The 49,023-nt window shown below is 47.3% G+C and carries 42 protein-coding genes and 2 tRNA genes (1 of these 44 running past the window's edge); 28 read left to right on the top strand and 16 right to left on the bottom strand.

From position 1 onward, the window contains the following. Window positions 1–97: 97 nt before the first annotated feature. The 6 genes from DXD25_RS03265 to DXD25_RS03235 all read left to right on the top strand — a co-directional run bounded on the left by DXD25_RS03265 (window position 98) and on the right by DXD25_RS03235 (window position 5,497). Window positions 98–607: a hypothetical protein gene (locus DXD25_RS03265; protein WP_147327833.1), complete on the top strand. Its 510-nt coding sequence runs from the start codon at window positions 98–100 to the stop codon at window positions 605–607. A 10-nt stretch (window positions 608–617) separates the two neighbouring features. Next, the gene (locus tag DXD25_RS03260) at window positions 618–1,001 is read left to right on the top strand and encodes a hypothetical protein (protein WP_117661776.1); all 384 of its coding nucleotides are present in this window, start codon (window positions 618–620) and stop codon (window positions 999–1,001) included. A gap of 602 nt (window positions 1,002–1,603) precedes the next feature. Continuing rightward, window positions 1,604–1,876 carry a DUF3127 domain-containing protein gene (locus DXD25_RS03250; protein WP_158556278.1) on the top strand — a complete coding sequence of 91 codons (273 nt, stop codon included), beginning with the start codon at window positions 1,604–1,606 and terminating at the stop codon, window positions 1,874–1,876. Window positions 1,877–1,942: 66 nt separating this feature from the next. Beyond that, complete coding sequence (locus DXD25_RS03245; protein WP_117661773.1) at window positions 1,943–2,248, top strand: cell division topological specificity factor; 306 nt, start codon at window positions 1,943–1,945, stop codon at window positions 2,246–2,248. Further along, window positions 2,245–4,887, top strand: a complete 2,643-nt coding sequence (locus DXD25_RS03240) for a VirE protein (protein ID WP_147327832.1) — start codon at window positions 2,245–2,247, stop codon at window positions 4,885–4,887. The genes DXD25_RS03245 and DXD25_RS03240 overlap by 4 nt, the downstream gene beginning before the upstream one ends. Window positions 4,888–4,936: 49 nt before the next feature. Further along, window positions 4,937–5,497 carry a DUF5675 family protein gene (locus tag DXD25_RS03235; RefSeq protein WP_117661771.1) on the top strand — a complete coding sequence of 187 codons (561 nt, stop codon included), beginning with the start codon at window positions 4,937–4,939 and terminating at the stop codon, window positions 5,495–5,497. A gap of 36 nt (window positions 5,498–5,533) precedes the next feature. Here the strand turns inward: DXD25_RS03235 and DXD25_RS03230 are convergent, their stop codons facing one another. From DXD25_RS03230 to DXD25_RS03190, 8 genes are all read right to left on the bottom strand, one after another. Next, window positions 5,534–5,821 carry a hypothetical protein gene (locus DXD25_RS03230; RefSeq protein WP_147327831.1) on the bottom strand — a complete coding sequence of 96 codons (288 nt, stop codon included), beginning with the start codon at window positions 5,819–5,821 and terminating at the stop codon, window positions 5,534–5,536. 165 nt (window positions 5,822–5,986) lie between these two features. After that, a complete protein-coding gene (locus tag DXD25_RS03220) occupies window positions 5,987–6,241 on the bottom strand; it encodes a hypothetical protein (protein ID WP_147327830.1) in 255 nt (84 codons plus the stop codon). 231 nt (window positions 6,242–6,472) lie between these two features. After that, window positions 6,473–7,033: an NADH peroxidase gene (locus DXD25_RS03215; protein WP_117661767.1), complete on the bottom strand. Its 561-nt coding sequence runs from the start codon at window positions 7,031–7,033 to the stop codon at window positions 6,473–6,475. Between the two features lie 92 nt (window positions 7,034–7,125). Next, complete coding sequence (locus DXD25_RS03210; protein WP_117661766.1) at window positions 7,126–7,560, bottom strand: Fur family transcriptional regulator; 435 nt, start codon at window positions 7,558–7,560, stop codon at window positions 7,126–7,128. 144 nt (window positions 7,561–7,704) lie between these two features. After that, window positions 7,705–11,607 carry a TIM-barrel domain-containing protein gene (locus tag DXD25_RS03205; protein WP_233522171.1) on the bottom strand — a complete coding sequence of 1,301 codons (3,903 nt, stop codon included), beginning with the start codon at window positions 11,605–11,607 and terminating at the stop codon, window positions 7,705–7,707. 14 nt (window positions 11,608–11,621) lie between these two features. Further along, window positions 11,622–12,710, bottom strand: coding sequence for a phosphotransferase enzyme family protein (locus DXD25_RS03200; protein ID WP_117661765.1), 1,089 nt, complete (start codon window positions 12,708–12,710; stop codon window positions 11,622–11,624). Between the two features lie 117 nt (window positions 12,711–12,827). Then, window positions 12,828–13,427, bottom strand: coding sequence for a LolA-like putative outer membrane lipoprotein chaperone (locus tag DXD25_RS03195; protein ID WP_089542491.1), 600 nt, complete (start codon window positions 13,425–13,427; stop codon window positions 12,828–12,830). A gap of 28 nt (window positions 13,428–13,455) precedes the next feature. Then, on the bottom strand, window positions 13,456–16,077 hold the full coding sequence (locus DXD25_RS03190) for a DNA translocase FtsK (protein ID WP_117661764.1): 2,622 nt from the start codon (window positions 16,075–16,077) through the stop codon (window positions 13,456–13,458). Window positions 16,078–16,263: 186 nt separating this feature from the next. Here DXD25_RS03190 and DXD25_RS03185 point away from each other — a divergent pair, with 186 nt between their 5' ends. From DXD25_RS03185 to DXD25_RS03135, 11 genes are all read left to right on the top strand, one after another. Next, the gene (locus tag DXD25_RS03185; protein WP_367379912.1) at window positions 16,264–16,803 is read left to right on the top strand and encodes a 3'-5' exonuclease; all 540 of its coding nucleotides are present in this window, start codon (window positions 16,264–16,266) and stop codon (window positions 16,801–16,803) included. 66 nt (window positions 16,804–16,869) lie between these two features. Next, window positions 16,870–18,051, top strand: coding sequence for a class I SAM-dependent rRNA methyltransferase (locus DXD25_RS03180; protein WP_117661762.1), 1,182 nt, complete (start codon window positions 16,870–16,872; stop codon window positions 18,049–18,051). A gap of 73 nt (window positions 18,052–18,124) precedes the next feature. Continuing rightward, a complete protein-coding gene (locus DXD25_RS03175; RefSeq protein WP_117661761.1) occupies window positions 18,125–19,042 on the top strand; it encodes an ABC transporter substrate-binding protein in 918 nt (305 codons plus the stop codon). 12 nt (window positions 19,043–19,054) lie between these two features. Next, window positions 19,055–21,697 carry a hypothetical protein gene (locus tag DXD25_RS03170; protein WP_117661760.1) on the top strand — a complete coding sequence of 881 codons (2,643 nt, stop codon included), beginning with the start codon at window positions 19,055–19,057 and terminating at the stop codon, window positions 21,695–21,697. Then, window positions 21,678–23,204 carry a replicative DNA helicase gene (gene dnaB / locus DXD25_RS03165; protein WP_117661759.1) on the top strand — a complete coding sequence of 509 codons (1,527 nt, stop codon included), beginning with the start codon at window positions 21,678–21,680 and terminating at the stop codon, window positions 23,202–23,204. Before DXD25_RS03170 ends, dnaB begins: the two co-directional genes overlap by 20 nt. Window positions 23,205–23,672: 468 nt before the next feature. Next, window positions 23,673–25,175: a 2-isopropylmalate synthase gene (locus DXD25_RS03160; RefSeq protein WP_117661758.1), complete on the top strand. Its 1,503-nt coding sequence runs from the start codon at window positions 23,673–23,675 to the stop codon at window positions 25,173–25,175. 37 nt (window positions 25,176–25,212) lie between these two features. Further along, window positions 25,213–26,607: a 3-isopropylmalate dehydratase large subunit gene (gene leuC, locus DXD25_RS03155; RefSeq protein WP_117661757.1), complete on the top strand. Its 1,395-nt coding sequence runs from the start codon at window positions 25,213–25,215 to the stop codon at window positions 26,605–26,607. A gap of 50 nt (window positions 26,608–26,657) precedes the next feature. Further along, a complete protein-coding gene (gene leuD / locus DXD25_RS03150; protein ID WP_006846819.1) occupies window positions 26,658–27,248 on the top strand; it encodes a 3-isopropylmalate dehydratase small subunit in 591 nt (196 codons plus the stop codon). Window positions 27,249–27,258: 10 nt separating this feature from the next. Then, window positions 27,259–28,857 carry an alpha-isopropylmalate synthase regulatory domain-containing protein gene (locus DXD25_RS03145; protein WP_117661756.1) on the top strand — a complete coding sequence of 533 codons (1,599 nt, stop codon included), beginning with the start codon at window positions 27,259–27,261 and terminating at the stop codon, window positions 28,855–28,857. Window positions 28,858–28,880: 23 nt separating this feature from the next. Further along, window positions 28,881–29,942: a 3-isopropylmalate dehydrogenase gene (leuB, locus tag DXD25_RS03140; RefSeq protein ID WP_089542501.1), complete on the top strand. Its 1,062-nt coding sequence runs from the start codon at window positions 28,881–28,883 to the stop codon at window positions 29,940–29,942. A 256-nt stretch (window positions 29,943–30,198) separates the two neighbouring features. After that, window positions 30,199–30,942, top strand: coding sequence for a hypothetical protein (locus DXD25_RS03135; protein ID WP_117661755.1), 744 nt, complete (start codon window positions 30,199–30,201; stop codon window positions 30,940–30,942). Here the strand turns inward: DXD25_RS03135 and DXD25_RS03130 are convergent. The 7 genes from DXD25_RS03130 to DXD25_RS03100 form a co-directional block, all read right to left on the bottom strand. Then, window positions 30,915–32,207 (bottom strand): DegT/DnrJ/EryC1/StrS aminotransferase family protein, encoded by a 1,293-nt coding sequence (locus tag DXD25_RS03130; protein ID WP_117661754.1) that lies wholly within the window; start codon window positions 32,205–32,207, stop codon window positions 30,915–30,917. The two genes, DXD25_RS03135 and DXD25_RS03130, sit on opposite strands and share 28 nt — an antisense overlap. A gap of 5 nt (window positions 32,208–32,212) precedes the next feature. Beyond that, window positions 32,213–32,545 (bottom strand): WxcM-like domain-containing protein, encoded by a 333-nt coding sequence (locus DXD25_RS03125; RefSeq protein ID WP_117661753.1) that lies wholly within the window; start codon window positions 32,543–32,545, stop codon window positions 32,213–32,215. 434 nt (window positions 32,546–32,979) lie between these two features. Next, window positions 32,980–33,050, bottom strand: a tRNA-Cys gene (locus tag DXD25_RS03120). Between the two features lie 52 nt (window positions 33,051–33,102). Then, window positions 33,103–33,173 (bottom strand) — tRNA-Cys (locus DXD25_RS03115). 137 nt (window positions 33,174–33,310) lie between these two features. Beyond that, window positions 33,311–33,538, bottom strand: a complete 228-nt coding sequence (locus DXD25_RS03110; RefSeq protein WP_187360421.1) for a hypothetical protein — start codon at window positions 33,536–33,538, stop codon at window positions 33,311–33,313. A 27-nt stretch (window positions 33,539–33,565) separates the two neighbouring features. Further along, window positions 33,566–33,787, bottom strand: coding sequence for a hypothetical protein (locus tag DXD25_RS03105; RefSeq protein ID WP_117661752.1), 222 nt, complete (start codon window positions 33,785–33,787; stop codon window positions 33,566–33,568). 32 nt (window positions 33,788–33,819) lie between these two features. Next, window positions 33,820–34,629 carry a hypothetical protein gene (locus DXD25_RS03100; protein WP_117661751.1) on the bottom strand — a complete coding sequence of 270 codons (810 nt, stop codon included), beginning with the start codon at window positions 34,627–34,629 and terminating at the stop codon, window positions 33,820–33,822. Window positions 34,630–34,788: 159 nt separating this feature from the next. Here DXD25_RS03100 and DXD25_RS03095 point away from each other — a divergent pair, with 159 nt between their 5' ends. From DXD25_RS03095 to DXD25_RS03045, 11 genes are all read left to right on the top strand, one after another. After that, complete coding sequence (locus tag DXD25_RS03095; RefSeq protein ID WP_117661750.1) at window positions 34,789–36,063, top strand: replication-associated recombination protein A; 1,275 nt, start codon at window positions 34,789–34,791, stop codon at window positions 36,061–36,063. Window positions 36,064–36,084: 21 nt separating this feature from the next. Beyond that, window positions 36,085–36,735, top strand: coding sequence for a trimeric intracellular cation channel family protein (locus DXD25_RS03090; RefSeq protein ID WP_117661749.1), 651 nt, complete (start codon window positions 36,085–36,087; stop codon window positions 36,733–36,735). Window positions 36,736–36,776: 41 nt separating this feature from the next. Beyond that, entirely contained in the window at window positions 36,777–38,288 is a 1,512-nt protein-coding gene (locus DXD25_RS03085; RefSeq protein ID WP_117661748.1) for a glycoside hydrolase family 10 protein, read from the top strand. 200 nt (window positions 38,289–38,488) lie between these two features. Continuing rightward, window positions 38,489–39,253 carry a hypothetical protein gene (locus DXD25_RS03080; protein ID WP_117661747.1) on the top strand — a complete coding sequence of 255 codons (765 nt, stop codon included), beginning with the start codon at window positions 38,489–38,491 and terminating at the stop codon, window positions 39,251–39,253. Beyond that, the gene (locus tag DXD25_RS03075; protein WP_117661746.1) at window positions 39,240–40,202 is read left to right on the top strand and encodes a nucleotidyl transferase AbiEii/AbiGii toxin family protein; all 963 of its coding nucleotides are present in this window, start codon (window positions 39,240–39,242) and stop codon (window positions 40,200–40,202) included. The genes DXD25_RS03080 and DXD25_RS03075 overlap by 14 nt, the downstream gene beginning before the upstream one ends. 101 nt (window positions 40,203–40,303) lie before the next feature. Then, window positions 40,304–42,856 carry an outer membrane beta-barrel protein gene (locus DXD25_RS03070; protein ID WP_117661745.1) on the top strand — a complete coding sequence of 851 codons (2,553 nt, stop codon included), beginning with the start codon at window positions 40,304–40,306 and terminating at the stop codon, window positions 42,854–42,856. Window positions 42,857–43,234: 378 nt separating this feature from the next. Beyond that, the gene (locus DXD25_RS03065) at window positions 43,235–44,878 is read left to right on the top strand and encodes a Gfo/Idh/MocA family protein (protein WP_117661744.1); all 1,644 of its coding nucleotides are present in this window, start codon (window positions 43,235–43,237) and stop codon (window positions 44,876–44,878) included. 187 nt (window positions 44,879–45,065) lie between these two features. Then, entirely contained in the window at window positions 45,066–45,965 is a 900-nt protein-coding gene (locus DXD25_RS03060; protein ID WP_117661743.1) for a M48 family metallopeptidase, read from the top strand. Window positions 45,966–45,969: 4 nt separating this feature from the next. Continuing rightward, entirely contained in the window at window positions 45,970–46,422 is a 453-nt protein-coding gene (locus DXD25_RS03055) for an NfeD family protein (RefSeq protein ID WP_117661742.1), read from the top strand. Between the two features lie 18 nt (window positions 46,423–46,440). After that, entirely contained in the window at window positions 46,441–47,394 is a 954-nt protein-coding gene (locus DXD25_RS03050) for an SPFH domain-containing protein (protein ID WP_089542514.1), read from the top strand. Window positions 47,395–47,405: 11 nt separating this feature from the next. Next, entirely contained in the window at window positions 47,406–48,518 is a 1,113-nt protein-coding gene (locus DXD25_RS03045) for a UDP-N-acetyl glucosamine 2-epimerase (RefSeq protein ID WP_117661741.1), read from the top strand. 62 nt (window positions 48,519–48,580) lie between these two features. On the opposite strand, the gene DXD25_RS03040 is transcribed toward DXD25_RS03045, so the two are convergent. Further along, window positions 48,581–49,023: the final stretch of a hypothetical protein gene (locus tag DXD25_RS03040; protein WP_187360420.1), read on the bottom strand. 493 nt of this gene lie beyond the right edge of the window; 443 of the gene's 936 nt are visible here — the last part of the coding sequence; its start codon lies off the right edge, out of view; its stop codon occupies window positions 48,581–48,583.

Raw genomic sequence — 49,023 nt, 5'->3', positions numbered from 1 at the left:
AGGAAAATGTATATGAAGATAAAACATTTGTTATTTTTTTATTCCTGTGACTTTTTTGGTCGCATGTGAAGGGACTGATTTAATCGAGCCAGACAATGTGTCGAAAGAACAGATTTCCACTCAAATAATTTATAACCCGACAAAATATTCAAAACAAAAAGGTGATGTCTTTGTCAAAAGCAGTTTGCCAACAACAATGGCAAAGCAAATACCTAATGCCTGCGTAACATCAATTATGGAGTATGCAAACAATAAAGTTTTTGGTGGAACAGTAAATGAGGGAGCGTATATTCTATATTATACACAGACATATAATTCAAATCCTTTGATTGATGGTGTTTCTTTGGATTATATCGAGCCTTTTGTAACACATTTCTTTAAAACTCAAACATTTACAAATTATAAGTCTGCAATAGATGCCAAGCATCCCGTCATGACTGATGTAAATAGCCAAATAGAAAGCTCTACCTATAATGTGTTATGTGTAGGATATAACTCCAATACGGGTGCTGCTATTTATATGGACCCTGAGCTTGCTTGTATGTACTCAGTTAATGCTGGGTATTTTTTACAAGATTATAATATAGTATTAACAGGTATAAAGTAATTAAATAAATATGAAGTTGATTTTTAAATATTTTTTTATTTCTCTATTGTTCCTAAATGGGCAATTAGTTCATGCACAATCATTTAAAATCGACAGCTTAAAAGGTAAAAAATGGGAGTTGCAATTGCCAAAAGGAAAGTCTTATACTTCGAGTCTTATATTCAAAGATACGACATACACAACTAGTTTCTCCTTTAATGGACAGACTCATACTATAGAGAAGCCATACTTAATACAGCAGGAAAACGTAGAAACATTTTATGTTATTTTTCCATCAGAAGGAAAGGGTACAAAAACTTTCCCTGTTAAGTTTAAAGTTTTAGAATTTACCGACAAGTTGCTAAAATTGCAAAATACAACAACAAATGTTGTAAATACGTATTTCGCAAAATAAACAACTAGTAGATTGTAAAGTCTAAAAGTTTAGTAAGGCACGTGTGATATTTCATCAATCATCAGTATGTGACGAACGACGTTTTACTCAACTTTTAGACTTTACAGACCACTAGTAAGACAGTGCTTTTTGCAACATATTTCTCTGTTTGATATTTTTTGTTTAATAAAATTCTTAGATTCATTATTTTTTTTGTATTTTTGCAGCCGAAAAGAGTTGTTAGGCAGCAAACGTATGCAGATTGCAGAATTTAGAACTGTTGCTAAATCATTACCTCTGTTGAGGTGAAAAACTCATAAATAGTTCATTTTTAGCTATTCGGCTGATTTTAGCGTAATTTTTTTAGAAAACAGGTTTAATGATTGATGCTTTTTTCGAAAAAATAGGTTTAATGATTAATCCTATTTTTCCTAAAAATCCTATTGGAAAAATTGCCGTATCTTTGCCCCGTAATCAGATGATAAGTCTGGTTACGGGGCTTTTTCATGTACCGAGGAAACTGGTACCATTTCGAAGTTTCATGATGAGCCTGATGTAGAATATAATTTATGTTTTAGATTAGTTTAAAGATTAGTTTTAAAAGTTAGATCATGAAGGAAAAAATGAAAATCGTTAAGCTCCTTGCCACCCAGAGTGGAACGAGCCAGCAGACAGGTAAGCCTTGGAAATCTCGCGAGGTGGTTGTTGAGAGTGTGCAGAATGCAATGCATCCCGACCAGTATGTTGCCCGACTCTTTGGTGAGGCGGTGGATAAGTTTACGGCTCAGGAGGGTGAGGTGATTGGCATCGAACTCCGCCACAGCGTAAGAGAGTATAACGGCCGCTATTATGGCGAGACAAGCATCGCTGACTTCGAGCAGGTGCAGCCGTTTTAAGGGTGATTAGCAGAAAATTAAAGCATTTTACTAATCACAAAGTTCAACCTCAAAATTAAAAGTATCATGTATATTAAGGTACAGATTTCAGACGAAGTGTATAAGGCTCTTGTAGCCAGTGGGAAACGCAAGAGAGGCTCTATAGCCCTGGTAGGTCCTAAGGAGGGCAACTTCAATGCCTTCTCCAGCGGTAAGGTGAGAACCAAGCCCCGCAAGTTTGTCAAGCTGCCTCATGGGGTGGCCAGTGTAGATGAGGATTATGTGAGACTGCATCTCAACATCAACCGTCAGGAGACCGATATTGAGCCAGCCGAAGCCATCCGCTGCGAGAGTGAGGATGCGAGTGAATTTATCTTTAACAATCGCCTATGAGTTTCGGAATATCCAATAGTGTAATGAGCCGGGTGGTGCAGGTTTGCACCCCCGAGCTCTTCCACCAGGCTACCAGGAGCAGCGTGGTGAAGGATGTTTGTTCGCAGATAGCTGATGCGCTGGAGAGCAAGCGTCGTGGCGAGATGAATAACGAGGATTTCGAGACGCTGAAGACTCAGCTCAAGAAGCGCCTTCCGATACTTACTCCTCATGCCACCTTCAGGAATGGCCGCAGATGCAACAGTGATGCCATCCCCAGCGGCTTTTCCATCTATGATATCGACCATATCCCGAATCCTCGTGGATATTGGGAAGAGAAGAAGAAGCTGCTTTCAGAGAAGAGGCTGGAGGTTATGATGGTTTCCGGGGATTTGCAATCCCCGGCAAGCAAGGAGCCAGCCAGCTCTAAGCAGATAAACACAAGCAAGGAGCCGGCCGACTCTAAGCAGATGATCAGCGTTCTCGATCTGATAGTCCTGGTTCACGTAACTCCTTCTTCCGAGGGCTTGCGCCTCGTTTTCATCATTCCTGATGGTATGTCGCTGGCTGATGCCCAGAAATGGATGTCGCAGCAGCTGGGAGATGAGGAATATGATGTATGCGTGAAGGATCTAGCTCGTCCGTCTTTCATTGTTCCCGAAGACTATATCCTCTTTATCAATAATGAGGAATTGTTTAAGGAAAGAATCGTTACATACTCCCTTGCCGGGGATTGCAAATCCCCGGAACACCTGGCGGGGGCAAATCATCAAGTTCAAAGTTCAAATCTCAAAGTTCAAAGTAATTCAGATGTTCAAGACAATCGACTTCCGGGCACTCACAGCCATCCTGCTGTTTCTTCTGGCTCTGCTATTCAGCCTGCCCAATCTGGTGATAGCAATGGTACTGCTGCTGGTAATCTCAGCCCTGCTGGAGCTCATCCTGATGCTTGCCCGGAAATCTTCCCCACGGAGTACCAAGGCATTCCCTATTATCAGCTCATCCGCAAGCTGATAGAACTGCTTGGCGGCGAGCCGGAGCACGGATCCCGTAATTCCTTTATCTTTACGCTTTCCTGCTATCTCCGCTACCTTTGCGATGACAATCCGGCATGGATCAAGCAGATCATCCCCATCTTCGGCGAAGACCAGAAGCGAGCCTTCACCACCGTGGAGAGTGCCTGCAGCAGAAAGCAGTCGCACCGCATGCCCAGCATTGTGCGTACAGCCATCAAACTGGCTCAGGAGGCTGACAGCAAGGCGAGGGGAGAGGGAAGCTATGATGATGAAGATTTCGGCGATATCCATAATCCCGAATCCTATTTCTACAACATCCATCAGATGCCGCAGAAACTGCCCAAGCTCATCAAGCTCCTCATCTCCAAGACGCCTTCCATCTATCGCCCTGCGGTATCTCAGGCTGTATTTCCGCCGCTTGCTTCGCATCTCCTGGAAACCCGATTCCGCTATATTGATAATGTAGAGCACGAAGCAACACTATCGTCAATCCTCTGCGCACCGACAGGAAGCGGAAAGGAGGCGATTACCCAACCGATCAACAGAATCATGGCGGATATCAGAAGACGTGACGCCGAGCAGCGTGAACGTGAAAGAAAATGGAAGGATGAATGCAACAGCAAGGGTGCCAACAAGGATAGGCGTGAACGTCCGGAAGGGCTTGTGATACAGGAGGTAAACATCGATATGACCAATCCTGCATTCGTGCTCCGCATGAAGGAAGCTGCGAATCATTTCCTCTATGCCAAGGTAAACGAACTGAACCTCTTCGATGCCCTCAAGGGCAAGACCAACCAGCATTTCCGCATCATGGAGCTGGCTTTCGACCTGGGCAATTACGGACAGGACCGAGTGGGCACCCAGAGCGTCACCGAGACGGTGAAGGTACGTTTCAACTGGAACGCCTGCTGCACTCCCAAGAAGTGCAGAGATTACTTCCGCAAGGTGGTAACCGATGGACCTATCTCCCGCATCTCGTTTGCCACCATCGAGCGCCGTCCCTGCGGTTCGGATATCCCCGTATATGGCACCTATGATGCCGCCTTTGATGAGGAACTGAAGCCCTACATCGACAATCTCCTGAAGGCGAGAGGGCTGGTAAACTGTCCGCAGGCTATGCGCCTTGCCAAGACTTTGGTGGAGGAAAATGCCGAGTTTTCGCGTCTCTCTCAGAACTATGTCTTCGAGAATCTGAGCTTTCGTGCCAACGTCATTGCCTATCTCAAGGCGTGCGTGCTCTATGTGGCCAATGGCATGAAGTGGGAGAAGTCGATTGAGGATTTCGTGAGATGGAGCGAGCGGTATGATCTGTGGTGTAAGTTGAAATTATTCGGACAGATGATTTATGATGCCGACAATGATGGCTCTGATATCCGGAAGACCTCGCCAAGAGGACCGATGAATCTGCTGGAGCTTCTGCCTGATGAATTCTCGCTCGATGATTATGTAAAGGTGAGACAGAAGGAGGGTTATGAAGACAACATCTCGAAGGCGAAGGTAGCGCTCAGACAATGGGAGCACCGGGGATATGTGGTAAGGATAGAGCGTGACAGTGACAGTTACAGTTTTATTTTCCGCAAGTTGAAGTTTCTGAAAGGTTCATCCTCCACTTCTTCCGGATCATCCTCCACTTCTTCTTCTTAGTAGTAATTAAATAATCTTATGCAAGTAGTAATTAAATAATCTTATGCTTATGGAAATAGTTTTAGAACGAATAGCCAAGAAAAATACTTATACCATCGGCAGACTGTATCTGCTTGCCGATGGTGATGTGATTCGCAAGTCGCTTTCGGGCAAGCGAGCTGGTGACAAGCGCAGCTTCAGACATAGTTTTGATATGCAGAAGTTGTCTGATGATACCTACTTCTGTGATACGATGGAGCCTACCTGGCGCAATCTGAAAGGGGTGGATCTGAAACCTCAGGAGGTGAATGCCAAGTATAGCAGGGTAAGCGGCAAAGTGGCGAGGAAGATTCCTGGCCACACTGCTATCCCCGAGGGTTCGTACCGCGTGCTCATCACATTTTCGCCCCGTTTCAGGCAGTGGCTGCCGTATGTGCAGGGTGTGCCCGGTTTTGAGGGCATCCGCATCCATGCCGGCAACTATCCCGACGATACCCAGGGCTGCATCCTGGTGGGCGAGAACAGGCTGAAGGGCATGGTGGTGAACTCCCGCATCTGGCTCACCCGCCTGATGAAGCGGATAGATGAGGCGCAGCAGCAGGGAGAAACGGTTTGGATCACGATTATCTGATTTCTAAAAAAGTTGGTGGGCTTCATAAAATGAAGGTCACCAACTTTTCTGATATTGCTCCACAAAAGTTTGAGGAGTCATGATTTTAATTTGTTGCTTATCTTTTACTCCATCGAAATCCTTGATATTGATAGTTAACAATACATCGGCATCACAATTTAAAGCAGCCTGATACTGGTAACTGTCTTCTAAATCTTTAAACTTATCATCTATTACCCCTTGTTCTAGCCCTGCTTTTGAAGCTGTAACAATTTGAAATGTATCAAGAATACGAAGCAATATTTTCCGCTCGTTTACCAAACGCTCGGGGTTATAGATATTCATTCTTCTCAATTGTTTGTCTACCAAAAATGTTATGGTATAGAATCCCCCCTTCTGACAAAAACAGAGTATTTTTGTCAGGTGATAATTTTATTATTTTAGCGACTGCTTCGAATTGCAGTCTTTTTTCTAAAAATTCCGCAATGATATTAGTATCACAAAAGATTTTCATATTCCGTATTTTTCTTCCAGATACTCATCACGAAGTTCCTTGTCACTCTTGTCTGAGGCAAATATACCAGCTAATTCGTCCCAACTAAACATCTTTGAGGAATTCAACTTCTGGGTTTCCTCAGCCTTAGGTGCTTCTACAATAATCTTTAGCAAGACCTTGTTTACCCAATCTTCGATATTGAGTTTGTCTTTTCTTGCAAATATTGCAGCTTTGTCATATACTTCCGGTCTTAATGTTATTGTTGCCATAATCAATATATTTATATTTAACAATGCAAAACTACAATTTTTTCTTGAAACTACCAAGAAAATCATAGAAAAAAATAGGGCTTTCTAAAAAATGTATCTAAAAAGTTGGTGGGCTTCATTTTATGAACCCCATCACAAATCCCCAACCGAAAACGAAGGAACCCGATTCTGAATCTCTATGATTCGGAACCGGGCTCCAGGACTTAGTATCGAAAAAAATTAAAAATAGTCTTACTTGAAGTATCTCTTGTAAAGACCTGCGAAACCTGCACAGTGGCGAGCCTCGTCCTTAGCCATCTCATGAACAGTATCGTGGATAGCATCAGAACCCTGCTCCTTGGCAAGCTTGGCAATGCGGAACTTGTCCTCGCAAGCACCCTTCTCAGCAGCGATGCGTGCCTCGAGATTGCTCTTGGTATCACCCAAAACCTCACCCAGCAACTCTGCAAAGCGAGATGCATGGTCAGCCTCCTCGAAAGCATAACGCTTGTAAGCCTCTGCAATCTCTGGATAACCCTCGCGGTCTGCCTGGCGAGCCATTGCAAGATACATACCTACCTCGCCACACTCACCTGCAAAGTGATCCTTCAAACCCTTGATAACCTCCTCATTGACGCTATCCTTATATGCCTGACCGAGAACGTGTACAGTAGCGAATGTCAAATCATCATCCACTGTATCTTCCATCTCCTTGAACTTGCTGGCTGGAGCTTTGCAAATAGGGCACTTCTCTGGTGCCTCAGTACCCTCATAGATGTAACCACAAACGGTGCAAATAAATTTCTTCTTCATAATGTTAATGTATTAAAAAATGTTCTTGTATTGTATTATCTTATTACTATTAAATCTCTTGTCTGACGAATCATTTCGGCTTTCTGTTCCAGTTAATTCGTCTTCTTCTCCATCTTCTTGGCGCAAGCTGAACAGATGCCCTTGTAGTAGAGCTGTTCCTCCTGCACGATGTTGCCATCTATCACCTTGGTCTCTGTTACCCGTGGTGCTGGCTCATCGAAGAGGTCGATGATCTTGCCGCAGTTCTTGCAGTAGAAGTGAACGTGTGGCTCGATGTTGCCATCATAGCATACGCGATGCTCGTCGATGGTGATCATCTGGGCTGCATTTACCTCACTCAGCATGCGGAGCGTGTTATACACTGTGGTACGGCTTAGGGTCGGTACCTTGTTCTCCAAAGCTTTGTAAACATCTTCGATGTTTGGGTGGGTAGGGTGCTTGATCAGGTAGTCCAGGATTGCCAGTCTCTGTACTGATGGTCTGATGCCTTTCTCTACCAATCTGTTGTAAGCTTCTGTTTTTTTCATATTCCTATCTCTTGATTGATTTTTACGTTTGCAAAGGTAATGAATTTATTTCTATCTACCAAATAATTCTGTAAAATATCCAAAATAATAGGTATTATTTTTAGATAATTTACAGAATTAAATGTTTATTCACAAAAAAAGAGGCTATTTTCCGGTCTTTACGCCCAGGAATTTATCTACCATCATCAGCTGGTTGAGCTGGAAGGCTGGCTTGCATGCCTTCTTTGCCTTGAGCTTGATGGTGAAGAGATCGCGGGTGCCCTCTACGGCTGGCTGCTCCCCGATGTTGACGAAGGTAGGGTAGAGCACCTTGCTGCCATCTGAGTGCAGACGGTCCTTGGTGAGGTTCTCCATCTTGCCCATATCCTTCACATCCACTCCGATGAACTCGTATTCGGTGGCGTTGTATGGCAGGGCGAAGCTCAGGGCATTGAGCGATACGAGACCCTTGCCCTTTACGGTGAGGGTGATGGTTTCGCCTGCCTTGTACACCTTCTTGTCGGCTGCGAGACTGATGCTGCCCTCTACGGCTGGCACCTTCTTGCTGCTCACTCCGCTCTTGAGCTGGGTAGCCACCACGGAGATATCGTAGGCGTCGATGAGACCGTTGCCGTTGATATCGCCCTTGCTTACGTAGCCCTCGAAGTCCTTGTCGCCCCTGCGCAATCCGCAGTAGTTGAGGTAAGAGGTGAAGTCGTTCTCGTCGATGCGTCCGTCGTGGTTGATGTCGCCAGCCTTCTCCATCTTGCTGCCCGGAACCTTGAATACGTACATCTCGGCACCCGAACCCATTCCGCCTCGGGCTTCCTCTACGGTCATCCTGATGTACTGAGCCTCTGGGTTGCCCTGGAACTGGTATTCCTTTACGGCATTCTCGTTCTTCCAGTCGAAGCTTCCGGTCTCGGTCCAGTTGATGCCGTCGTTGCTGATGGCGAACTTGCCCTTCTGAATCTGTCCGTTGGTCTCGCGCTCAGAAGCCGGGAGATAGTGAATCTTCTCGAGCTTAGCGATGCCGTTGAGGTTGAGGGTTACATCGAATGGCAGTACACCTTCCTTCTTGTAGTAGTCGGTATGCCAGAAGTTCTTCTCGTTGAAGTCGAACATCTTCGAAACCTCCAGGCCTTCCCAGTCCTTCGTAGAGTTGGTGGCTGTGATGTTGCGGATGGCTTCATCGAGAGGGTCCTTGATGGTATGCGCCTGAACGGTGGCCCATTCAGAAACGCCGTCCTTGTTCACGGCTCTCACCTGCACCTCGTAATCGGTTTCCGGCTTCAGGTTCTCGATGGTGAACTCGTTGCTGCGGATGGTGGAATGAATCACGCCATCCACCTTTACCTCATAGTAGTCGGCGTTGGCCTGCTTGTTCCAGGTAGCCACCAGCTCGAATGCCTTGTTAGGGCTCTGGCTGTCCTTCATCGTTACCTGAGGGGCTGCGAGGGCACCGGTGGAGTGGAGCAGCACATCGGCATCATCCATCTGATAGCCGTCCATGCGGAGCTCTACGTCGTTGGCAGTGATGTTGGTCTTCGCCAGTCGCACATAAACCATCGGATTCTTGCGGATATCCATCTTCTCGAAGTCGCTGCCCGGTGTGGCGAAGCGGTTGAGCTGAGGAGCCTCGTCGAAGAACCATGCATTTCCGGTTTTGCGGAGTTCATCGAGCGAATTCACCTGGGTCAGCTTCACGCTCTTTCCGCCAATCTTCGCCGCCAGCTTCTTAGGCATCTGGCTCAGATTGATGCGCAGTTCTGTAGCCTGGTTCTTCTCCTGACCCTGGAAGTGGCCCGTGGTCTTGTAGATGTGTACCTCGAGACGGTCCTTCTGCAGGGAAGAGGTGATGTGGGTGGTGGCGTGCTCGCCCAGGCGGTAAAGCTCGGTCTTGCCGTCGTCATCATAGAGGGCGTAATGGGTTTCTCCGTATGGATAGAGTTCGAAGATGCGCTGGGTGTTGTCTATCTGCGATACGTTGTTGTTAGGATTTACCATCGGGATGATGGCGCCTCGCTTCACGAAGACAGGCAGTTTCCAGTAGGGAGCCTCAAACTCGTTGATGATTCTTCCACCTTTATATATATGTCCGCTGAAGTAATCCACCCATTCGCCCTGAGGCAGGTAGATGCCGTTGCGGATGTCGTTGCCCTCCTTATCCATCTTGGTTTCCTTGTAGATAGGAGCCACGAGGAACGATGGACCGCACATGAACTGATACTGTGTTGCCTTGCCCAGGGTATAAGGGTTGGCTTCGTCGAGGAACATCGCTCTAACCAGCGGCTTGCCGGTTACTGCCTCGTGGGCTGCTGTGTAGATGTATGGCATCAGCTCTGACTTGAGCTTCAGATACCAGCGGTTGACGGAAGTAACCGGTTCGCCCAGGATATGAGGATACTTGGCATTGCTGCCCCAGCCATCCATGTTCAGACCCATTGCGGTGAAGGCCTTCCATTCGAACTCTCGCATGTTGACGATCGGATTCTTTCCGCCGAAGATACCGTCGTTGTCGCATGTGATGTTGGAGATACCCGAGAGTCCGGCGCCTATGAAGGTAGGGATGTGGAAGCGGATATACTCCCAGTCGCCGCCCGTCTGATCGCCCGACCAGACGGATGCATATCGCTGTGTACCAGCCCATCCATCGAGCGAGATGATGAACGGACGGGCATTCCCGCCATAGTAAGGCATGATCTGAGCCACGTCAGCCACACCGTTCAATCCGAAGGAATAGCCGTCGCCTACCCAGGCCACATCGGTCTTGAGCACTCTTACGCCAGCGGTTCCCACCTCCTTCACGATGTCGCGCTGCAGGAGCGCCTCGATGCTGTCTTTCGGATGCAGGTCAGACTGGGTCCAGAGTCCGATTTCCACACCGTGCTTGCGGGCGTAATCACCGAATTCCTTCAGGTTCTGGATGTTGCCGTCCAGGGTACTCTCCTGACCGTATCCGGCTCCGTATCCATCGTTTGGCAGGAACCATCCCAGCGGCATATCGTGCTTCACATATCGGTCGATTGCCGCACGTGCAGAGAACTGGTAGTTATTCTTCTCGCCATTCAGTGATTCCTTGATTCCGGTCTTGTCGCTGGCACTCTCCTTATACGTCTTTCCATCCTCGAACACCATGGTTCGACCCTTGTCGGCCTCCTTCCAGTAGTCGCGGTTGTAGGCATTGAGATGGCCCTCGTAGAAGCCGAACTTAGGGAGGAGTACAGGGTTGCCGGTGAGCTGGTAATAGCCATCGAGCAGATCGGTAGGCTTTTTGCCCACCATGAAGAAAACGTCTAAGTTCCTGGATTCGTGAGAGAGTTCTACCTTTCCGTTTTGGGTAGAACCGAAGTCGTAGAGACCTGGCTTGAAGGTGTACCACATGAAGCCGTAGCCAGCGGTTGACCAATAGAATGGGGCAGGGGAAGCCACTCCGCCATCTACCCAGTTGTTGGTGTTGACGATTTCGATTTTCTCACCCTTGTGAGAGAATCTTCCGTTCTGTACGCCGCCACCGAAGAAATACTCATCCGGCTGTTCGCGCAGGCTGAGGGTTACCTTTTCGGGTGTAAACTGTGCCGGAGCGCTCTGCTCTGCTACGGTCTTTCCGTCTTCAAGGTTGATGATTCTGAAGAGCTGGGTGGCCTTGTCGAAGATGACCTGTGCCTTGGTGGTAGAAAGGATGATGGAGTTGTCGTTCTCCTCTACCTTCACCTGCTTATGATTCAGGGCAGTGCGTGGATTATCCACCAGGATGCTCGCCTCAGGCTTTGCCTCGGGCGCTCTCATCACGCCATCGTTGTGATCTTCGAAGATACGGAAAACACTTTCGCCATAGAAATCTACGGCGACACGTTGCTGGTTGGCGAAGACAATCTCCACCAGCGTAGGATTGATTCTGAGAATCTGGACATCTCCCGCCTTCACGGTCTGTGAAGCCTTCTGGGCATCGGGAGCGGAAGGAAGCAGGGGAGATGATGCTGTGTTGGTTGTGTTGGCAACCATAGGCAAGGTTACTGCCATTGCCATCAGGTTGCCAACAGATAATTTCTTATAAATATTACTCATTTTTTATTTATAGATTATTTTGAGAGTTTTTCGATGAATGCCTTCATCTCTGCCTCGTGTTCCTTCGCCTTGAGGAAAAGATGCCACTGGTTCTGGGCTCTTACGAGGTTGTGCTCAGGATACTTGCACTTCCAGTAGTGATCGCCGTTGAGGTAATCCCAGAGGAAGCGGACTGCCTGCATATATGGGAAGAGCTCGGCTGCATGAGGAAGCAGGGAAATCTCCAGTGGAGAAAGGAAGGCTGATGCTGACTCCACATAGCCGCGGGTGAACGATTCGAAGATGTCCATGCGGAAATCTATCTTCTCGAACTCAGGAGAATCCTCGGCGATGGTATTCGCTGCCGTGCGGAGGAAATCGCCGTAATCGCTCACGAAGAGTGATGGCATCACGGTATCGAGGTCGATGACGCACAATACGCGGCCCTCTTCATCAAACATCATGTTGTTTACCTTGGTATCGCAGTGGCAGACATGCTTCTGCAACTTTCCCTCGCGGAAGAGGCGCTGGCAGAGACACATCTCATCCATATAACTCTCGATTTCTGCGATGAAATCCTTCACGCCTTCTGCGCGTCCTGCACGGTCTTCCTTCACTGCCTGACGGAGCTGGTCGCGGCGCAGTTCCATGTTGTGGAAATCAGGGATGGTTTCGCCGAGACGGTCGGTGATGTCGGTGAGCTGAGCCTCGAACTCTCCGAAGGTCTTGCCTGCGTAGTAGGAGCTTTCCGGGTTGACAGCCTCCTGGGTGATGGCACGAGGAATGAAGACGGAAATGCGCCAGTACTGCTGGTCTTCGTCTTTTACATAGGTCTTGCCGTTGCTCGCCTTGACGAAGGTGAGAACCTTGCGGTCGATATCGTCAGCGCCCTGTTTTTCGAGCTGCTGGCGGATGTGGGTAGTTACTTCCTCGATATTATGCTGCAAGAGATCTACATCGGTGAAGATAGAGTCGTTGATGCGCTGGAGAACATAGTCTGGTGCATCGTCTTCTACTGTTGTCACCTTGTAGGTGTCATTGATGAGTCCATTACCGAGAGGCTTTACCTCATTTACAGTTCCGGTGATGTCGAACTGTGAGATGATAGGTTTGAGATCTTTCATTTTAGTTTGGTTTTAAATATATTTTTAAAGCTTTTGCCCTTACAGGGCGTAGTTTCTTATTGGATTTTTAACCCAGGGTGATACCCTGGGCTAGGAGCTTTTGCCCTTTCAGGGCGTTTATCTCAGGTCGATGACTTCTGCTCCTGGGAATTCCTTGCTGTTGAAGACGAAGGAATTGTTGGAAATACCCTTTGCCTTGAAACCGGAGATGTTGATGGTGCTCCAGGTAGAACCCTGGCGCATCTTTACCTGCGATGGCACGTGGGTGTTCTTGTTGATGGTGATATACATCTCTGCCACGGTGCGCTTCTGGTTGTTGGCTACGAGATGCACCTGATAGTTGCTGCCCACAGTCTTGAGGCTGCTCTTATATCCTGTCTTGTAGATGTGGATGAAGGTATAAGGATTCATCGACATCTGCTTGGCCTGGGTAGGGTTGCTCACGTTCACCTCGTTGGTCTTCTTCATATAGGTCCACTGCGTCTTGCCGTTATACCATACGATGGCTTCCGGTGTGCGCGCATTAAACTTGTTACCCTTGATGGTGATGGTACCGCTTGCCGAGCCGTACTTAGGGCTAGACAGTTTGAAGTTGGCGGTAGCACCCTTCTTGTTGCCGATAACGGCAGCGGTCTTGTCGAGCACCTGCTGGGCGGTCTGCGCCATAGTGCCCAGGCTCATCATCGCTGCGAAAGCGATAGCTAAAATCTTTTTCATATCCTTACTGTTTATTGTATTATTCAAATTATGAGTTTCTCAGCTGCATCAGCAATGTATTGAGCTGGTTCTCATCCTGCAGGAGTACCTCTCTTGGCTTGCTGCCCTGAGCGGCTCCTACGATGCCTGCTGCCTCAAGCTGATCCATCAGTCTGCCGGCACGGTTGTAGCCGATGCTGAAACGGCGCTGAATCATACTGGTGCTGCCCTGCTGCGAGAGAACGATGGCATGGGCTGCCTCCTCAAAGTATGGATCCAGGTTGCGGGCATCTACGCTGCCGTTGCCTCCTACGCCGCCATCTTCGCTGGCTGGCTCAGGCAACTCCATCGGTTCGATAGGACCAGGCTGATTGCAGATGTATTCGTTGATGCGCTCAATCTCTGGTGTATCTACGAAGGCGCACTGTACACGCACCGGTTCGTTGCCGTTGAGATAGAGCATATCACCACGACCGATGAGCTGGTTGGCTCCCGTTCTGTCGAGGATGGTCTTGGAGTCGATGGCCGAAGTTACCTTGAAGGCGATACGTCCAGGGAAGTTCGCCTTGATGTTACCGGTGATGATGCTGGTGGTAGGACGCTGGGTAGCTATGATCATGTGGATACCCACGGCACGTGCCAGCTGGGCGATGCGGGCGATAGGAAGCTCTACCTCCTTGCCGGCTGTCATAATCAAATCTCCAAACTCATCGATAATTACCACGATGTATGGCATAAATTCGTGACCATCAGTCAGTTTCAGTCTGTGGTTCACGTATTTCTGATTATACTCCTTGATGTTTCTGGCTCCCGCCTTCTTCAGCAGGTCGTAGCGGCTGTCCATCAGCACGCAGAGGCTGTTCAGCGTTCTCACCACCTTGGTTACATCGGTGATGATAGGCTCCTCCTCATCCGGAACGGCAGCCATAAACTTGTTGGTGATGCGTGAATATACGCTGAACTCCACCTTCTTAGGGTCGATGAGCACCAGCTTCAGCTCGTTAGGATGCTTCTTGTAAAGCAGGGAAGTGATGATGGCGTTCAGACCAACAGACTTACCCTGACCGGTAGCACCGGCAACGAGCAGGTGAGGAATCTTCGCCAGATCCACCATGAACACCTCGTTGGTGATGGTCTTACCCAGCGCGATAGGCAGTTCCATCTTGGTTTCCTGGAACTTCTTGGAGTTCAGGATGCTCTCCATGCTCACGATGTTTGCCTTGGCATTAGGCACCTCGATACCGATGGTTCCCTTGCCAGGGATAGGAGCGATGATACGGATACCCAGGGCAGCGAGGCTCAGGGCGATATCATCCTCCAGGTTCTTGATCTTGGAGATGCGCACACCCTCGGCAGGCTGAATCTCGTAGAGAGTGATGGTAGGGCCCACGGTGGCACGGATGGTCTTGATCTGTACGCCGAAGTTGCCCAGCACCTCGATGATTCGGTTCTTGTTGGCCTTCTGCTCCTCTTCGTCGATAGACACCTCCTGGTCGTCGTATTTCTTCAGCAGGTTGAGGGTAGGGTACTTGTATCTTGTGAACGGCTCCTTCGGATTGATAGGCGTATTGAGCACCTCGGCATTGCTTACGGTGTTGCTGGTAGCCTTCTCCTCTCCGGTAGCCACAGAGATATCCATTCCGATATGAGCCGAAGCGGCAGCGGCAGCAGCCATCTCCTGGCGCTCTCTTTCTGCGCGCTGTGCTCTGAGTTCACGCTGCTGCTGAATCAGGCTCGGAGCTGCCACGTTCTTGTCGGCATCAGCCTGCTGGCTGTCATCGGCAGCGGCTGCATCGAGGTCGATTGGCGAGGTGGTCTTCTCATCCTCATCTTTCTGCTCCTCAGCCATCTGCTGCAGAGAACTTTCCTCGTTCTGGTCTGCCATTTGGTTTTGGGATGTCTCCTGAGCCTGAGAGTTCTCGTCCGTCTCATCCTCTTCATCTTCCACCGTACCCTGGGCAGCATTCCGGTAAGCTTCATCGATGGCATCATCCTCCTCCTGCTTCTCCTTATGGTTGGTAATCTCGAATTTCACCTTATTAGATATATAGCCGATAGGATTGAGAGCCTTTCTCACGATGGTGATGGTCTCGGTGGTGATATAGGTGAGGAATGCGATCGCCACGAAGAGAAGGATGGCGGTGAGTCCCGGAGGACCGATGACATTCTCCAAGGTCTGGACCACAAACATTCCGTGCTTTCCGCCCGGATTGAAGATGAGACTACCGAAGATAGGAGTAAGGAACTTGGCGAAGGTGACGGATGACCAGATCATCACCACCATCATGCAGAAGAACCACTTCCAGAGATTCACGCGATAGACATTCATCAGCTGGAAACCCACCATTACCACGAAGCAGGGAATCAGGAAGGCAGGGAAACCGAAGTTCACCGCCATCAGCCAATAGGAGAGGATGGCTCCCATGGATCCGCAGTAGTTCTGGAACAGCTGCTGGGTGTTGGTCCATTCTCCGGGCTTCAGGTTCTCCAGCAAGCTCTGGTCGGCAGCACCCGTACTGAGGAATGAAATCATCGCCAGCATCATGACGACAGCAACTACGAGCAAGGCGAGTCCGAGGAAGAAATCGGTAATCGTATTGTTGAAAATATATTGTAAACCAATGGCTTCGCTAAATGATTTAGTTTTGCCTGATGTTCTTTTCTTTGCCATTTTTCTATTTCTTTTTAATATTTAACTGCAAAATTAGCAAAAAAGATTGAGAAACGCTCCTTTTTTTCGGGATTTTTTGCTAATTTTGCAACTTGTAATGAATAAATAGCAGTAATGAAGATAATTTTCACTAGTTTCGAAAAGAAAACTATCAATAGCCTGCCTCGAATTCTCTTTCCTGGCAATATGATAGTGATAGATAAGGCTGAAGATACAGATGCCGCTGTAGAATATCTCCTGGGACAGGATATTCTGGGTGTGGATACGGAGACACGACCAAGTTTCTCCAAGGGTATGCACTTCCAGGTATCACTGCTGCAGGTGAGTACCCGCGATACCTGCTATCTCTTCCGCCTGCATCTCACGGGTATGACACCAGCCATCATCCGATTCCTGGAGGATAAAAAGGTGCCAAAAGTGGGATTGTCTTGGCATGATGACCTCTTGCAGTTGCATCGCAGATGCGATTTCAAGCCGGGATATTTCATCGAGTTGCAGGATGTGGCTAAGAAATTCGGCATCAAGGATATGAGTCTGCAGAAAATCTACGCCAACCTCTTCCATCAGAAAATCAGCAAGGCGCAGCGACTCAGCAACTGGGAAGCTCAGGAGCTCAGAGAGGCTCAGTGCAGATATGCCGCTACGGATGCATGGTGCTGCATTCATATCTACGAGGAGTTCAACCGTCTCAGCAAGGCTGACGATTACGAGCTGGTAGAGTTCTAGGTTGATGTATTCGATTTTTCGTAAATGAGAGAATTGATAGAACTTAAAAGACTATATAATATAATAATGTATAAGAACGTATATTTAAAGAAAGGAAAAGAAGAATCTCTCAAGAGATTCCATCCATGGATATTCTCCGGCGCTATCCAGCGCATGGACAATGATATAGAGGAAGGTGAAACCGTAAGGGTTTTCACTTCTGCTGGCGACTTCATCGCTATCGGTCACTATCAGATCGGTTCCATCGCCGTGAGAGTGCTCTCTTTCAGCGATGTGGATATCGACAACGAATTCTGGTGCGCCCGACTGGAGTCGGCTTACAGGATGCGACTGGCGGTAGGTATCGCCGGAAATCCAGACAACAACACCTATCGACTGGTGCATGGCGAGGGAGATAACCTGCCGGGTCTCGTTATCGACTGCTATGGTCCTACTGCCGTGATGCAGGCTCACAGTGTGGGTATGCATGTATGCCGTATGGAGATTGCCAAGGCGCTGAAGCAGGTGATGGGAGACGAGCTGCAGAACATCTACTACAAGAGCGAGACCACCCTGCCATACAAGGCAGACCTGCGCCAGGAGAATGGCTTTATCCTGGGTGGCGATGCCGATGACGTGGCTGTGGAGAACGGATTGAAGTTCCATATTGACTGGCTGCGCGGTCAGAAGACCGGTTTCTTCGTAGATCAGCGTGAGAACCGCTCCCTGCTCGAGCATTACGCCAAGGGCAAGAGCGTGCTCAACATGTTCTGCTATACCGGCGGTTTCTCAGTCTATGCCATGCGCGGCAATGCCAAGGCGGTTCACTCCGTGGACAGCAGCGCTAAGGCGATCGAGCTGACCAATGAAAACATCGCTCTCAACTTCCCTGGCGACCCACGCCACGAGGCATTCTGCGAGGATGCGTTCAAGTATCTGGATGAGCACGACCAGCAGTATGATCTCATCATCCTCGATCCTCCAGCCTTTGCCAAGCACCGTGCAGCGCTGCGCAATGCGCTGAAGGGATATACCCGCCTGAATGTAAAGGGCTTGCAGAGAATCAAGAAGGGTGGAATCCTCTTCACCTTCAGCTGTTCTCAGGTGGTTACCAAGGATAATTTCCGCAACGCCGTGTTTACTGCAGCAGCCCAGGCAGGAAGAAAGGTTCGCATCCTGCACCAGTTGCATCAGCCAGCCGATCATCCTATCAACATCTATCATCCTGAAGGCGAATACCTGAAGGGACTCGTGCTTTATGTGGAGTAAGCTCTGACAACATAAAAAGAGTAAAATCTCTATGTCAGAGTATATACGATGAAGAATGTAGAGTAAAAATACAATGAAGAAATTTTCAATCATGATATGTCTGGTTTCAGCACTTCTGCTGGGAATGGCCAGTTGCGGCGATTCACAGCAGAAGCGACTGCGACTGAGCAAACAGGAGAAGGCCCGACTCGACAGCATCGACCGGGCTTCGCTCAAGGTGGGTGTGATGCCTACGCTCGATTGCCTTCCGGTATATCTGGCTTACGAGGACAGCATCTTCCTGAAGCAGGGAGTAACGGTACATCTCTATCGCTACAATGCGCAGATGGACTGCGATACAGCCATCGCCCGAAAGAGGGTAGAGGGTACGGTGACCGACCTGGTGAGAGCTGCCCGCCTGCAGAAGCAGGGTACACAGCTCTTCTATCCTGTCTCTACCAATCTGTACTGGCAGCTTATCACCAACCGCAAGGCGCGTATCTCGGAGCTGAAGCAGCTGTCAGACAAGATGATAGCCATGACCCGTCATTCTGCTACCGATTATCTCTCAACGCTTGTCATCGACAGCGTGAAGACCAAGTATGACGTATATCGCGTGCAGATCAACGACCTGAACATCCGTCTGCGCATGCTCCTCAACAATGAGATGGATGCCGCCTGGATGCCGGAGCCATACGCCACACAGGCAAGAATGGCTAAGCATGTGGCACTGGCGGATAGTAGAGACAAGAACCTCCAGTTGGGAGTGATTGCTTTCCGCAGCAAACTGAAGGCGGAACCCCGAAGAAAAAATCAAATCGACAGATTCGTGAAAGCTTACGACATCGCTGTAGATAGCATCAATAAGAATGGCGTACAACACTATGCTGCTTTACTGACTAAGTATTATGGTATTGATGCCCAAACCGTTAGCAATCTGCCAAAATTAAAGTACAGTCACGCTATGGAGCCTCGCCAGCGAGACCTTAAGGTGGCAGATATTAACAATTAAACAACTACAATTATGTCAGAAGAAGTAAATTTGTCAGAAGAGTCTAATAACCCAGAAGAAGTTTTGGATCAGGATTTTTTGTTGGAGAAGGTAGATGAAATGCGTGATTTGATTCATCAGCAGCGTTTCGCCGAATGCAAGCCAATGCTTGTAGCAATTTTTGAAAACTGTCCGAACCATAAGCAGTATATGCGCCGTCTGATGCATGGTTTGCTGACAACCGTTCTCGCCAACATGAGTCTCTTGCAGCGCAAGAAGTTGCCAGATGATATGCTTGGCATTCTCAAGCAGTATGTCAAACCATCAGAGGAGCTTGATATCCCGGAAATGACACCCGAGGCTAGAACGAAGTTCGTCTTCGGCGCTGTTTCTGAGCTTGATCAGCTTCTGGTAGATATCGAGATGGATATCCGTTCAGAACAGGGTATTTTCAAGGATTTGAAAAAGCAGGGCGAGGCGATAGATATCAAAGAGGTGAAGCCAACCCTCGAGAAATTCGTTTCCCGAGAGGCGATGCTTTTCCTGAACCACGACCTCTCGAAGGAGGAGCAGGACCAGGCTTCAGCCCGTCTGTATCAGGAGTGGGAAGAGTATCGCGAAAAGATTTTCGGCAGATTTGTCTCTTCTGGATATTGGAATGATGAGGAACGTGCTGTTGTCAAAGACACCATCCTTTCGCCTACAGTTGATTCCTTGACCTCTCAGCTGCTGGTGAGTGCCATTACGCTCTCTGCCGCCACTGTCTTTGATATGGGTAAATTCACTTTGCTCTACGATATCTACCGCCTGGCAGATGACGATGAGGTGAAGGTGCGTGCCCTCCTGGGATGGCTGCTGGTTTCTACGAATTGCGGCTGCTACGAACAGCAGCCTGACTTCCGTAGCTTTGCAGAGCAGTTGACCGAGGATTGCAAGAATGATCCAGACTTGCTTGCCGAAATCATAAAAGCCCAGAAGATGCTTGCCGTGACTGTATTCAGCGAACAGAAGTCTATCGACTATACCAATGACATCATGGCATCGCTGTCAAAACGTTTCCTCGGCGACCTGAAGGATAAGGTAGCCAATTTGCTGGAGGCTGATGAAGATATGCGAAATATCTTCGAAATCGATGAAGACGAGGAAACTTCGGAAGAGAGTCCTATCCGTTCTGTCGATATCAATACCGACGAGGATGGAATCCCTAATCTCGACGTGGATATGGATAGCCCGCTCTCTATGGATGAAATGATGGATAAGGGTATTGACATCCTCTTGCCGCAGTTTAAGATGTTACGAGACCAGACAGAGTTCTTTACTCATCTGTACAATTGGTTCATGCCTTTCTATCTGAAGAATCCTCATATAACCGAGGCTCTCGGATTCGTAGATGAGAAGAGAAAGTTCTGCAAGGCTTTCTGTTCTACTGCAAGGTCATGTCCTGCCGATGCCTATTCCCTGGCAAACCTGATCGTCTCTCATCCTAATGAGATACCGGAGAATATTGTTGACTGTTACGATGACCCTGAGGATGAGGGAGATGGCAGCGAGCCTGCAGATGAGGAAGAGATTGTTAATGAATTTTTTAAAGAGCCTGGAGAGCATCGTGCAAAGCGTATCCGTATCAACTACATCCGCAACCTCCTGCGCTTCTCCAAGTTCTATACAGCGAAGGATGAAATCTTCAATATCCTCGACGAGCTGGATGATGACAAACCAGCCTATGCCGTCTTGGCGGGTCCTCTTTTCCAGGATGAATTCTTCGATAAGTACCGCATGGCTATAGCCCGCTATTCCTTCCGCCGCGAGTTCCCTGACCTGGTTGAAGTGATGCTGGAAGGTGTACCATGCGACACGCTGGAGATGCACTTCATGAAGGGATGGGTATGTATGCAGAAGGGAGACAATCATAGTCTCTGCATGGCTGTTGATCACTTCAAGAAGATGCTGAAGATAAAGCCTGACATGAAGCAGGTATATCTGCAGCTGGGCATCTGCTATCGTAATCTCATCCAGGTGGATGAGTATCTGGAGAATTTCGACAAGCTGATGGAGTTCAAGGATTCATTCTCGGAAGAGGAACTCTTCGAGTTGAAACTGGATAAACTGAAGTTCATCGTCATGAACAACAGATTTGAAGAGGCGATGCCGCTGGCTTACGAGCTGGATTATACCCACCCGGAGAATCAGATGGCGGGAGCCTTGCTCACACAGCTGCTTATCAAGATAGGTGGCGAACATGCGGAAGAGAACTTCCTGAAGGCTCATCAGCGCCTGGATGAATATTTCGCCGAAGCGAACGAGCTTTTCGGTAGTTTCGAGAAGATGAAAAAAGAGGGTAAGGATACGAAGAATATGATGATGCAGGCGATGGATCTCTTCTTCAAGATGATGAAGAATGATAAGGCTGCCGAAGCGTACAACAACTATTCGCTTGGTCTCCTGGCATTGATAGAACATCAGCCGAAAAAGGCTATGGGACCTTTCTTCAGGGCTTATGCCTATTATGTGGAAAAGGATGAGAATGTATTCTTTGAAGCCCTTAAGGAAGACTATAAATGGTTGAAGAACTATGGATGTTCTTACACTGATTTGATGATTATCTATAATCAGGTAGTGGCTGAACACCAGAAATCGCAAGAAGAAATAAAGAAGTATGCCGATAAATCAGAATAGAAATAACAATAACAAGACACAGATAGATACCAACTACGCCCACCTGCAACCGCAGGCGGTGGAGTTGGAAAAGGTGGTTCTGGGTGCATTGATGATTGATACCGATGCTTTTTCGGTAGTATCCGAGATGCTGAAACCCGAAACCTTTTATGATCCGAGACATCAGAAAATCTACGAGGCGATTCAGACCATGAATATGGAGGAGCGCCCCGTGGATATCATGACCGTTACGGATGAACTCACCAAGATGGGCGCCATCGAGAAGGTGGGTGGAGCCGGTTACCTGATGGAGATTTCCTCGCAGGTGGCTTCGGCTGCCCACATCGAGTACCATGCCCGAATCCTGGCGCAGAAATATCTGCAGCGACAGCTCATCCATTATGCCGGCGACATCGAGACCCAGGCGTATGATGAGGGTGTGGATGTAGATGAACTCATGCAGCATGCCGAGGGTGAGCTCTTCCAGCTCTCTCAGGGTAATATGAAGCAGGATTACACCCAGATTGATCCGGTGATCAAGGATGCCGTGGATATCCTGCAGCGTGCTGCCCAGAACAAGGGCGGACTCACGGGTATTCCTACCGGTTACCAGCAGATGGATGATATGACTTCCGGATGGCAGCCTTCCGACCTGGTGATCATCGCCGGACGTCCTGCCATGGGTAAGACTTCCTTCGCGCTGAGTATCGCCAAGAATGTTGCGGTGGATCACGGGGTGCCTATCGGATTCTTCTCGCTTGAAATGAACAACGTTCAGCTGGTCAACCGTCTTATCTCGAATGTCTGCGAGATTTCGGGTAAGAAGATCCTGAACGGTCAGTTGGATCCAAGCGAGTGGGAGCGACTGGACAAGAAGATCCGTTCTCTTACGGGTGCACCTATTTATATAGATGATACTCCGGGCCTCTCCGTCTTTGAGTTGAGAACCAAGGCGCGCCGACTGGTGAGAGAGAAGGGGGTAAAGCTGTTGATGATCGACTACCTCCAGCTGATGAATGCCAACGGAATGAAGTTCGGTAGCCGTCAGGAAGAGGTTTCCACCATCTCACGTTCCCTCAAGGGTCTTGCCAAGGAGTTGAATATCCCGGTGCTCGCCCTCTCTCAGCTCTCGCGTAACGTAGAAAACCGTGAGGGTCTCGAAGGAAAGCGACCACAGTTGAGCGACCTCCGTGAATCCGGAGCCATCGAGCAGGATGCCGATATGGTACTCTTCGTTCATCGTCCGGAATACTATCACATCTATCAGGATGAAAAGGGAAACGATCTTCATGGTATGGCGCAGATCATCATCGCCAAGCACCGTAAGGGTGCCACCGGAGATGTACTCCTGAACTTCCGTGGCGAGTTCACTCGCTTCCAGGATCCTACCGATTCCTATACTCCAGTACAGGAGGGTGGCGAAATCATGGGTTCCAAGATGAACAGTGGGGCTGCTGATGGGATGATTGCCAGTGGTGCCATTCCACCTCCGCCTATGACAGGACCTGACGGTCCGTTACCTTTCTAGTTGAAAAGAGAATAATTTCGTACCAGAACGTTCTTTTTCTGAATAATCTGGCATAAAAACGGCTCATTTCTCTAGATTTTGGGTAAAAAATAGGTGAAAAATGGCAATTTGATAGATTTTCTATTAAAAAAGTTATAAATTGTTTGCGTATATCAGAGAAAATGATTACCTTTGCCAGCGATAAATATATAACGTATAAAAATAGAAAGATATGAGAGCATTAGCGTTGAATATTACAAGCATTATTATTATTCGACTTCGACTGCAGCATGTAGGCGGAAGTGATAAGGTGTGCGTATAGTTCAGCGGTTTGGATATATTAAGCCTTTCTACACTTCCGTATATGGGAGTGAGAAAGGCTTTTTTAATTCCCAGCTCTTTACGCCCTTGCCAAAAGTAAGGGCGCAATGTTGCCCCTATAAGGGCAAAAGCTTTAATTAATAAGAGAAATAAAAATATTTAAGAGATATGAGTGACAGATTATTTATTTTCGACACAACCCTTCGTGATGGCGAACAGGTTCCAGGATGCCAGTTGAATACCGTAGAGAAGATTCAGGTAGCTAAGGCGCTGGAGCAGTTGGGCGTTGATGTCATTGAGGCTGGATTCCCTATTTCAAGCCCGGGTGACTTCAATTCCGTAGTAGAGATTTCCAAAGCTGTAACATGGCCTACCATCTGTGCGCTGACCCGTGCGGTGGAAAAGGATATCGACTGTGCTGCCGAGGCGTTGCAGTATGCTAAGCATAAGAGAATTCATACGGGTATCGGTACCAGCGATAGCCATATCAAATATAAGTTCAATTCCAACCGCGAGGAGATCATCGAGCGTGCCGTGGCTGCTGTCAAGTATGCCAAGAAGTATGTAGAGGATGTGGAGTTCTACGCTGAGGATGCTGGTCGTACCGACAATGAGTATCTGGCTCGCGTGGTAGAGGCTGTCATCAAGGCAGGTGCTACCGTAGTTAACATTCCTGACACCACCGGCTATTGCTTGCCTGATGAGTATGGTGCCAAGATCAAGTATCTGATGGATCACGTTGACGGCATCGAGAATGCATGCATCTCTACCCACTGTCACAACGATCTCGGTATGGCTACTGCCAATACCCTGCAGGGTGTATTGAATGGTGCACGCCAGGTAGAGGTGACCATCAATGGAATCGGTGAGCGTGCGGGTAATACTTCGCTCGAGGAAATCGCTATGATTCTGAAGTGCCACAAGAATATCAATATTGATACCAATATCAATACCACCAAGATTGTTCCGATGTCCCGAATGGTGAGCAGCCTGATGAACATGCCTGTGCAGCCTAACAAGGCTATCGTGGGCCGCAATGCCTTCGCTCATTCTTCCGGTATCCACCAGGATGGTGTCTTGAAGAATGTCCAGACTTACGAAATCATCGACCCTAAGGATGTGGGATTGGATGATAACGCTATCGTATTGACAGCCCGCTCGGGTCGTGCGGCATTGAAGTATCGCCTCCACGTGAACGGCGTGAACGTCGAGGACGAGGAGAAACTCGACAAGATCTACAAGAAGTTCCTCCAGTTGGCTGATAAGAAGAAGGAAGTTACTGACGAGGATGTATTGATGCTCGCTGGTGCTGATTCTGCCGACAAGCATGGTGTTCAGCTCGACTGGTTGCAGGTAACTACCGGCAAGGGTGTGAAGAGCGTGGCAAGTATCGGCTTGAACATTGCTGGTCAGAAGTTCGAGGCAGCTTCATCAGGTAATGGTCCTGTGGATGCTGCCATCCGTGCCCTCAAGAAGGTCATCACCAAGGAGATGAACCTCAAGGAGTTCACCATCCAGGCTATCGACAAGGGTTCAGACGATGTGGGTAAGGTTCACATGCAGGTGGAGTACGATGGCCATGTATATTATGGCTTCGGCGCAGATACCGATATCGTGACAGCTTCTGTTGAGGCTTACATCGACTGTATCAACAAGTTCAAGGTAAGATAAAGTATAATTCAGATAAATATATAACAAACAGGATATTATGAATACATTATTCGACAAGATTTGGGACAAGCACGTTGTCCAGATTGTAGAAGATGGCCCTACACAGCTTTACATCGACCGTCTCTACTGTCACGAAGTAACATCACCTCAGGCATTCGCTGGTATGCGAGCACGCGGACTCAAGATGTTCCGTCCAAACCAGATTTTCTGTATGCCTGACCACAATACTCCAACCCACGATCAGGATAAGCCAATCGAGGATCCTATCTCAAAGAAGCAGGTAGATACTTTGGCAAAGAACACCGCTGATTTCGGCGTAACTCACTTTGCCATGAACACCAAGGACAATGGTATCATCCACGTAGTAGGTCCAGAGAAGGGTCTTTCTCTTCCAGGTATGACCATCGTTTGCGGCGACTCTCATACTTCTACCCATGGCGCTATGGGTGCCGTAGCCTTCGGTATCGGTACTTCTGAGGTCGAGATGGTGATGGCTTCACAATGTATTCTCCAGAGCAAGCCAAAGTCTATGCGCATCAGCATCAACGGCAAGCTCGGCAAGGGTGTTACCGCCAAGGATGTAGCTCTTTATCTGATGAGCCAGCTCACTACTTCGGGTGCCACCGGTTACTTCGTTGAGTACAGTGGCGATGTAGTGAAGGATATGTCAATGGAAGGTCGTCTCACCCTCTGCAACCTCTCTATCGAGATGGGTGCCCGTGGTGGTTTCGTAGCTCCTGATGAGACCACATTCGAGTACATCAAGGGCCGTGAATATGCACCTAAGGGTGAAGAGTGGGACAAGGCTGTGGCTTACTGGAAGACCTTGAAGAGTGGCGATGACGCAGTCTTCGACAAGGAGTTGACTTTCGAGGCAAAGGATATCGAACCACGCATCACCTACGGTACCAACCCTGGTATGGGTATCGGCATCACCGAAAGCATCCCAACGCTCGATGAGATTCCAGAGGAAGAGCAGGCTGGTTTCAAGAAGAGCCTCAACTACATGGGCTTCCAGCCAGGCGAGAAACTCGAGGGTCATCCTATCGATTATGTATTCCTGGGCGCATGTACCAACGGTCGTATTGAAGACTTCCGTGCCTTCGCTTCATTGGTTAAGGGAAAGAAGAAGGCAGAGGGTGTAACAGCTTGGCTTGTACCAGGTTCATGGTTGGTTGATAAACAAATACGTGAAGAGGGAATTGATAAGATTGTAGAGGCTGCCGGCTTCGAAATCCGTCAGCCAGGATGCTCTGCCTGCTTGGCAATGAACGATGATAAGATTCCTGCAGGCAAGTACTCTGTAAGTACATCCAACCGTAACTTCGAGGGTCGTCAGGGACCAGGTTCCCGCACCATCCTTGCCAGTCCATACGTAGCAGCTGCAGCCGCTATCACTGGTAAGATTACCGACCCAAGAGAGTTTATGTAATTTTTAATTAATAATGTACAATTAATAGTGTACAATTGATAAGTACAGTTATGAAACAGAAATTCAATGTAATTACATCAAGCTGCATTCCTCTTCCTTTGGAGAATGTAGATACAGACCAGATCATACCAGCCCGTTTCCTCAAGGCTATCGATAAAGAGGGTATGGGCGACAACCTCTTCCGCGACTGGCGCTACAATGCCGACGGAACACCAAAGCCAGACTTCGTGATGAACGACCCTTCTTACAGTGGCGTCATCCTCGTAGCAGGCAAGAACTTCGGTTCAGGTTCTTCCCGTGAGCACGCTGCCTGGGCCATCGCAGGTGCAGGTTTCCGTGTCGTCATCAGCTCTTTCTTCGCTGATATCCACAAGAACAACGAGTTGAACAACCTCGTATTGCCAGTAGTGGTAAGCGAGGAATTCCTGAAGGAGCTTTTCGAGAGCATTGACAAGGATCACAAGACAGAGGTAAAGGTAGATCTTCCTAACCAGACAGTCACCAATCTTGCTACCGGCAAGAGCGAGCACTTCGAAATCAATGGCTATAAGAAGCACTGTCTGGAGAATGGTTTGGACGATGTGGACTTCCTCGTTCAGAACCGTGACAAGGTAGAGGCTTGGGAAGCTAAAAACAAGTAATCGAGTAATTATGAACGTTAACGCAAAGAGAGATAATTCCCGCATCAAGGAGATTGAGATCATGGACTGCACGCTGCGCGACGGCGAGCAGACTAATGGTGTCAGTTTCCTTCCTCACGAGAAGTTGATGATAGCAAGAATGCTGTTGCATGATATCAATGTAGATCGCATTGAGGTGGCTTCAGCACGTGTGTCGGAAGGCGAAAAGGATGCTGTCGCTCGTATTTGCCGTTATGCCAAGACCATAGGTAAGCTGGATTCCGTTGAGGTATTGGGATTCGTGGATAACAACAAAAGCGTGGATTGGATTGCTGAATGCGGCGGTCATGTCATCAACCTCTTGGCGAAGGGTAGCTATAAGCACTGCACCCAGCAGCTCAAGATGTCGCCTGAGGAGCATCTCGCTCATATCAAGCAGACCATCGACTATGCTTTGAGCAAGGATTTCACCGTAAATCTCTACCTGGAGGACTGGTCGAGCGGAATGCGCGATAGTCGTGATTATCTCTTCATGATGATGGATGAGCTGGTGAAACTGCCTATCAAGCGCTTCCTACTTCCTGATACTTTGGGTATCTTGAACCCATTGCAGTGTGTGGAGTATATACGACAGATGGTTCGCCGTTATCCGAACTCTCACTTCGATTTCCATGCCCACAACGACTACGATTTGGCGGTGAGCAACTCGTTGGCTGCCGTATTGAGCGGTGCCAAGGGTCTTCACGTTACCGTGAATGGTTTGGGTGAGCGCTGCGGCAATGCGCCTTTGGCGAGTGTTCAGGTGATTCTGAAGGATATGTTCGGGGCAAAGACCAATATCAAGGAAGACCGCCTGAACGATATATCCCGATTGGTTGAAGGATACAGCGGCATCGCCGTGGCTCCGAATACACCGGTGGTGGGTGATAACGTTTTCACCCAGGTGGCTGGCGTGCATGCCGATGGCGACAATAAGGACAAGCTTTATTGTAACGACCTGGTGCCTGAGCGTTTCGGCAGACATCGTGAATATGCTCTGGGCAAGAATTCCGGTAAGGCGAATATCGTACAGAACCTTAACGAACTGGGCTTGGAGTTGACACCGGAGCAGACCAAGGCTGTGACCAAGCGTATCACCGAACTCGGCGACCGCAAGGAGCTGGTAACCCAGGACGACCTGCCATACATCGTCAGCGATGTATTGAAGCATAGCACACCTGAAGACAAGGTGAAGCTGGTCAGCTATATGGTGTCCACTTCTTATGGATTGAAGCCTATCGCCAGCGTGAAGGTAGAAATAGAGGGTAAGGAGTATGAAGACCGTAGCTCTGGTGATGGTCAGTATGATGCCTTCGTCAAGGCTCTTCGCAACATCTATAAGGTGAAGCTCGGCAAGACCTTCCCTACGCTCGACAACTATCAGGTAACCATTCCACCTGGTGGCCGTACCGATGCCCTCGTTCAGACCGTCATTACCTGGCGTGAAGGCGACCGCATCTGGCGCACCCGCGGCTTGGATGCCGACCAGACAGAGGCTGCTATCAAGGCAACGCTCAAGATGCTCAATATGTATGAGGCAGATAAGAGCGATGAACAGCCGGCATCGCCTCGAAATTTAGATATGGAATAAAAACAATTAAAAAATCAGATAAGATGAAATTAAACATTGCAGTTCTCGCCGGTGATGGTATCGGACCAGAGATTATGAAGCAGGGCGTAGCAGTTATGCAGGCCATTGCAGAGAAGTTCAACCACGAGTTTACTTACAATGAGGCTATCTGCGGTGCTCACGCTATCGACGAGGTAGGTGATCCATTCCCAGAGGAGACCTTCAAGACTTGTATGGATGCTGACGCAGTGCTCTTCGCTGCCGTTGGTGACCCACGTTTCGATAACAACCCTACAGCCAAGGTTCGTCCTGAGCAGGGCTTGCTCGCTATGCGTAAGAAGTTGGGCCTCTTCGCCAATGTTCGCCCAGTGGCTACATTCGATTGCCTGCTCCACAAGTCTCCATTGAAGGATGAGCTCCTGAAGGGTGCTGACTTCGTAGTAATCCGCGAGTTGACTGGTGGTATGTACTTCGGTGAGAAGTATCAGGATAACGATAAGGCATACGATACTGATATCTATACCCGTCCTGAGATTGAGCGCATTCTGAAGGTAGCTTTCGAGTTTGCTATGAAGCGCAACAAGCACCTCACTGTAGTAGATAAGGCAAACGTATTGGCATCTTCTCGTCTCTGGCGTCAGATTGCCAAGGAGATGGAGCCACAGTATCCTGAGGTTAACACCGACTATATGTTCATCGACAACGCTTCTATGCGCGTGTTGACAGAGCCTACCTTCTTCGATGTCATCGTTACAGAGAACACCTTCGGTGATATCCTGACCGATGAGACTTCTTGCATCACCGGTTCTATGGGCTTGCAGCCATCTAGCTCATTGGGCGAGCACACCCCATTGTTCGAGCCTGTTCACGGTTCATGGCCACAGGCAGCTGGCAAGAACCTGGCTAACCCTGTAGCACAGATCCTTTCTGCAGCCATGTTGCTCGAGCACTTCGGTTTGAACGAGGAGGGTGCCTTGATCCGCAAGGCAGTAGATGCTTCTCTCGATGCCAATGTCCGCACACCTGAGATTCAGGTTGAGGGCGGTGCTCACTATGGAACAACAGAGGTTGGCGAGTGGATCGTTAACTGGATCAAGAATGCTTAATCTAGATTGATTTTTAGAAGTATTCTTACAAGATAGAATTTTGATTTGATTAGCCTTAAGGGAAAGATTATTTTTCCTTAAGGCTATATATATTTATCCTTAAGGGAAATTATTTTTTTCCTTAAGGATAAATTTCGTATCGCTGAAACCCGGAAAAACAGGGAGTTTTGCTTCTGTTTATTTTATTTTGAAAATTCTAAACATCTTTTATCTTTCCTTTTTTGGCTGATTGCATAACTATTTGTATTTTTGCAGCATGAAAAAGAAAAGTATCATATTATATATAGGTTGTTTGCTGGCTACACCTCTGTTTGCCCAGCAAAACAATTTGACGGCTGATTCTAAGGCTGATGATGTAGCGTTGCGCGATTCTAAGGCTCAGAACAAGGCGCTGCGAGATTCCCTGGCGGCAGCTACGAGTGTGCTTGCCTATCATCCTGACAGCATCGATCTGCGCCTGAAGAAGGCTGCGTGGAATATCCAGCTGGAACAGTGGAGTTATGCCAAGGATGACCTGGATAAGGTGTTGTTTCTCAACAATACCAATATCGCAGGTCTCTTCTACCGTGCATTCGTTAACGAAAAGCTTCTGCGCTATAACTTTGCCCGTCTTGATTATCAGAACCTCCTGGTTCTGGTGCCTGGTAACTTCCAGGCTCAGCTCGGTCTGGCGTTGCTGAATGAGAAGGACAAGCATTATACTGAGGCGTATGATGGCATCAACAATCTGATAGAGCAATATCCGGATAGTGCAACGGCTTATGCAGCACGTGGCGGTATGGAGAAGGAGCGTGGTCAGCTGGAACTTGCCGAGTATGATTACGCCAAGGCAATCTCCCTCGATGAGGATAATACCGATTACCGCATCAACCGTATAGATCTCCTCATCATGCTCAACAGAAAGTTGGATGCCTATCGCGAACTGGAAGCCTTGCAGAAGAAGGGCGTTGCGCCTGGTCGTCTGCAAGACTTCTACCGCAGATTGCGTCGCAAGAAATAATCGTTGATGAGCTGTGCTACCCGGATGACTTCCTCGTCTCTCATCGTAGAGTTGCAGGGAAGGCTCAGTTCCTGGCAGGCGATATTCTGGGTAATCGGTAGTTGATAATGTCGAAGCTCAGGATATCCCAGTTGCTCATTGGGTGGAATAGGGTAGTGCATCGCAGTTTCTACAGATTCATCCTTCAGAAATTCCCTCAGCCTCATCCTTTCTTCGGTAATGAAAGGGAAGATATGGAGTACATTGCTGAATGGATCTTCCAGTAATCTCTTCGGGATGCAGCGTTCCACGATGGCAGGGTGCAGATAATCCATATAGAGCATCGCCTTCCTGCATCTGGCGATATGCTCATCGTGGGGATGTCTCAGCTTTACATTGAGTACAGCTGCCTGAATCTCATCCATTCTGGAATTGATACCCTGATATTCAAAATCAAATCTGCTGGTTCTTCCATAATCGTGGAGGGCTCGGATAGCCTCAGCCAGCTCTTCGTCATCGGTTGTCACGGCACCCGCATCGCCCAATGCTCCCAGGTTCTTGCTTGGGTAGAAACTGTGGGCGCCGGCATTTCCTAGAGCTCCCGTGTGGCAGATGCTTTTCTGGATGGCATTACTGCCGATGATTTCTATCTGGTCCTGATAGGTGATATTCTTGTCTATCTGATTTTGATGGGTGATATCCTCGTCTTCTTGATTCAGCTTTCTTCTGATAGTCTCTCGTGCAGAGCTGTTGACGTATCCGCATCCGAAAGCCTGTGCGTTGTCTTCGAATATCAGCAGATCGTTCTCCTTGCAGATCTCCTGGATTCTTTCCGTCCAGGATAACTTGCCGTAGAGATGTACCAGCATGATGCCCCTGGTTTTATAGGAGATGTTGCTCTCGATGAGGTTCTCGTCGATTTGCAGTGTCTCAGGGTTGGGTTCTACGAGGATTGGAACCAGTCCCACGCTTGTGATGGAAAGAATGGTGGCAATATAGGTGTTGGCAGGCACCAGAATCTCATCACCCTGGTGGAGCTTGCCAATAGCCATTTCTCCCATCAGGATCAGCTTGAGAGCATCCAGTCCGTTACCGCATGATATGCAGTACTCGGTGCCGATGAAATTGGCGTAATTCTTCTCAAACTGCTTCACGCATCTTCCCTGTAAGTACCATCCGCTACTTACTACCTGATTGATTTCCTTCTTGATCTCTTCTTCGTATGGGGCATTGATGGCCTTCAGGTCAAGATACTTGATGGTTTTCTTCTCGTTTTCTGTTTCCATTTCCTTTATTTTTGATGAATAGTAAGAAGCAGGGAATGCTTGGTGCTATCAATTATGCGGCTTTTACATGCTTCCCCCAGAATCAGAGCCTGATTAGGACGGGTTAGCCTGAGGGTTCTTGCTTCTTCCATAACCTGTATGGTGATTTCCCCTGAAAGTGCGATCAGCATCATAGAACACTGTTCAAGTTCCATAGGGGCATCAGAATGAATGATGCCGATATGCGTCCATTCCACCTTTTTTATTTCGAAGGGGATATGGCTGCTTTCCTCAGCGACGGTAAGACAGCCGCGAGGATCATATATCTTGGGAAGTTCTATGATTTCTATTTTCTTCATATATATTAGAACGCAGGATAGCGGGCGATATTGTATGAATTGAAAGGAAAAAGTAAGTTGTTGGAAAAATAGGGGGAATATAAAAAATAAAGAGCAGCTATCTTCTCAGACAACTGCTCTACATTCAATAGGTATTAGTTTTCTTTAAGGTAAAAAGATTGTATTCAGGATAACGGTTGCAAAGGTAGCAAAAATATTTGGTTTAAAAAAATAAATTCTAAACTATTTTTAAAAAAAATGCTTTTTTCTTGTTTTTGCTCTGTTTTTCTTTAGTTTTTCCCATGTAATACCACATTTATTTATTTATAAACAGTAAACTCTAAATGTTCAAAAGGGGCAGTCTAAAGAAATAAGAGAGTGCTGTGAATGAGATTCGGTAGGGAAGATATGGAAAACAAAAAAGGAAACCCTTTTTAAAGGATTTCCTTTTTGCGAGGTGTCTAGCGGAGTCGAACCGCTCTACACGGTTTTGCAGACCGTTACCTAACCGCTCGGTTAAGACACCTTGTAGAGTTTTTTGTTTGCAAACATCTAATAGATGTTTGATAAAACTTTCGAGGTGTCTAGCGGAGTCGAACCGCTCTACACGGTTTTGCAGACCGTTACCTAACCGCTCGGTTAAGACACCTTGTAGAGTTTTCTGTTACCATTTCTGATAAGCGAGTGCAAAGGTACTACTTTTTTTTGAATCCACCAAATCTTTCCGCATCTTTTTTTCGAAAAATATTCGATTTTTTCAAAAATATTCATTTTCTCTATCCAATTCTAGTGATTCTTTGTAGAATCCAACTTTCTTTTTGTAGAGTCCTGCTTCTTGTTTGTAGAATCCAGCTTTCCCTTCTTCTTGCACTGTTCATAAAAAGCGCAACCGCTGCACCGGTAGTTGCCGTCCTTGCATTTGTTTGCCTGTTGCAACGATTTATAAATACGAAAGGCGGCATACAGGATGCATGCCGCCAGTATCGTTGCAATGATGGTGTATTGTATCATCATTTTCTTTTAGAGTTTAAAAATCCCTCTTTAACCTACGGCATTGTAGCCATTGGTAGAGTTCTTACGCATAATGTCGCGGATGTTCATCTCCTTGAAACCCTCGGCACGCTTCTGCTCCTCCAACTCTTCCTCTTCCTCGATATCCTTCTCGGAACGGGTAAAGGTGAAGGTCTTGTACTTAAATTCTGCGATAGCCCAACCTACGAGTGCTACCACGATTAATGCGAATAATCCTACTACTGCGTTCATTTCTTTCTCCTTATTATATAATAATGTATATTTTAATAATCGTCATCAGCTACGTCCTCAGCGTCATCGAGTCCCAGGTTCTCTGGATCCTCAAAGGTAGTACGGTAGCTTTCCTCGGTGAGCTTGTCGTCATCGAATGCATCTTCGTCCTCATCTGGATCATTGTAGTGATCCTCGATCTCTGGTGCATCCTCATCTTCATCGTCGTCACGGTCCAGCAGGTCCTCATCGCGATCCATGTCGTCATCCATAAACTTCATGCGGATCTTCTCCTGCTTTGGCTTCTCCTTGGCAAAGATAGCCTCTACCCAGGTGCCCTTTGGTACTACGAGTACTTCGTAGTCATCAGCGAGCTTCTTCTCATAGAGACCACCTGGTTTCTTGAGGCGATCCTTTGGAAGGGTAGTGGTACTGATGTCGAAACCGCTCTCGATGATGTCCTTGATGCTCTGAGACAGACTATCCCAGCCACCGCCAAAGTTACGCTCCAGCACTTCGATGAGCTTGGTAGCAGTTATATGGCCGATGTTCTCATAGGTGAGGTCAGTCACACGCATGATAGGACGCTTCTTGATGGCATACTTCTCGTTCTTGTCGTCGATACGGAAGGTACCGATCTTGAAGCCACGGTCTATCAACTTGTCGAGCACTTCAGTACGGTCAATCTTGACTGGCTCAATCTCGAAAGCACTACGAATGATGTCGAGGTATCTACGCTGATTATCCTTCAGGTCGTTGTCTTTCTCGGCAGCTTCCCAGAGACGGAAAACATCATTCTCCTGGAGATCCCAGACACTGCTCTTGGTCAATGTCTTGAGGGTGATATTTTTTTCATTTCTCATTGTTGTACGTATTTTGATTGCAAAAGTAAGTACTTCTTTTTATATATCCAAATTTTCTTGCTTATTTTTTTGCTTTTATGCATTTTTTTTTCTTTTATCCTAAAAACTTATGCGTGTTTCGTTTTTTTTCATTACCTTTGTGGCGAAAAAATAATTGATATGAGTGAACCGTTAGCTGAAAGAATGAGACCTCGCTCGCTCGCCGATTATGTCGGACAGAAGCATCTGGTAGGCGAGGGTGCCGTGCTGCGCAAGATGATAGACGCAGGGCGCATATCCTCTTTTATTCTCTGGGGACCTCCGGGAGTGGGCAAGACTACTTTGGCTCAAATCGTAGCCCAGACCCTGAAGGTTCCTTTCTACACCCTTTCTGCCGTTACCAGTGGCGTAAAGGATGTGCGCGAGGTGATAGAGAGAGCGAAGAGTGGCAGATTCTTCAATTCTGCTTCTCCTATCTTATTTATTGATGAGATTCATCGCTTCTCCAAGAGTCAGCAGGACTCTCTGCTGGGGGCAGTGGAGAAGGGTATTGTCACCCTGATTGGTGCTACTACGGAAAATCCCTCTTTCGAGGTAATCCGTCCGCTCCTTTCCCGTTGCCAGCTCTATGTGCTCAAACCGTTGGAGAAGGAAGACTTGGAAGGACTCCTGCAGCGAGCCGTCACCGAGGATGTGGAACTCAAGCAGAAGAAGATTGAGTTGAAGGAAACCGCAGCCATGCTCCGCTTCAGTGGCGGTGATGCCCGGAAACTGCTCAATATCCTGGAACTGGTGGTGGAATCTGCTGGCAGCGATGAAGTGGTTATCACCGATAAGATGGTAGAGGAACAGTTGCAGCAGAATCCGCTGGCTTATGATAAGCAGGGCGAGATGCATTATGACATCATCTCTGCCTTCATCAAGAGTATTCGAGGCAGTGACCCTGATGCGGCGCTCTACTGGATGGCGCGTATGATAGAGGGCGGCGAAGATCCGCAGTTTATCGCCCGTAGAGTGGTGATCAGTGCAAGCGAGGATGTGGGGCTGGCGAATCCGAATGCGCTCCTGCTGGCGAATGCTGCCTTCGATACGGTGATGAAGATAGGTTGGCCTGAGGCTAGGATTGCACTTGCCGAAGCGGTGGTGTATCTGGCTACCAGTCCGAAGAGTAACAGTGCATATCTGGGTATCAATGATGCCATTGCCACGGTGAAGCAGACCGGTAATCTGCCTGTGCCGCTGCATATCCGCAATGCGCCTACCAAACTGATGAAAGACCTGGGCTATCATGATGGCTATAAATATCCTCACGATTATCCGGGACATTTCACAGAACAGCAATATCTACCTGATGAGCTGAAAGATGCCAGATTCTGGCAGCCGCAGCATTCTCCTTCAGAAGAACGACTCTATAACTGGATGGTTACCTGCTGGGGAGAAAGATTCAAGAACTAAAAAATAATTTATTACGAGAAAATGACTATTCATCAAGACCCGGAACTAGTGATGACACTCCAGAGCGTCATCGAGTTCATTGGAACCTTTGCATTTGCCCTTTCGGGCATCAGACTTGCCGCCAGCAAGCATTATGATTGGCTGGGCGGATTTGTGTGTGGTGTGGCTGTAGCTATCGGAGGCGGAACCATCCGCGACGTGATGCTGGGCTTGAATCCTTTCTGGATGTCGAGTCCTATCTATCTTCTGTTTACGTTCTTGGCCCAACTGGTGGTGATAGTGTGCCATCATTATCTGAAGCGTCTAGACAATACCTGGTTTCTTTTCGATACCCTCGGTTTGGCGCTTTTCAATATCGCCGGAATCCAGAAGACCCTCGATTGTGGTTTCCCATTCTGGGTAGCTATCATTATGGGATGTATCACGGGCTCCTTTGGAGGAGTAATCCGCGATGTGCTTCTCAACGAGGAACCGGTTATCTTCCGTAAGGAGATCTATGCGATGGCTTGTGTGTTGGGCGGCTTGGTTTACTGGGCATTCAGCTATCTGGGCTTAAGCCTCTATATTACAGTGGTTGCCTCCTTCCTCACCGTCTGCATCATCCGCCTGCTCGCCGTGAAATACCATATCTCGCTGCCTACGCTGCGTGATGAGGAGGATAAGAAAGAATAATTTAGAATTAAACAATAACATTAAACGATAAACACTAATTAATGAGAAGAGAGAAAATCTTTGGAATGCTGATTTTGGCGATGATGCTGATGTTTCAGACTTCATCCCTGATGGCACAGAACAAACGTGAATTCCGTGGCGCCTGGATCCAGTGTGTCAACGGACAGTATTTGGGTAAATCTACCCAGCAGATTCAGTCGATGCTCACCAAGCAACTTGACGAATTGCAGAAGGATGGCGTGAATGCCATCATCTTCCAGGTACGTGCCGAATGTGATGCCCTTTATCAGAGTGATCTTGAACCTTGGAGCAAGTTCCTCACCGGTGTTCAGGGCAAGGCTCCATCGCCTTATTGGGATCCGCTGGAGTGGATGGTTGAGCAGTGTCATCAGCGTGGAATGGAGATTCATGCCTGGATCAATCCTTACCGTGCCAAGCATGGGTCTACCTCGTTCTCCCAGGTATCATCCCAGAGCGTGGTGAAGAAGCATCCGAACCTCTGTTTCAGCTATGATAATCTCGTGCTTCTCAATCCGGCACTTCAGGAGGCTGCAGATTATACCTGCCAGGTGGCTGCTGATATCGTGAGCCGTTATGATATCGATGGTTTTCATATCGACGACTACTTCTATCCTTATCCGGTAGCTGGCAAGCAGATTCCTGATCAGCAGATGTATGCAGCCAATCCTCGTGGATTCCGTAACATCGGCGATTGGAGAAGAGATAATGTGAGCCGGTTCGTCAAGCAGTTGGGGGAAACCATCCATCGTGTCAAGCCTTGGGTGAAGTTTGGCGTTTCTCCTTTCGGTATCTATCGCAACCGGAAAAACTCTCCGATCGGATCTCAGACTTTCGGCCTTCAGAACTACGATGATCTCTATGCAGATGTTCTCCTCTGGGTAAACAATGGCTTCATTGATTACTGTGTGCCTCAGATTTATTGGGAGATAGGTAACAAGGCGGCAGATTACAAGACCCTCATCCAGTGGTGGAACAAGTATGCCGGCAACCGTCCTCTTTATATAGGTGAGGATATCGAGCGTACGGCGAAGTTTGCTGATCCTACGAATCCGAAGAGTCATCAGCTGCCAGCCAAGCATCGCCTTCACCAGCAGATGAATAATGTACAGGGCACCGTGCTCTGGTATGCCAAGACTGCAGCTGATAATGTTGGCAACATCGGACATACTCTGCGCGATTATTACTGGAAATATCCTGCGCTTCCTCCATTGATGCCGTTCCTCGACGATAAGGCACCAAAGGGTGTGAAGAGTCTGAAGATGGAGTGGACAGAAAAGGGACCGCTGCTTACCTGGAAGGCTCCAAAGGCAAAGAAGAAGAAATGGGGCGATGTCGCCAACCGCTTTGCCATCTACCGTTTTGAAAAGGGAGCGCCTGTGAATCTCAATGATGTCACCGCTCTCCAGGCTGTTGTTTACGATACCACCTATCCGATACCATACGTAAAGGATCAGAAATATACCTATGTCGTTACAGCACTCGATCGCGTAGGTAACGAGAGTAAGGGTAAAAAGAAAACCGTTTCGCTTTAGGCGAAGCGGTTTTTCTTGTTTCTGTCATTCTGATTCAGAGCGTTTTTTCTTGTTAAAAGCCTGGAATTGTACCTTTATCCATAAAAAAACGCCTAAAAAGGCAAAAAATAGTAAAATAGAGCATTTAAAAAAGCATAAAAAGTTTCTGATTTTTCTCATAAATAAATTAGATTTCATATCTTTGCGCAAAATTAGAAACAATGACAGAACTATTGAGTATATTATACAAGCTGCGGATATTCACTTTGGATGAACTTTCTGAGGCTCTGAAAGACAAGGTGAAATCGGTGGAAGCGTTGCTTGTTCGATACAAGCAACAAGGGTGGATTGTGGCTATACGGCGCAATACCTATTGTATGAAGGATATTGCATCGGGCTTACCTGTTTGCGACAAGTATGAGATAGGAAGCCACTTGTCACCTACAGCTTGCATCAGTTATCACACAGCATTGGAATTTCATGGATTGGCTCATCAACCCTTCAATGAGGTTTTTGTGAAAAGCATGACTCGCTTCAATCCTTTTTCTTTCGACGATGTGGATTATACCTATTGCCGACAAACAAAGGAAATTGTTGGTATGATGACTCCCAAGGGAAACCCTTATGTGCGAGTAACGGATGTGGAGAGTACGTTGTTGGATTGCTTTGACCGTATCGACCGAGCTGGGGGTATTGAGGAATTGCTGCATTGTATGGAGGGTATCGTCTTGCTCAATGAGGAAAGGCTCATCGATTATCTCGCAAGGTACGACAAGGCATTCCTGTACCAGAAGACAGGCTATCTGTTGGAGCGAATCAAGGAACAAGCCAACATCTCAGAATCCCTCTTGGAGCTGTGCCGAGCCAAGGGAACCAAAAGCGTTAAGTGGTTGACTAACAACGAAGAGTCGGATACATTTGTAAATAAATGGCGCATGTATGTGCCGCAAGAACTAACATCAAAGGAAGAATATGAACTCATATAACAAACAAGCTCTTGACATCATCGCCAAGGAACAAGGCTTTATTCGCGACAACCTCGAAAAGGTGATGCGATTAGTGGAGATACTCAACTATTTCCATGACAGTCCTTTGTTGTCTAAATCTCTTGTGCTGAAAGGTGGCACAGCCATCAATCTCACCGTTTTCCAACTGCCAAGACTCTCGGTAGATATAGACCTTGACTTTACGGTGGATTGCGACCGAGAATCCATGCTCTCCATTCGCCAAGAAGTGAATAACGAGATTCTACGCTATATGGAGTCGGATGGTTATCATCTTGCGCCTGGCTCCAAGACACCACATACGCTTGACTCATGGGTGTTTCATTATACCAATGCCGCTGGCAACAATGATGGCATCAAGATAGAAATCAACTATTCCGACCGTTGCCATATCCTTCCTGCCATAGAGACTCATGTGTCCATTCCGTTTCTGAGCGATGTGAAGGTACGTTCTCTTTCACCTGTCGAATTGTTTGCCACCAAGATAAACGCCTTGATAGGTAGAAGTGCTGCACGTGACATTTATGATGTCTATAACATGATGAAGCATCAACTATTCGTGAGCGATGAAGAGAAAACGTTGCTGAGAAAAGCGACCGTTTTTTATCTGACTGTTGGCTCAAGCAGAAAAGACAACGCTACGCCTACGGAATATACTGACTTTCCGCAGATAGACAAGATCCGTTTTCTGCAGATTCGTTCGCAACTCTTGCCTGTGCTTAGGCGCAGTGAGCATTTTGACTTTGAAAAAGCCAAGACAGAAGTGAAAGACTTTCTCTCAAAGCTATTGGTTCTGACAGAATCAGAGAAAGAATATGTGCGGGAATTCAATGACAAGAAGTATATTCCTGAATTGCTGTTCGAAGATAAAGAGATGGTCAATAGAATCAAATTTCATCCTATGGCTTTGTGGAAGACAAGGAGTCGTTGAATGTTTTTCTGTAAATTTTGAAAAAAGTTGTTGTTTTGCTTAGTTTTTTGATTTCCTCAACTGTATATACAGTATATGGACTATAAAACAGGGAATAGGCTATGAGTAAATATCTGATAAGTTTGATTTTGCTTTCGGTGATAAGTATGGGCGTTTCTGCCCAACGTATCACTCGACAATATAATAATGTGTCATTTTCTGCGGCATTAAAGGATTTGAATGCCAAACAGGATAAGTATGTCATCAACTTTGTGTATGACGAGTTGGAGGATTTCAAGGTGACAAAGAACATCAAGAATGAAAGTGTTCCAGATGCCATCATGAACTTGATAGGTTTTTACCCTATCAAGATGAAACAAGTGGATAATATTATCATTGTAGAATGTATTCAAAAGACTTCTAACAGAATGATGGGACGCATTGTAGACACTCACCATCAACCAGTCGATTTCGCCAATGTCGCTTTGCTCAATGTTAGTGATTCCAGTTTAATCACGGGTGGTGTAACAAATGAGAATGGTCAGTTCGTAATTCCTTGCGAGGTGAAAAAGGCGATTGTGAAAGTGAGTTGTGTGGGCTACAAAACTTATTGTAATGCATATCGTACCGGTGAGGTTGGTGCCATAATCTTGGAGGATGCAACAATTAATCTGCAAAAAATTGTGATTAAAGGACATCGCAAATACATTTCAAGAGAAAACGGAAGACTTACTCTCAACGTTCAAAATTCCAATTTGAAAAATATTGGCAAGGCCACAGATGTTATCAAATATATTCCTGGGATGCTCTATACAAATGGAAAGTATGAGGTGTTCGGAAAGGGAGAGCCTGTCATCTATATCGATGGAAGAAAGCAGACTAATACTTCAGGGTTGTCACTCCTTTCTTCTACCAACGTGAAGTCTGTACAGCTCATAACAAACCCTGGGGCAGAATACGATGCAGAAACAAGGAGTATCATAAACATCACTACCGTACACCATTCCTTGGATGGACTTTCTGGTATTGTGGGTGCGGAAATCTCCAAACATAAGAATTTGTCTAACAACGAGGAGGTCAACCTCAACATCCACAAGGGAGCTTTGGATGTATTCCTCGCATATCAATATGACAATACGAGAAGTGACATCAGATATGATGTTAACCAGTTCAATTACGAGCAAGATACATTTCATGAGATTTCTGCTTCTGAATATTCCGACCGCTCTCGCTCTCATGACTATAATGTTGGTATGAATTATGCCATAAACAAGAATCACACTATCGGCGGAAGATATTTGGGAAGCATCTCCAACTACAAGATGCTCGACTCTCCTTTCGACTATATGCAGACGTACAAGAATGATGAACTGTTGACAGCTACAGACAACAAGACTGAAGAATCTGAAAAGGAAAGGTTTCACAATGTCAATCTGTATTATATCGGCAAACTAACAGACAACCTACAGCTCAACTTGGATGCCGACTATGTTTATGCTCAACTGAAACATAAGCAACAAGTGAGCGAGACAAGTAGAATAGATGCTGTCTCAGAAATCACGCATATGCAAAACGACCAGCGAAATCGTGCGACTGCACTCAAAGGGGTGTTTGCTTGGAACATGAATAAGAATAATGGGCTTGATTTCGGAACGGATTTCAGTAAAATCAGTTCATGGGGTATGTCTGTAAACGAAGAAGGGAAGATAGCCGATGACCAATTCAAGAATAAGGAAACCAAGTATGCTGGATTTGCCACTTTTCGTTTGTCTGCCTCCAAATGGAAAGGAAGCATCGGGCTTCGCTATGAGTACATTCATGCCATCAACACAGACCAAGGAGAAGTAAAGAACAAGACCAATTATTCGGACTTACTTCCATCCCTTTCTCTTTCCACTATGTTTGGGAGAGTGGGGATGAATCTTGATTTCAGTAGTAGGGTCACCCGTCCTTCGTTTCGTCAGTTGAACAACAGTGTGAGCTACAACAATCAATACCATTATGAGCAAGGCAACATTTATCTGAAACCGCAATACGTGTATGATACAGAACTTAGTGTGAATTATAGCATATTCGACTTCAAGTTGGATTATCAGTATATCAAGGATTACATCCATCCGACTGTCGTTGCTGTATCCGGCAAACCTGGAACGGTAACTTGGATGTCAACCAACGCCAAGGATTTCCAGCAACTAGGAGCGCAATGTGTTGTTTCACCTGTTTTTGGTTGTTGGCGACCTATTTTGACGGTGGGTGTCTATAAACCATATTTCACGCTATCATATAATGGAGAGCAATTAGACTACAATCATCCATACGGTCTCTTCGCTTTCCAAAATGTAGTGGCACTAAGGAACGATTGGCTTTTTCGATGTGATTTCTTTTGGAACATTAAGGGACATCATGGCATCTACGAGCAAAACGGTTATTCGTCATTCAATATGATGGTACAGAAACAGTTACTTAAAAAGAAATTGACGATAACATTGAAAGCAGAGGACTTGTTTGATAGCTCGACGTTGAACGATGTAAAGAGGGTTAATTTTGTGGTGCAGAACAGAAAGGTGAATAACTTCAATCGCTGCATCATAGCTTCCATTAGTTACAACTTCAATAGTTTCAAAGATAAATACAACGGAAGCGGTTCTGCTGAGGATGAGATTAATCGTTTTTAGAAAAATATAGGTTTTCAAATCAACCTCTAAAATACAATATCCAAATTCTGTGTGATGAATATCTCAGGAATTATTAACTGAGATGTTCATCCACAGAATTTTCACTTATCAATATCAATCGTTAAAAAACATACATTTATCGCTCTTTTAAGCTATTCTGAATATTTGGGCAGAATTTTTAAATAAAAAAACACTAAAAAGATTCAGTATCTCAAATTTTATTTGTACTTTTGCAGAGTCATTTCAGCGTTCCATTTGTTTTCTAATGCAACACTAAGATGAATGGAGTGCTGATTTGAGAGAAATGCTGAGAAACCTAGATGTTGATCAGAACCTATTAATTAATATTACTAACTTTAAGTGTTGCTAACTTTAGGGATGAAAATTAAGAGTTTTTTGATGGCAGCCTTGGCGGCATTTTCTTTGTCGGCTAGCGCTCAGTCTTTGTCTCCAGGCACCAAGTGGCATTGGGACAAGGGTACAATCGTTGTGGAGACACCAGAACGTCCTGCAGGACAGCAGAATGTTTTGGGATTGACGGCTCCTAAGTTGAAGACAGTACGTGTTGGCTTTGTCGGTCTCGGTATGCGTGGTCCTTGGGCAGTAATGCGTTTCTGCCACATTCCGGGTGTAGAGATCGTTGCCTTGTGCGATTACGAGGAGGCTCGTGCAGAGAAATCACAGGAGTACTTGCGCAAGCAGGGCTTGAAGCCTGCTGACATCTATAGCGGCGAGAAGGGCTATGAGGCTTTGTGCAAGCGTTCTGACATCGACCTGGTTTATATCGCAGCCGATTGGAATCACCATTTCCCAGTTGCCAAGTTTGCGATGGAGAATGGCAAGCATACAGCCATCGAGGTTCCTAGTGCTATGAATCTGGATCAGTGCTGGAGCCTGATCAACTTGAGCGAGCAGACTCGCAAGCATTGCTTCATCTTGGAGAACTGCTGCTACGACTACTATGAGATGAATGCGCTGGCTATGGCTCAGGATGGCGTTTTCGGTGACATCATCCGTGCTGAGGGTGCTTATATCCACTGTCTCGAGGACTTCTGGGATGCTTACTGGAAGGATCCAGCTGACAATGACAAGGACAACCTCCACTGGCGTATGAAGTATAACATGGAGAACCGTGGTGATGTTTATCCTACTCACGGCTTGGGTCCTGTTGCTCAGTGCCTGAATATTCACCGTGGCGACCGTTTCACAACGCTCGTTGCCATGGATACAGAGTCTTTCGTGGGCAAGGACTGGGTGAAGAACAAGAGCGGCAAGGAGTGCAAGGAGTTCCGCAATGGTGACCATACTACTACCTTGATGCGTACAGCCAAGGGTAAGGTGGTGGAGATCCAGCACAACGTGATGACTCCTCAGCCATACAACCGCTTGTTCAAGCTCACTGGTACCAAGGGTTACGCTACCAAGTATCCTACAGAGGAGTTTGCACTCTCTGGCGAGGCGCTCAAGGGTACAGGTGCTCCTCAGATGGATAACCTCAATGCTCATGGTTTCATGAACAAGGAGCAGAAGGAAGCTTTGATCAAGAAGTATTATCACCCTATCTTGAAGAAGTATGGTGAACTGGGCCGTCAGATGGGTCACGGTGGTATGGACTTCATCATGGACTCTCGTCTGGTTTACTGCTTGCAGAATGGCTTGCCATTGGATATGGACGTTTATGATTTGGCTGAGTGGTGCTCTTTGGCTGAGTTGGGTGCGCTTTCTATGGACAACAACTGTGCTGCTGTTACCTTCCCAGATTTCACCCGTGGTTTCTGGAACAAGCAGGATGGCTACAAGCATCAGTATGCTTCTCCTGAGGCTGAGGCTGCTACAGAGGCTGTCGCTGCTGCTTATACCAAGTCACAGAAGGAGGCTACTGCTAAGTTCAAGTTGTGGAATCTTTATGATGCTGTAGCTGCTGCCAAGAAGGCTAACAATGCCAAGGCTTTGAAGTCGGCTACTGCTAAGTACAACAAGGCTGTAGCTGCTGCCAAGAAGGCAATGAATGCTAAGAAGTAAAATCAACTCCCCATAAAAAAAATCAATCCCGGTTCTGAGATTCTAACGATGAATCTCGGAGCCGGGATTATTTTTTTTGTTAAATTCTCGGAAAAACTTGGTTGTTTCGTGTATTTGATGTATATTTGCAAATCATAAGATAACTATTTCTTGCAAATAGAATATATAACTTAAGAGAAGATAGAAAATGAAACGGATTAAGGTTTTAGTTTTTAGCATGTTGGCTGCTATGATGCTTGCATCTTGCGGTACAACGCAGAAGGTGCCTCTTACGGGACGCACCCATCGCATCTCTGTTTCAGATGCACAGGTGTTGAGCTTGTCTAATCAGGAATATACCAAGTACATGGCTTCGGCGAAGAAATCTACCAATGCAGCGAAGACTGCGCAGGTGGTAAGAGTAGGAAAGCGACTGGCTGCTGCCGTGGAAACTTATCTCAAGGAGAACGGATACGCCAATGATCTGCAGAACTATTCCTGGGAATTCAACCTCGTTCAGGACAACAGTGTGAATGCCTTCTGCATGCCTGGCGGAAAGATTGTGGTATATGAAGGCTTGCTCCCAGTGGCTTCCAGCGATAATTCGCTTGCCATCGTACTGGGTCATGAGATCGCACACGCCGTGGCTAAGCACAGTGCCGAGCAGCTTTCCAAGGCTCAGAACCAGCAGGTAGGTACCAGCATCCTGAGCGGTGTGCTGAATCAGGCAGTAGGTAATGGAGTCGGAGATCTGGCGGGTGCCGTAGCCGGACAGTACTTCTCCTTCCGCAATCTGAAGTATTCGCGTGAAAACGAAACAGAAGCCGACTATATGGGCTTGATCTTTGCTGCGATGGCAGGCTACGATCCCCAGCAGGCGATACCTTTCTGGGAACGTATGGCTGAGGCTTCGGGCAATCAGGGCAAGAGTGATATTTTCAGCGATCACCCTTCCGATGCCAAGCGTATTGCTGCCTTGAAGGCGGCGATGCCTACTGCGCTGAAGTATTACAAGCCTCAGGGAAAGACTTCCGTTACTACCACAACCAAAACGGGCGTCAAGACCATCAAGGCTAGCTCGCTGATGAAGAAATCAACTAAAAAATAACGATATGATGGAATATATCTCTCAAAACCTCTGGCTGTTTTGGACTGTCATTATGTTCATCTGCCTCATCCTGGAGTTGTCTTCCGGCGACTTCTACGTGACTTGTTTTGCCATCGGTGCGCTCATCAGCATACCTGTGGCTGTGATGGATGCTCCGTTCTGGTTGCAGGTAGTGGTCTGGGCGGTATGTTCCGTACTCAGTATCCTGTTGATCCGTCCGCATCTGGTAAAGGCTATCCATAGGGGAGCCGATCATCGGAAGAGTAATTCCGATGCCCTTGCCGGACAGATAGGCGAGGTGAGTGAAACCATCGTTGCCGGTGGGTATGGAAGAGTGAAGCTCGATGGTGATGACTGGAAGGCTGAAGCTTCGGGCGCTGCTGGTGATATTGCCAAGGGCACCCGTGTAAGAGTGATGGGTCACCAGTCTATCATTCTCCAGGTAGAGAAGTATTAACTTTTAATTATAAACATCATGGAAATAGGACTTTATGTATTGATTGCTCTAGTGCTGCTTGCACTGGTAGTGGTAAAGAAAACCATCGTGATCATTCCTCAGAGTGAGACCAGAATCATCGAGCGGTTGGGTCGCTATTATGCTACCCTGAAGCCAGGTATCAACATTATCATTCCTTTCATCGACCAGGCCAAGACCATCGTGGCGATGCGTAGAGGAAGCTATACTTATACCAGCAGCATCGACCTTCGTGAACAGGTTTATGATTTCGACCGTCAGAATGTGATTACCAAGGATAATATTCAGATGCAGATCAATGCACTGCTTTATTTCCAGATTGTAGATCCTTTCAAGAGTGTTTATGAAATCAACAATCTGCCTAATGCGATAGAGAAGTTGACTCAGACTACCCTGCGTAACATCATCGGTGAGATGGAACTCGACCAGACACTTACCTCCCGTGACACCATCAACACCAAGCTCCGTGCGGTGCTCGACGATGCCACCAACAAGTGGGGAATCAAGGTAAACCGTGTAGAGTTGCAGGATATCACTCCTCCTGAGAGTGTGCTCCAGGCGATGGAGAAGCAGATGCAGGCAGAGCGTAACAAGCGAGCTACCATCCTTACTTCAGAAGGTGAGAAGGAGAAACAGCGTCTGCTCTCCGAAGGTGAAAAGGCGGCGATTGTCAACAAGGCTGAGGCTGCCAAGCAGCAGGCTATCCTGAGAGCTGAAGGTGAGGCTACCGCCCGCATCCGCAAGGCTGAGGCTGAGGCCATCGCCATCCAGAAGATTACCGAAGCCGTAGGACAGAGTACCAATCCTGCCAACTATCTGCTGGCACAGAAATACATTACCATGATGCAGGAAGTGGCTCAGGGTAAGGATAATAAGGTGGTTTATCTGCCATACGAGGCTACCAACCTCCTGGGATCCATCGGTGGCATCAAGGATTTGTTTAACAGTAAGTAAACTAAAAAAATATGAGTAAGAAAATTTGTATTGTTGCTGGAGCGAGACCTAACTTCATCAAGGTGGCTCCTGTGATGAGAGCGATAGAGAATGCCCGGAATGCGGGCGGGGAGATGGAGTGCAAGCTGGTCTATACCGGTCGCGAAGACGATGAGACCCTTGAAGATTCTCTTTTCTCTGACTTGGGTATCCGCAAGCCGGATGTTTATCTGGGCGTGGAATGTGAGAATATGAATGAGCTGACCGGTATGGTGATGGCTCAGTTTGAGCGCTATCTCCAGCAGAATCCTACGGATGTGGTGATTGTGGTGGATGATCTGGCTTCTACCATGGCTGTGGCTATCGTCACCAAGAAGCAGGGCGTTCAGTTGGCTCACATCGCAGCAGGTACCCGTAGCTTCGATATCACGATGCCGAAGGAAATCAATCGTCTGGTAATCGACGGACTCTCTGATATTCTCTTCACCGCAGGTATCTCCAACAACAGTATCGCCAACAAGGAGGGTGCCGAACTCTCTAAGGTCTATATGGTGGGTAATGTACTCATTGATAACATCCGATTCCTGCAGCAGCGCATGAAGCGCCCTCAGGTGATGGACGAGCAGCATCTGGAGGATGGCAAGTATATGGTGCTTACCTTGAACCGCAAGGCCATCGTCAACAATATCGATGAGATGAAGACCTTGATCTCAACGATCGACAGTGTGGCTCGCCAGGCAGGCATCAAGGTTCTGGCTCCTTTGCGTGGCAAGGCATTGGGATTCGTGCTTGCCTTCAAGGCTTACCAGGATGTGGCTGACCATCAGTCGGGTATCATGGTTGTGCAGCCTCAGGGTTATCTCGATTTCTCTTATCTCTCAGCCCACGCCATGGGTGTAATCACCGATTCGGGTAATGTGGCAGAAGAGGCTACCTTCAATGGTGTGCCATGCATCACCCTGAATAGCTATACCGAGCATCAGGAAACGGTAACCGTAGGAACCAACGAGCTCGTTGCTGAAAATCCGGAGAAGCTTCAGCAGGCTATGGAGAAGATTGTGAAGGGTGAATGGAAGAAGGGTGGTATTCCTGATAGATGGGATGGACGGTCTGCAGAACGCATCGTTCAGATTATCTGTGGATAATCACTACTCAATACAATAAATAATAAAGCCAGCGACCGAAAAATCGCTGGCTTTATTGTTTATCACTTAAGCGGTTCCGAAACCGGATAATCATACTGTTTGTAATAGGTAGGAGTCTTTGGGGTGTTATACCAGTTTCCTTCTACGCTTACTCCGATGGAGAAGTTCTTGTTGGTGTATCTTACCCCGGCACCTAATACATTGGCACCGGCAGCTCCCATACCATATCCTCCAGGCATCACGCCCATTCCCCAGATGCCGGGATACATACCATATCTGCCATATCCGTAAGGACCATATCCGGCATAACGGTTGTAGATGGAATTGTAGTTGTTGGCAACACTTACCTGTCCATATACGTATGCCTCCCAGTGCTCATCAAACTGATAGCCCAGAATGCCATACACACCACCATCCCGGAAATTGTCGCCTCCGTAATTGATGTTGTTGAGATAGGTACCCAAAGCCATCCACAGCTTGTTGTCCTTGGTGAGCGGCGTGAGAT

The organism is Prevotella sp. TF12-30, from assembly GCF_003436715.1.
GTDB classification, from domain to species: domain Bacteria; phylum Bacteroidota; class Bacteroidia; order Bacteroidales; family Bacteroidaceae; genus Prevotella; species Prevotella copri_A.
Note: the sequence above shows the minus strand (reverse complement) of the source record. Positions and strands in the feature narration are given on the sequence as shown.

Excerpts from the sequence above, each read along its gene's own strand:
- DXD25_RS03130 (WP_117661754.1), bottom strand. The coding sequence starts at position 32,207 with ATGGAAACAGAAAACGAGAAGAAAACCATCAAGTATCTTGACCTGAAG.
- DXD25_RS03205 (WP_233522171.1), bottom strand. The coding sequence starts at position 11,607 with ATGAGTAATATTTATAAGAAATTATCTGTTGGCAACCTGATGGCAATG.
- leuD (WP_006846819.1), top strand. The coding sequence starts at position 26,658 with ATGAAACAGAAATTCAATGTAATTACATCAAGCTGCATTCCTCTTCCT.
- DXD25_RS03080 (WP_117661747.1), top strand. The coding sequence starts at position 38,489 with ATGACAGAACTATTGAGTATATTATACAAGCTGCGGATATTCACTTTG.
- DXD25_RS03185 (WP_367379912.1), top strand. The coding sequence starts at position 16,264 with ATGATAGTGATAGATAAGGCTGAAGATACAGATGCCGCTGTAGAATAT.
- DXD25_RS03095 (WP_117661750.1), top strand. The coding sequence starts at position 34,789 with ATGAGTGAACCGTTAGCTGAAAGAATGAGACCTCGCTCGCTCGCCGAT.
- DXD25_RS03055 (WP_117661742.1), top strand. The coding sequence starts at position 45,970 with ATGATGGAATATATCTCTCAAAACCTCTGGCTGTTTTGGACTGTCATT.
- DXD25_RS03170 (WP_117661760.1), top strand. The coding sequence starts at position 19,055 with ATGTCAGAAGAAGTAAATTTGTCAGAAGAGTCTAATAACCCAGAAGAA.
- DXD25_RS03215 (WP_117661767.1), bottom strand. The coding sequence starts at position 7,033 with ATGAAGAAGAAATTTATTTGCACCGTTTGTGGTTACATCTATGAGGGT.
- DXD25_RS03200 (WP_117661765.1), bottom strand. The coding sequence starts at position 12,710 with ATGAAAGATCTCAAACCTATCATCTCACAGTTCGACATCACCGGAACT.
- DXD25_RS03145 (WP_117661756.1), top strand. The coding sequence starts at position 27,259 with ATGAACGTTAACGCAAAGAGAGATAATTCCCGCATCAAGGAGATTGAG.
- DXD25_RS03210 (WP_117661766.1), bottom strand. The coding sequence starts at position 7,560 with ATGAAAAAAACAGAAGCTTACAACAGATTGGTAGAGAAAGGCATCAGA.
- DXD25_RS03060 (WP_117661743.1), top strand. The coding sequence starts at position 45,066 with ATGAAACGGATTAAGGTTTTAGTTTTTAGCATGTTGGCTGCTATGATG.
- DXD25_RS03245 (WP_117661773.1), top strand. The coding sequence starts at position 1,943 with ATGTATATTAAGGTACAGATTTCAGACGAAGTGTATAAGGCTCTTGTA.
- leuB (WP_089542501.1), top strand. The coding sequence starts at position 28,881 with ATGAAATTAAACATTGCAGTTCTCGCCGGTGATGGTATCGGACCAGAG.
- DXD25_RS03230 (WP_147327831.1), bottom strand. The coding sequence starts at position 5,821 with ATGAATATCTATAACCCCGAGCGTTTGGTAAACGAGCGGAAAATATTG.
- leuC (WP_117661757.1), top strand. The coding sequence starts at position 25,213 with ATGAATACATTATTCGACAAGATTTGGGACAAGCACGTTGTCCAGATT.
- DXD25_RS03045 (WP_117661741.1), top strand. The coding sequence starts at position 47,406 with ATGAGTAAGAAAATTTGTATTGTTGCTGGAGCGAGACCTAACTTCATC.
- DXD25_RS03175 (WP_117661761.1), top strand. The coding sequence starts at position 18,125 with ATGAAGAAATTTTCAATCATGATATGTCTGGTTTCAGCACTTCTGCTG.
- DXD25_RS03125 (WP_117661753.1), bottom strand. The coding sequence starts at position 32,545 with ATGAAGAAAATAGAAATCATAGAACTTCCCAAGATATATGATCCTCGC.
- DXD25_RS03240 (WP_147327832.1), top strand. The coding sequence starts at position 2,245 with ATGAGTTTCGGAATATCCAATAGTGTAATGAGCCGGGTGGTGCAGGTT.
- DXD25_RS03190 (WP_117661764.1), bottom strand. The coding sequence starts at position 16,077 with ATGGCAAAGAAAAGAACATCAGGCAAAACTAAATCATTTAGCGAAGCC.
- dnaB (WP_117661759.1), top strand. The coding sequence starts at position 21,678 with ATGCCGATAAATCAGAATAGAAATAACAATAACAAGACACAGATAGAT.
- DXD25_RS03195 (WP_089542491.1), bottom strand. The coding sequence starts at position 13,427 with ATGAAAAAGATTTTAGCTATCGCTTTCGCAGCGATGATGAGCCTGGGC.
- DXD25_RS03235 (WP_117661771.1), top strand. The coding sequence starts at position 4,937 with ATGGAAATAGTTTTAGAACGAATAGCCAAGAAAAATACTTATACCATC.
- DXD25_RS03220 (WP_147327830.1), bottom strand. The coding sequence starts at position 6,241 with ATGGCAACAATAACATTAAGACCGGAAGTATATGACAAAGCTGCAATA.
- DXD25_RS03085 (WP_117661748.1), top strand. The coding sequence starts at position 36,777 with ATGAGAAGAGAGAAAATCTTTGGAATGCTGATTTTGGCGATGATGCTG.
- DXD25_RS03260 (WP_117661776.1), top strand. The coding sequence starts at position 618 with ATGAAGTTGATTTTTAAATATTTTTTTATTTCTCTATTGTTCCTAAAT.
- DXD25_RS03250 (WP_158556278.1), top strand. The coding sequence starts at position 1,604 with ATGAAAATCGTTAAGCTCCTTGCCACCCAGAGTGGAACGAGCCAGCAG.
- DXD25_RS03100 (WP_117661751.1), bottom strand. The coding sequence starts at position 34,629 with ATGAGAAATGAAAAAAATATCACCCTCAAGACATTGACCAAGAGCAGT.
- DXD25_RS03135 (WP_117661755.1), top strand. The coding sequence starts at position 30,199 with ATGAAAAAGAAAAGTATCATATTATATATAGGTTGTTTGCTGGCTACA.
- DXD25_RS03070 (WP_117661745.1), top strand. The coding sequence starts at position 40,304 with ATGAGTAAATATCTGATAAGTTTGATTTTGCTTTCGGTGATAAGTATG.
- DXD25_RS03180 (WP_117661762.1), top strand. The coding sequence starts at position 16,870 with ATGTATAAGAACGTATATTTAAAGAAAGGAAAAGAAGAATCTCTCAAG.
- DXD25_RS03105 (WP_117661752.1), bottom strand. The coding sequence starts at position 33,787 with ATGAACGCAGTAGTAGGATTATTCGCATTAATCGTGGTAGCACTCGTA.
- DXD25_RS03110 (WP_187360421.1), bottom strand. The coding sequence starts at position 33,538 with ATGATGATACAATACACCATCATTGCAACGATACTGGCGGCATGCATC.
- DXD25_RS03090 (WP_117661749.1), top strand. The coding sequence starts at position 36,085 with ATGACTATTCATCAAGACCCGGAACTAGTGATGACACTCCAGAGCGTC.
- DXD25_RS03160 (WP_117661758.1), top strand. The coding sequence starts at position 23,673 with ATGAGTGACAGATTATTTATTTTCGACACAACCCTTCGTGATGGCGAA.
- DXD25_RS03065 (WP_117661744.1), top strand. The coding sequence starts at position 43,235 with ATGAAAATTAAGAGTTTTTTGATGGCAGCCTTGGCGGCATTTTCTTTG.
- DXD25_RS03050 (WP_089542514.1), top strand. The coding sequence starts at position 46,441 with ATGGAAATAGGACTTTATGTATTGATTGCTCTAGTGCTGCTTGCACTG.
- DXD25_RS03075 (WP_117661746.1), top strand. The coding sequence starts at position 39,240 with ATGAACTCATATAACAAACAAGCTCTTGACATCATCGCCAAGGAACAA.